Raw genomic sequence first — 57,671 nt, 5'->3', positions numbered from 1 at the left:
AACATGTGATACGCCGCTGCCTCGTTGTTGAGGTAGACCTCTCCGGCCTTAGCCTGAGCGAGAAGTTGGGAGTACGCGTTCGACCCAGACATTTGAACCCCCTGGCTACTTCGGGAACGTGGGAACGAGCACCTCGCCCGCATTCGCAAGGTGTTGGCACGGATCCCCGAGATTGTCGATCAACGCAGAGCCAAGGACCTGCAACTGGACCACACCCTGAGAGGCGGGAAACACCACATTGCAGTCGAGCTGCTTCGATGCCCCTGCGACCCGGAACTCGCGCCCTGAGCGACCAGCAATGGCCACGTCGCGAAAATCGACGTTGCCAGGCTTTTCCTCGAACTGAGCCACACTCTTGTTGGTCGTGTAAACGGTCAGCGAGTACTGGGGACCGGACCATCCACAGATCTCCCACCCTGACTGTGGAACCCCCGCGACCCCCTTCTCCTCGGTCGCCGGATCCACCCCCGCGGCCCGCAACGCATCATCCGGAATCTCAGTACACGGATTCCACAGCACCGGCTTCGCCGTAGTGGTCGCCCCCTTCGACGACGTCTCCCCCGAACCGCACCCGACCAGCCCGACCACCGCCAAGCCGGCCACCACCACTGCTGTACCTGCGCGTTTCATCCCCGCCCCTTCCAGCCGTCCGCCGCTCTGACCAGGGACATTAGCACGGTAAACGACGGTCGGCCCCGGCTGCGTAGCTTGGTCGACAATGAGCGAACTTCGACTTTCCGCACCGTTCGACGGGCACGATCCCGAGGGCAAACCGGTGGTGAATCGTCCTGCCGTCGACCCACAGATCCGAGATCGTGTCCTGTCCTATCTCGCGCACGCACCGGTGGTTTTGAGCGCCCGCAGCTACGCGGCCGACGACTTCGACGCGCAGGTTCGGGATGTGCCGATGAACTTCCACACCGACGGGGTGTTCGTGTGGCCGGGCGCCGTCCCGCACTACCTGCGCAAGTACGGCGTGCCGCCGGAGCCGGCGCTGGTCCAGCACATCGTCGGCAAGAACTTCGAGATCGGGGAGGTCGGCGAGGACGCGCGGCAGGCGGCGGTGCGGTTGGTTGTCGGCTGAATCAGAGGTGGGCGAGGCCGGGGCCGGTGACGGTGGATGGGCGGCCGGTGAGGAGTAGGAGGAGGTCGAGGGTGGTGCCGCGGACCTCGGGGCCGGAACCTGCTGTCCAAGTGGAGTCTTCGGCGACCAGGGTGATGCCGCGGAGGCGGCGTTTGGCCCAGAAGGGCCAGCCCATGGTCCAGACCCGTTGGGCGGCAACGGCTGACGCGGTGGGGTCGACCGGGATGGTGTGGCCGAGCGGGCGGGCGATGTCCTGGGCGTGGACGATGACGTCGTAGTGGATGTTGCGGTAGTTGGTGACCGCGGGGAGGCGGCGGGAGTCTGCGACGGCGGAGAGGTCGGCGGCGGGGTCGGGGGTGGCGTCGGCGTGGCGGACGGCGATGTCGTGGTTGAGGCGGTGGAAGCTGCCGCGGGCGCGGGCGGCTTCGCGGAGCATGCCGAGGGGGCCGGGTGGTTGTGGGGCGAGCGCTACGTGGGCGGCGACGTCGCGGATGCGCCAGCCTTCGCAGAGTGAAGGGCTGTCCAGCTCTTGCGGGGTGAGGGCGGTGAGCAGGTGCGCGATCGCGCGGCGCTGCTCGGCAATGATCCGCCAGTGCTGATCGACATCCATGGTCGGCCTCCAACTCGTCAGCCTTTCTGACTAATATAGTCAGTGAAACTGACCGAATCAAGGAGTGAGATGGACGACGCGCTCAACCTCGGGGTTCTGCTCTTCGTTCCCTATCGGGAGATGGAGCGGCGGGTGCTCGTCGCGCTGGCCGAGGGCGGGTTCGACGACCTGACGCCGGCGCAGGCGCGGTTGGTCGCGCGGATCGGGCCCGAGGGGTCGCGGCTGACCGACCTCGCCGCGCAGGCACAGATCACCAAGCAGACTGCGGGAGTGCTCGTCGACCAGCTCGTGCGCGCCGGATACCTGAAGCGGGAGCCCGACCCGACCGACGGCCGGGCCCGGCTGTTGCGGCCGGCGGTGCGGGGACAGCGAGCGGTTGACATAGCGAATAGGGCTGCGGCGCAGGTGGAATCGGAGTGGGTCGCCCATCTCGGCCCCCGCGCCGCCCGCGATCTGCGCAACGCCCTTACCAGCTTGCGCGAGATCACCGATCCTTACCGGTAGCGGCCGCCGATTCCCTGCCAGTTCGATGACGGTGGTGAGGTTTGAGGGGCCCACTTCGAAGTCCACCGACGGCGCTCAGCATGGGTCAGGTGGCGAGAACCTGATCAATCCCGCACGACCAGTGGACGTTTCGGTAGCCTGCGGGGAGGGCTCCAGCATTCCCTCCCCGCAGGCTGTCTGGGTTCGTGGGGTACGTCGGAAATGGTCGATACGTGAGCAGGACAGCCGGCGAGATGCTTGTAGTCGGGATGCAAGCAGTTGTCGGGGTCGTCCTCGGCGTGATGTTGTGGACTGGGGTCCTGGTGAAGATCCCCGACATCGGTCACTGGATGGTGAACGCCCTCGTCTTGGCACCGTTGCCGGCTCTCGCGGTCGCCGGGTTCATCCATGCCAAAGCACCCCGGGTCGCGGTCTTCGGCTGGTCGTTGGTCGGCGGCACGGCCGTCTACGGCTACCTGTTCACCTTCCTCGTCCTGGTCCGCCTCTGACGGACATGGTCCAGCCAGCCGTGCGTCGATTCCGACGCGGGCCGGAAAGGAGTTCTAGTGGCCATCCCAAGGGCAGATGACCGGAACGTCGACGGCCTGGAAATGCCGGACGTTGCGGGTTACCACCGTCAGGCGGTGGGTGATCGCTGTCGCCGCGATGAGCGCGTCGAGCGGGTCGATCGGGCGGCCTGCGCGGTCCGCGCTCGCCCGGCAGGCGCCCCACTCGAGCGCGACGTTCACATCCGCAGGCAGCAGTCTGCGCTCGAATCGCGCCGGGAGCTCCTCGCCGAGCCAGCGTTCGAGCCGAGACCGGCGTTTCCCGTCGGGCAAACGGTCTATTCCCCTGCGTAGTTCGCCCATTGTCACCACACTCAGGTGGGTTCGGCTTTCGTCGATCTCGGCCAGCCAGCTCAGTAGTCCCCGGTCGGGGCGGGGCTTCACCAGCTCCGATATGGCGTTGGTGTCGAGCAGGTAGTTCACAGCTCGACAGCTCGGTGGGCCGGGTCACTGTGCTCGCGATCGAAGAGCCGCAGCTCATCGTCGGTCAATTCGGCCAGCGGGGATGCGGCGAAGAACTCGGCCAGGGTGCCGGTGCGCGCGGTTGCGCGGCGCCACTGCTCGACCGGAACGATCACGGCGACCTCACGTCCATGCTTGCTGATCACCTGCGGACCCTCCCTTTCCACCGTGTCGATCAACTCCGAGAACCTGGCTTTGGCATCGGCCAGCGGCCACGCGACATCGAACGACCGTTCACCGTCCTTACGGGCCATCACCGACACCTCCCCCGAATTTTGACTACTCTGGTCATAATCGAGAGTAGCGAGGACACGGCGCGACCGCCAGGGGTCACCGTCATCGCCGACTCGTCAGCGACCCCGTCCAAGATCACCGACGCATATCGATGACGACGACAGCGCACCAAGGCGCGATCGAGGGCTTACGATCCGTCCGGCGAATGGACCGTGACGAGCATCCCTGCACCCAGCGGCAGGTTTCGGGGGATACTTGAGACGGCGCCCGCTCCGAGGCGGGGCCACATTGCAGCAATTCCAGGGAAAGGGAGCTTGACGACGTGGATGCGCGTTCGCTTGCGCTGGTCCGCGCCGATTTCCGCGGGGTGTCGGAGACACCCGGTGGTCCTGAGCGGCTGATCAGCGCTTTCTACGGTCACCTGTTCGCGCAGAACCCGGCGTTACGGGAGCTTTTCCCACCCGCCATGGACATGATGCCCAAGCGTCTCGTGACGGCGCTGCAGTATGTCCTGGACAATCTGGAGGACTTCGAGCGCGCGCAGAAGTTCCTCGAGCAACTGGCCCGCGATCACCGGAAATACGGGGTCGAGGCCGACCACTACGACATGGCGGGCCGGGCGCTGCTCTCGGCGCTGCGCACCTTCCACGGCAACCGCTGGACCAGGGAACTGCACGAGGGCTGGAGCGACATCACCATCCTCGTCTCCGCGTCGATGGCGATCGGCGCCAACGAGGACAAGTCGCAGCCGTTCTGGGGCGCGACGGTGGTCGGGCACCGCAGGGTGCTCGACGACCTGGCGATCGTGCGGTTGCAGGCCGACGGCCCGATCCCTTTCAAGGCGGGCCAGTACGTGCCCGTGCAGGTGCCGCAGCGGCCGAACATGTGGCGCTACCTCTCCCCCGCGATCCCGGCCAATCCCTACGGTGAGATCGAATTCCATGTGCGCCGGATCAGCGGTGGCTGGGTGAGCCCGGCGATCGTCAACGACACCAAGGTCGGTGACCGGTGGAAGATCGCCGGTCCGCTCGGCGGCCTGCACATCGACCGGGAGTCGGGGCGCGATGTGCTGCTCATCGGCTCGGGCACCGGGATCGCGCCGCTGCGCGCGCAGCTGATCGAGATGAGCCAGCGCGGCATCAACCCGCGGGTGCATTTCTTCACCGGCGGCCACTACCCCGGCGACCTCTACGACGTGGACAACATGTGGCAGCTCTCGCAGTCCAACCCGTGGCTGACCGTGGTGCCGGTGTGCGAGGAACGCGACGATCCCTGGTGGTATCCGCAGGCGCCGCCGTCCCCGTCGACGGGTATGTACCGTCGTCTCGTCGGTAATCTGGGTGCGGTGGTCACCAGCTTCGGCGCGTGGTCCGACCGCCAGATCCAGATCGCCGGTTCGCCCCGGATGATCGCCGACACCCGCCGCGCCTTGATCAGGGCAGGCACCCCGCCCGAGATCATCGCCGCCGACCCGGTCGGCTGAGAACCCTTCCCGCCCTTCGTGAAAGAGACCGATGAGCAGCAGCGAGTTTCCCGATACCGGCTGGACGGCGACCGTTGTCGGTCATCACCGCCTGCGCAACGACCTCGCTGTGATCCGGCTGATCGGTGATTTCGTGCCGTTCGCGGCGGGCGGGTCGGTCGAGGTGGAGGTGCCGCAGCATCCGGGCGTGCGGCGCAGGCTCTCCCCCGCGCTGCCGCCTTCGCTCGACGGCAAGCTGGAGTTCCACGTGCGCATCGTGCCCGGTGGCTGGTGCTCGAGTTCGATCGTGGCCGACACCCAGCCCGGCGATCAGTGGCGAATCAACGCGCCGCACAGCGTTTTCCACATCGATCCCGAGGCCGCCGAGGTCGTGATGATCGCGGGCGGCACCGGTCTGGCGCCGCTGCGCGCGCAGATCCTCGACCTGGCCCGGCGCGAGAACCCGCCGCGCACCTACCTGTTCTACGGCGGCCGTTCCCCGCGCGACCTCTACGCCTCGGACATGCTGTTCCTGCTGTCCGGCGAATTGCCCTGGCTGACAGTGATTCCGGTGGTCGAGAGTCCTGACGACCCGTCGATCCGCGACGAATGGCACGAGCAGACACGCGTCGACATCGGCTTCGCCCCGACGGAGATGCTGCACGGCACCCTCGCCGACGTGGCCGCCGCCCACGGCCCGTTCGACCAGCATCAGGTGCTGGTCTGCGGTTCGCCGGCGATGGTGCGGGCCACGGTGGACAAGCTCGTCGCGTCCGGCACTCCCCCGGCGAACATCACCGCCGAGGGAGCCTGAGCTTCACTGCGGCGCGGGCAGATTCGCTATCTGAACCATTTCCTGCTCCCGGGTGCGCGATGCCAGGATGCCGCGACCAGGGGGGAGTTTCATCGGCCGGACGTCGCCGATGACTTTTCCCTCGTCGCGGGGGCCGCTCATCACCAGCGTTTCGACGGAGAGGTTCCGCAATGCGCCGAGGACGGGGTCGTACAGTGCCCGCGAGACACCACTCGTGCGGCGGGCGACGATGAAATGCAGTCCGACATCGCGGGCCTGCGGAAAATACTCCACCAGTGGCAGGAACGGATTCGCTCCCGAACCGGGGGAGACCAAATCGTAGTCATCGACCACGAGGTAGATTTCCGGCCCTGACCACCAGGCGCGCTCCCGCAGCTGCTGCGCGGTGATGCCGGGCCCGGGGATGCGCCCCGCCAGGGTTTTCGCCACCTCCGCAATCATCGGAGCCGTCGTCTGCGATGAGGTGGAATACCCCGCCAGACCATTCGCGAACTCGCCGAGCATGCCGCGCCGGTAGTCGATCAGCACCACCTGCGCCTCCGCCGGGCTCGCATTCTCGACGATGCCGGTGATGATATTTCGCAGGAGTGTGGTCTTGCCATGCGCTGCGTCCGCGAAGGCCATGAAGTGCGGCTCGGCCGCGAAATCGAGCACCAGTGGCTGCAACTCGGATTCGCAGAGCCCGACGACCACCTTCGTCGGGCCCATCGAGATACCGTGCTCCGCCGCGAGCGCAGGCAACGTTTCCCGGCTGAATTCCAGCGGCAACGTCCGCACCTCGGGAGCACGGCGCCGCCCGTACAGCGCGCTGAGCTCCGCCGCTGCCTCGCCGAGTCCCTCGCTGAGGGTCGCCGGATCGGAGTCGGAATCCAAGCGTGGCAACGCGATCAGCATGTGCAGGTGATCGGCGGTGATCCCACGTCCCGGCCGTTCCTCCGGAACCTGCTGCGCGACACGGCGATTGATCTCAGAATCGGACGGGTCGCCCAATCGCAATTCGATCCTGGTGCCGATCTGATCCCGGATCATCGGCCGGATCTCCGGCCATCGCGACGCGCTGATCATCAGGTGGATACCGTAGGACAGCCCCTGGGTGGCAATGGCGTTGATCTGCGGCTCGAGCACATCGAACTCTTCACCGACCGCCCGCCAGCCGTCGATGACCAGGACGACGTCGCCGAACCTGTCCGGTGGTGACGAATCCGTTGCCTCGGACGCGGCGAAATTCCGGCGCCGATACTCCACTATCGACTCGATGCCCAGTTCGGCGAACCGCTGCTCGCGCCTGCGCAGCAACGTCGTCAGCTCGGCGATCGTGCGACGTACCCGATCACCGTCTAAACGGCCTGCCACCGAACCCACATGCGGCACCCGAGCCAACCTCATGAGACCGCCGCCGCCGAAATCCAGGCAGTAGAACTGCACCTGCTCCGGACTGTGCGTCACCGCCGCGGCCAGCACGATCGTCTGCAAGGTCGTCGACTTGCCCGCGCGCGGACCGCCCACCACGGCGACATGACCCTTGGCACTGGAGAGATCGATCGTCAGCACTTCGCGACGATGCTCGGATGGCTTGTCGATCACTCCGATGGGCATCCGCAACCGGCCCGGCCGCTGCACGGTCGACCGCCAATCCTGCTCGGGCAACAGCTGATCCAGCGTCGGGGATGCGTCCAGCGGAGGCACCCACAGCGGATACGCCGGCTTGCCGTGCCCGCGGATCCTCGACACCACCGCTTCCAGCACCGTGCGCTGCTCGACACTCCCCGTGCTCGCGCCGGGGCCGACCCGTTCCGACCGGCTCACATAGGCCGACTTGAACCGCAGCGGATCGGAAGCATCGACCTTCAGATAGCCGGAGCCGGGATCGCTGGCCAGATGGTAGGCGTCGGCGGTGCCGATGACGGCCCTCGACTCGGCGGCGGAAAACGTGCGCAGCACGACCCGGTAGGACAGATGTCGTTCCAGTCCGCGCACCTTGTCCTCCTCGAACCGGTGCGAGGCGAGCAGTAGGTGCACGTGCAGCGAACGTCCGAGCCGGCCGATCATCACGAACAGCTCGATGAAGTCCGGTTTCTGGGCGAGCAGCTCCGAGTACTCGTCGACCACGATCAACAACGCGGGCAGCGGCTCCGCCTGCATACCCGCCGCGCGGGCTCGCTCGTAGTCGGATACCTCGGCGAATTTCCCCGTCGCCCGGAGTATCTCCTGCCTGCGTTTCAGCTCGCCGGCCAGCGTGTCCTGGAGCCGGTCCACCAGGGACAGATCTTGTTCCACGTTGGCGATGACGGTCGACACATGCGGCAGCGATTCCAGGCCGGAAAAGGCCGCGCCACCTTTGAAGTCGACCAGGACCAGATTCAGCGCATCCGGGGAATGGGTGGTGACCAAGGCGAGGATCAAGGTGCGCAGGAACTCCGATTTCCCGGAACCGGTAGCGCCGATACACAGTCCGTGCGGGCCCATGCCGTTCTGGGCCGCCTCCTTGAGATCCAATCGGACGACATCGCCGGTGGCGGTGAGCCCGATCGGCACCCGCAGCCGGTCGCGGTCGTGCCTGGTCCGCCACATCTCATCGACGTCGAAGTCCTGACCGGAACCGATGCCGAGCAGTTCGGTGAAGTCCACCTCGCCGTCCAGCGGAGACCGGCCGAGGCCGTCGAGCGCGAGCTCCTGCTGGTATCCGCGCACCAGATCGACCAATTCGGCAGCACCATCGGAGATTTCCACCGCGCTCAGCAACTCCGGCTGCAACTCACGCAGATCAGGCATGGCGACCCGGAACGGACGCTCCCCGAACAGCGCCCATCCCGGCCCGTCGGGAAGGCGGGCGGCGCGCTCCGGGTGCAGACGCGAATCGGCGGGGCGGTGCAAGCGCAATTCGACATGGGCCGTCAGCAAGTCGACCAGGTCGCCGGGCGCCTCGTTCCAGTCGCGTGCGGTCACCACCAGGTGGACGCCGTACTCCGGGCCCGCGCTCGCGATCTGCTTGATCCGCCCGTCGAACCCGGGGATCTGCTCGCGGAAGTCGCCCAGCCGGTCGATGACCAGGAAGACATCGGGCACCGGACCGGCCAACGACGGTCGCGCGGCACGCAGACTGCCCGGTGAATCGATGCCCGTTTCCCGATACAGCCTTTTGCGGCTCCGGATCTCGGCGGTCACCCGGTCGAGTACCGCGCCGACCTTGTCCAGTTCGTCGTCGCCCACCGCGCTCGCGATATGGGGCAACGCGCTCATCGAACCGAGGCGGTTGCTGGATTCGAGCACATACAGTTTCACCTCGTCAGGTGAATGGGTCAGCGCCAATGATCCGGTGAGCGTCCGCAGCAGAGTGCTCTTGCCCGAGCCCGCGCGGCCGACGATGAAGAGGTTGCGATCCGCGCCCGCCAGATCCAGCCACACCGTTTCGCCCGGCACGCCGTCGGTGCGCCGCTCCTGCCCGATGGGAACCTTCAATCGGCCGGTCCCCCACCAGTTCGCCGCCCGCAGTCCACTGTCGGGCGTCTGTTCGAGCCGCCCGACGAGCGACCCGAGCTGCACTCGATCGCCGACCTCGATGAGGCTCGATTGCCGCCGCCGGACCCGGGCTATATAGACCTCGTCCTTGAAGACCCCGTAGTGGTTCGGCGTCTGCCTGGTCGTCCGGCTGCGGACATCGGCATGCACGAATGTCCACAGATCGTGGGTGCCGATCAGGCCGCTGCCGTTGTCGGCCTGACCGGTGCCGATTCCCTTCACCAGCGCCGAGGTGAACACCGACAGCGGTGCCGAGTCACCGTCGGCACGGCCCTCGGCCGCGGTCTCCACCGCGCTCGACGCGGTCAGCACGCAGATCCCGTCGCCCGCCGCGAGTTGCTGGGCGACATCGTCGATGGTCGGTGCGGACTTCATCACCTCGGAGCCGAGAAACGCGCCGCTGTAGCAGCAGTCGAGCACGATGATCTTCGCCGCCGCCGCGGATTCCCGGATCAGCTCGCGGATGAACGTCGAGGACACCGCCGTGCTGCTCAGCAGCTGTGGATCGGTATTGCCGACAGCCAGATACAGATTCTGGCGGGTGCGCAGTCCGTGACCGGAGAAATAGAACAGGATGACGTCGTCCGGTTCGGCGCCGCGGAAGACCCGCTCGATGCTGCGCTCGATCTCGGCCTTGGACTCGTTGATCAGCAGCTCGGTCGGCCGGAAGCCGCCGATCTCGGGGTCGCGCAACAGTTCCCGGAGTTGCTCCGCGTCCGAGATCGGTGCGTAGAGCCGCGACAAACCGTCGAAGTGGTAGGTGTCGTTCGCTACGAAGAGCGCGATTCGCCGTCCGGTCGGACTACTCATCTGCCAGCAGGTCGCCGAACTTCTCGATGGCATTGTCGACCTGGGCCAGGCCCGGCCGGACGATGGTCACCTCGCGGTCACCCTTCTTGATCGTGATCGAATCCGCCTTGGTTCGCTCGAGGAACTTGAGGCTGACATCCCGAATCGACCACACCACGGCACCGATCGCCCCGCTGGACACGAGCAACTGGCCGATCTGCTCGACCGCGCCGGATTTCTGGCCGTCCGCCGCGGCTGTCGTCACGCGGCTGACCTGTAGTCCACCGATCTCGGACAGGTCGGTGTGTAGCTCGCCGGTCACCTCGTCCAGCCACTCGGCATCACGACGTCCCCCGGAATTGATCACCAGCACAACGTCATCCATCGATCCGCCCTCCCTCACTGTGATCATCCTCGTCAGACCACTCTAGACAGGACGAAGCAAACCGACAGTTCGATTCGCGGTGCGGGGGTGAAGACTCAGAACAGTGGATCGTGGCGGATCGACTTGGCCTGGGTGCCTGCCGCCATCAACCGGAACTTGGTGGTCTGCACCATCGATGGCGATCCGACGATCTGCACATCCCGGTCCGCCCACGAACCGTAGCTGGCGACGACCTTGCCGATCTGGCCGGTCATCCGCGGTTCGAGGCCGGGGAGATCGCCCTGCGGTTCGCCGGACTCGTAGTACCACCAGGGGTTCTCGTCACTCTCGGTGACGGGGGTGACCGAGAGCCACTTGTTGGCCATGGCCAGCTGGCTCAGGACCTGCAGGTCGTAGAGGTCGCACGGGTGGTGGCCGCCGACGAACAGGTGGACCTTCGGGTTGACCCGGCGCTGGGCCATCGCCATGATCTGGGCGCGCAGCGGCGCGATGCCGGTGCCGCAGCCGACCATCAGCATCTTGCGCTTGGTGTTGCGCGGCACGCCGAGGCCGCCGAGCGGTGAACCGAGCAGCCACTGGTCACCGACGGCGGTGTGCGAGACCATGGCCGGGCTGACCCAGCCGCCCAGCACACTGCGCACGTGGAACTCGACCTCGCCGTTGGCATTCGCGGGGTTGGCCGGGGAGAGGTAGCGCCACATCCGGGGCCGCGCCGGTATCTGCACGCTGAGGTACTGGCCCGCCGCGTACTGCATCGGCTGGTCGAGCTGGACGCGGATGACGGCCAGATTGCGCAGCACCTCGCGGCGTTCGACCACGGTCGCCGACCACGCGGCGGGCGTCGTCTCCTTGTCGGCGGCGCTGATCATCGCGCCGCTGATGGTGGCCAGGCCCTCGTCCCAGGCGGTGGCGACCTCGTCGGTCCACATCTCGGTGCCCGCGAACTCGCGCATGGCCGCCTTCAGCGAGTTGGCCACCGCGACGTAGTGGGCGGGCTGCACACCGTACTTACGGTGATCGCGCCCGAGCTGGGCGAGGAACGGGAGCAGCTTGTCCGGCTCTTCCAGCCGGTCCAGCGCGTAGCCGATCGCCGAGACGAGCCGTTCACGCTGGGAGTCCATGGCCGCCGGGAAGTAGTCACGGATACCGGGATAGTCCGTGAACAGGATCGAGTAGAACGATCTGGCTAGCTTCTCGGGCCCACCGTCTTCCGCAGCAACCGCCTTGAACGTAGTACGGATCAAAGCGACAGTCCGCGAATCCATATGTGTCACAACCTCGTTTCGCCATCGAACGCTAGCCGCGCCGGCGAGTGACGGGCTGGGAGGACACTCGTCAGCAGCCGATGCGAGAAGTCTAGGCGAGGTTTGCCAGCTTAGGAATCGTACTCTTAAACATCACGCATGTAATTCGTTAAAAACCGGGCGGTACCTGATCAATACCAGCTAAAAACATACCAGTGGACCGTGAATCAGGGGTGAACATGACCCCAAGATTCCCCGATCTTCCCGGCAATTGCGACAAGAGCGACCCAATGTGCCTGGTAGAGCGACCTTTCCGCTACGAACCCCGTGCCCTCCGATCCGACGCGCCGTGCCAAGACACGCGGGGAGGGTGTGTCGGAGTGGCTGGTCGACGAGAGGGAATTGGCCGCCGATCGAGCCGAATTCAGCGTCCTACCAGCAACCTTTCGTGATGATCCCGAGATATATGCCCACCTCAGCGCCCTGCGCGCCCGCACGCCCCGGCCAAGATCACGAATAAATGGGTTGCTGGATAGTCACCAGCCGATCGCCGGGGATTGACCGGGCATGAACGAGCCCCCGGCCCGCGTCCGCCGGAGCGGATCGGGAACCGGGGGCTCGCCGAATCGTGGAACCCTACCGCCGGTGCCGCGGCTGCCACACCACGAGCGCGGTGCTGCGCTGGGGCGGCGACAGGTCGGGCCGGTAGCCCGCCCGCAACTGCTCCAGCTCCGCGCTCATCTCCTCGACGCGCTGCTGCAGCGCCTCGACCTGATTGGTGAGCTCGATGATGCGCTTGATGCCGGCGAGGTTGACACCCTCGTCCTGCGACAGCCGCTGCACTTCGCGCAGCAGCTCGACGTCGCGGGTCGAGTAACGGCGTCCGCCACCCGAAGTGCGTTGGGGGGTGACCAAACCCAGCCGGTCATAGGTGCGCAACGTCTGCGCGTGCATACCCGCCAGCTGAGCCGCCACCGAGATCATGAAGAACTCGGCACGCGAGGTCCCACCCGACGCGGACTTCGGACTATCGGACATCAAGCACCCGCCCATCCTGCACGCGGATCGAAGCCACCGGCCTTCTCCGCCTCCTGATAGCGCTTGAGCGCATCGGTGGCGTCGGAGTCCAGGTTCTGCGGAACCGCGACCTTCACCGTGACCAGCAGGTCACCGGCGCCGCCCGCCGCGCCGCGCTTGGGCACACCGCGACCGCGTACCCGCAGGATACGCCCGTCGGCGGTGCCCGGCGGCACCTTCACGCCCACCCGGCCGTCCAGCGTCGGCACGGAAACAGTTGTCCCCAGCACCAATTCGCTGTAGCTCACCGGGAGCACCAGGGTCAGGTCGTCGCCCTGACGGCCGAACACCTTGTCCTGGCTGACGTGCACGGTCACGTAGAGATCGCCAGAGGGCGCCCCACGCAGGCCCGCTTCGCCCTGCCCGGCCAACCGGATCTTCTGCCCGTCACTGACACCGGGCGGAATACGCACGGTGATGGTGCGGGTGCGGTTCTGGATGCCGGTGCCCGAGCAGTCGGTGCACGGGTCGTCGATGATCGACCCGGTACCGCGGCAGTCGTCGCAGGGCTCGCTGAAACCGAACGCGCCCTGATTACGGCTGACCACGCCGGAACCGTTGCAGTACGGACACACTCGCGGGCTGGTGCCCGGCTTGGCGCCGCTGCCGTGACACGTGGTGCACGGCGACGGACTGGTCATCCGCAGCGGAACGGTGACACCCTGGGCGGCCTCGCGGAAGCCCAGCGTCGTCTCGGTCTCCACATCGGCGCCACGGCGCGGACGGCTGGAGCCGCGCGCGCCACCCCGGTTGAACAGCCCGCCGAGCAGATCGCCGAGCCCGCCGTCGCCGGGGGCGCCCGCGCCACCGGCTTGACCGAAGATGTCCCCGATGTTGAAGTCCTGCGAGAAGCCGCCGCCCGCACCGGGTGTGAACCCGCCGCCGTAGCCGCGACCGCCACCGCCCGCGAACAGGCGCCGCGTCTCGTCGTACTCCTTGCGCTTGGCCGGATCCGACAGCACGGCATTGGCCTCGCTGACCGCCTTGAACCGCTCCTCGGCCTTGGTGTCACCCGGGTTGGAGTCCGGGTGCAGGTCACGAGCGAGCTTGCGGTAGGCCTTCTTGATCTCGTCCTGCGAGGCGCCGGAGGAGACACCCAGCTCCTTGTAGAAGTCCTTTTCGATCCACTCCCGTTGGCTCACCGGGCGTCTCCTCCTCTCGCGTCCTTATTGGTCGTCGCCGTCGGCATCCGAATCCGATGCCCCCACGGCCTCGGCATCGGTTACCCCGACCAGCGCGTGCCGAAGCACCCGTTCGCCGAACCGATAGCCCTTGCGCATCACAACGCCGATGACCGGATCGGCGCCCGAACCCTCGTGCTGCACTGCCTCGTGCAGCGTCGGGTCGAACGGGTCACCGATCGCACCGAACTCGACGAGACCCTGCTTGGCCAGCGCGGTCTCGAGCTTGTCGGCGACGGCCTTGAGCGGGCCGGTCTCCAGGTCGCCGTGCGCCCTGGCGCGGTCCAGATCGTCGAGCACACCGAGCAACTCGGTCACCACCGCGGCCTTGGCCGCGTCGATGTTGGCCTGACGATCCCGCTCGACCCGGCGGCGGTAGTTCGCGTATTCCGCGGTCAACCGCTGTAGGTCGGCGGTGCGCTCGGCCAGCTCGTCGCTGACCGGCGCCTCGGCCTCGCCGTCACCGGAGGGCTCCGCCGCCTCGGCGGCGGAGTCGGTCTCGGTGTCTTCGACGATGTCTTCGATCAGCTCCTGTTCGGAGTTGGCCTCGGTCACTTCTTCTCCGTGTCCACCGGCTCGTCGACAACCTCGGCGTCGACGACCTGGTCGTCGTCGGCCTGGCTCGGGCCTGCGCCGTTACCGGACTGGCCCTCGGCGGCACTGGCCTCGTAGAGCGCCTGGCCAAGGGCCTGCGACTCGGTGGCCAGCTTCTCCACGGCGGACTTCACCGCGGCGATGTCGGTACCGGCGAGTGCCGTGTTGGCCTCGGCGATGGCCGCCTCGACCTTGGACTTCACGTCCGCGGGCACCTTGTCCTCGTTGTCCTTGATGAACTTCTCGGTCTGGTGCACCAGCGACTCGGCCTGGTTGCGGGTCTCGGCCTCCTCGCGGCGGGCCTTGTCCTCGGCGGCGTGCGCCTCGGCGTCCTTGACCATCCGGTCGATCTCTTCCTTGGACAGGCCGGAGCCGTCCTGGATCTTGATCTTGTTTTCCTTGCCGGTGCCCTTGTCCTTGGCGGTCACGTGCACGATGCCGTTGGCGTCGATGTCGAAGGTGACCTCGATCTGCGGCACGCCACGCGGGGCCGGGGGCAGGCCGGTCAGCTCGAAGGAGCCGAGCAGCTTGTTGTGCGAGGCGATCTCGCGCTCACCCTGGAACACCTGGATCTGCACCGACGGCTGGTTGTCGTCGGCCGTGGTGAAGGTCTCCGAGCGCTTGGTCGGAATGGTGGTGTTGCGCTCGATGAGCTTGGTCATCACGCCACCCTTGGTCTCGATACCCAGCGACAGCGGGGTGACATCGAGCAGCAGGACGTCCTTGACCTCACCCTTGAGCACACCGGCCTGCAGGGCGGCGCCGACGGCGACGACCTCGTCCGGGTTCACGCCCTTGTTCGGCTCACGGCCACCGGTCAGTTCCTTGACCAGGTCGGAGACGGCGGGCATACGGGTGGAGCCACCGACGAGCACGACGTGGTCGATGTCGGCCACGTTGATGCCGGCGTCCTTGATGACGGACTGGAACGGCGCGCGGGTGCGATCCAGCAGATCGGAGGTGATCTTCTGGAACTCGGCGCGGGTCAGCTGCTCGTCGAGGAACAGCGGGTTCTTGTCCGCGTCGACGGTGATGTAGGGCAGGTTGATCGAGGTCGACTGGCTCGACGACAGCTCGATCTTCGCCTTCTCGGCGGCCTCGCGCAGACGCTGCATGGCCATCTTGTCCTTGGTCAGGTCGATGCCCGAGGACGCCTTGAACTTGTCGACCAGCCAGTTGACGATGCGCTCGTCCCAGTCGTCGCCACCGAGGTGGTTGTCACCGGAGGTCGCGCGGACCTCGACGACGCCCTCGCCGATTTCCAGCAGCGAGACGTCGAAGGTGCCGCCACCGAGGTCGAAGACCAGGATGGTCTGCTCTTTGTCGCCCTTGTCCAGGCCGTACGCGAGCGCGGCCGCGGTGGGCTCGTTGACGATGCGCAGCACGTTCAGGCCGGCGATCTGACCGGCTTCCTTGGTGGCCTGACGCTGGGCGTCTTCGAAGTAGGCCGGGACGGTGATGACCGCGTCGGTGATCTCCTCACCGAGGTAGGCCTCGGCGTCGCGCTTCAGCTTCATCAGCGTGCGCGCGGAGATTTCCTGCGGGGTGTACTTCTTGCCGTCGATCTCGACGTTCCAGTCGGTGCCGATGTGGCGCTTGACCGAGCGGATGGTGCGGTCGACGTTGGTGACGGCCTGGTTCTTCGCAGGCTGGCCGACGAGGACCTCGCCGTTCTTCGCGAACGCGACGATCGAAGGGGTGGTGCGCGAGCCTTCCGAGTTCGCGACGACGACCGGCTCGCCGCCTTCGAGAACGGCGACGACCGAGTTCGTGGTCCCGAGGTCGATTCCGACCGCACGAGCCATAGTGATTTCCTCCTGTTTGACGTACTCGATGCAACAGTCTCAGCAACGCTGAGTGTGGTGGGCTCAATCCTGCCTTTCAGGACCTCCGGGCGTCAACCCGAACTTGAGTCAATTACACTCAACATCGTTGATCAGCACAACCTGTAGCTGCGGCGATTCATTCCCGCCACCCGAAAAAACTTTCCGACCCCCGGGTCATTCTTGCCACGCCTGCGCTCAACTGCGGCGGCCGATGCGGGATCGTGACGGATCGTTCACGCGTTTCGCGCGGGTTTGAGGAAGGCGGTTGTCGCCAAGGCGAGGACGAGCAGGCCCGCGCACAGGTAGCTCGACACCTCTATCCCTGCGGCCATGGCTGCCCGGGCCGGCTCGGCGGTGTCTTCGGCGAGGGCAGGGATCACCGATCCGGCGCTGTCGGTGACTGTCGACGTCAGCTGGTGCGCCTCGGCTTCGGACAGGTTCGCGTCGGTCAGCCGGTCGCGCAGGCCGGTGCCGAGGGTGCTGAAGAAGACGGTGGTGAGGACGGCGATGCCGAGGGCCGAGCCGAGTTCGCGTGCGGCACTCTGGATTCCCGAGCCCTGGCCCGCGCTCTCGGCGGGGACGTCGGCGAGCACGACATTGGTGACCTGAGCCGTGGCGAAGCCGACGCCGATGCCGTAGACGAACAGGGCGCCGGCGATCGACCACCAGCTACTGTCGGCCGCGGCGAACAGGCCCAGCAGTGCGAGACCGGCGGCTTCCAGGAGCAAGCCGATCCTGACTTGGCCCAGCGCCGAGACCGTCATCGAGAAGCTCGCGCCGCTGGCGACGAAACTGCCGATCGCGAGGGGGACCAGGGCAAGGCCCGCTTGCAGGGCGGTGTAGTCGAGGGCGAACTGCATCCACAGCGGCAGGACCGCGATGATGCCGAATTCGCCGAGGCCGACGAGCAGGGTCACCACATTGCCTTTGCGGAACGAGTCGATGGAGAACAGCCGCACATCGAGCAAGGGGTGTTCGTCCGCGAGCCTCGCCTGCCTGCGCCAGAACATCCCGAGCGTGAGGATCGCGCCGGCCAGCGCGACGAGCACCGGCGATGGTCCACTGCGCCAGGCGAATCCACCGATGCTCAGGGGTTCGGTAACGATCAGCCATCCATAGTGACGGCCTTCGATCAGGGCGAAGGCGAGCAGGCCGAGGCCGAGTGCCGACTGCGCGGCGCCTCGCCAATCCACCCGGCCCGCCGAGCTCGGCGACACCGGGAGATAGAACAGCACCGCGGCCATGATCAGGACGACCATCGGGATGTTGATGCCGAAGGCCCAGCGCCAGGAGAAGTCGGCGAGCCAGCCGCCGAGCAGCGGGCCGACCGCCGCGGCCGCGCCGATCGTGGAGCCCCAGATCGCGAAGGCCCGTCCGCGCGCCTTTCCGGTGAATGCGGAGTTCACCAGGGCGAGGGAGGTCGGCAGGATCAACGCCCCGCCGATGCCCTGCAGGAAGCGCGCCAGGATGAGCAGACCCCCACTCGGGGCGAGTGAGGCGAGCAGGCTGGTCACGCCGAAGACGACGAGACCGATCAGGAACAGCTTGCGCGCGCCGTAGAGGTCACTGAGCCTGCCGGTGAGCAGCAGCAGCGCCGCGAACACGATCGCGTAGGACTCCTGGATCCATTGCGCCTGAATCGAAGTGATCGCGAGGTCGTCGACGATCGGCGCGACGATCACGTTCACGATCGTCAGGTCGACCACGATCAACGCGACGCCGAGCGAGACGGCGATCAGCCCCAGCCACAACCGCAGCGGTGGAGTCTCGGTTTCGGTCTGCAATTTACCTCCATCATCAAGTGACTTTATGATGAAGCTAAATGTCAGGCGGTAGGTTGTCAATCGAGCGGCGAACGAGAGGACGACATGGCGAAGACATCCGGCGATGTCGCGATGCAGCGGCAGCGGCTCGCCGCCGGGCTCATCGGCTACGGCGCGAGCTTCACCGAACTGGGCCGCCGGTTCGCCGAGACCCTCGGCGTGCACTCGACCGACGCGTTCGCCCTGATGGAGATCGCCGCCGCCGAGGCGGCAGGCACTCCGCTGTCCCCCGCGCTGCTCAGCAAGCGGATCACCCTCACCTCGGGGGCGATGACCACCCTGATCAACCGGCTGGAACAGGCGGGATATGTCACCCGCAGCCGCGAGCACACCGACCGGCGGGTGGTGACATTGCGGTGCAGCGCACAGGCCCGCCGCCTCGCCGACGAGTTCTTCCACACGGTCAATGCCGAGCAGGACGCGATCCTGGCCGAATATTCGACCGACCAGCTCGAGCAGTTCGAGACCCTGATCGCGCGACTGCGCGCGACGATGGACGGGTCGTCCACCTAGACAAGGGAGAAACCGTGCACACCGTTGATCTACTCGTCGTCGGCCGCGGCCAGAACGTGGTCGACACCGCCATCGCCTACATCGACGGCCTCGGCTACCGCATCCTCGGCACCACCCTCGACGAGGAAGCGCTGGACATCCTCGACCGCGAGCAGGTTCGGTTCCTCGTCATCGGCGGCGGGGTCGAGACCGAATCGCGAAAGAGGTTGACGGCCAAGGCCGATGAGCGCGGGACCACCGCGGTAGCAGCCAAGCGGGCTGGGCGTGACGTCGAGCAATACCTCGCCGACGAGGTCGTGCCGGCGCTACGGGGTTAGCGGGGGAGTTCGGCGAGGACTCCTTCGGCGCTGCGGGCGGCGGCTCGGCAGGCGGTGGCGGTGGATTGGTCGGCCAGGGGGTGGGCGGCTCGGGCTCGCCAGGTGCGGACCGCGGTGGAGGCTGCGGTGCGCAGGGTGTTCGGGTCGGCTTCGGCGGGGAGGCCGAGGCGAAGGTGCGGTGCTACGCCGGTGCCGCCGAGGATGCGGTGCAGATCGGCGAGTACCGGTGGGGGGAGGGGAAGTTCGTCGGTGCGCAGGCGGCCGAGGAGGCGGAGTTCGGTGAAGCCGTGGACGTCGGCGAGGCGGGCGCGGACGCGGGGTAGCAGTCGGTCGGCTTCGGTGCCGGGGTAGGCGGACAGGATGCGGTTCAGAGTGCTCAGGGCCGAGTGCGCCTTCAGTTCTTCTGCGCGCTGGCCGAATTGGATCTCCAGTACCGAGCGCAGTTCCTCGATGCCGCTGCGGGCGGCCAATTCGGCTGCCAGCGAGGAGGAGTCGCGGACGCCGAGGCGGATCAGCATGGTGGCCATGCGGATTCCGAACAGGCCGAAGCGATCCGCGAGCTGGGCGCGCAGTTCGGGGGCGACCGGCAGGGCGATGTCGGCGCGGGCGAAACGGTCTGCCGAGAGCAGGGCGATGCCGAGATCTTCCGCGGGGACCGTGGACAGTGCCTCGAACGCGGCGAATTCCGGTTGCCGCAGGGTCGACGCGGCGAAGGCGAGCAGGCCCGCTACCGGAATCACCGCCTGGCACAAGCCCGTTCGCTCCAGTTCGCCGGCGAAGCGGGCGGCCACGTCGCGGGCCGAGTGCAGCGCGTCGATGCGGCCCGCGCCGATCTCGTCGGCGCGGGACACCACGCCGATCACGCCGAGTGGGCCCGCGCCACCGGCGCCGGCGCCGATCTGTTCGAGAAAGCTCACGTCGGTGGCGTCGAGTCGGCGCAGCAGGTAGACGACGGCGTCGGCGCCGGGTGCCGAGATCGCCGAACGGCCGCGCGCATTGCCGTCGGCGCCGGCGGGGGTGAGCAGGCGTGCGGTGCGGAGCGAGACCTCGCGTGACAGCGACGAGGTGCCGGGGGTGTCGATGATCGTCGTCTGGGCCAGGGCGGCCGACGGCCAGCCGACCTCGAGGTGGTCGACCTCGCGGGGGCCGTACGCGTCCCAGCTCAGGGCGCTCAGGTCGAAGGTGAGGCCGTGCGCGCCGCTGCCGCGCCGGACGATCACGTTGGCCCTCGCGCCGTCGGCGGCGTGGGCGGTGACGGTGGGGGTGGAGGCGTCGCGGTACCAGGTGACGACCCGGGTGCACTCGGTGGCGTCGGTCGGGGCGACGGCCTGGCCGACCAGGGCGTTCAGCAGCGTCGACTTGCCTGCCTTGATCGAACCGGCCAGCGCTACCCGCAGCGGCTCACGCAGCCGGAATTCGCAGTCGGCCAGCAGCGTGCGCGCGTACTCGTCACGACCGAATACCCGCGCCGCCGCGCCGACCAGCTCGTGCGCCTCGGCCAGGATCCTGGGTGCCTGACCGCCGGGCGCGGCGGTGTCGAAACGGTGGGTCACCCAGATACCGTACCGTCGGCCCGTCCTGGTTCGAGTTGCATCGTTTCCGCGTAGCGACGCAGCTCGGCGACCGCGTTCAGCTGGCGTTCGAGTACGACGGTGCGCTCGGCGCGGTGGGTGGCGGCCATCGCGGCCGCTTCCTGGGCGGCGCGCAGGGAGGCGTCGATCGAGCGCAGGCTGCGCTCGGCGACACCGGCGAAGTGGTCGCGCAGGGCGCGGTGGATGCGGTGCAGGCGATCCTTGGTGTCCTTGGCCGCCTGGAACGCGACGTCGTCGAGGAAGCGGCGCACCTCGGCGTTGGCTTCGATGCGGCGGCGGGCCAGTCGTGCGGTCTTGTCGTCGCGGTAGGCCTTGCCGCCGACGATCAGGCCCGCGCCGAGGGAGATCGGGTTCAGCATCGCGAGGCCGGCGAAGGTCGTGGCGAGGCCGATCATCAGCACGCCGCCGTAGGAGCCGCGCATGCCGACCAGCACCTTGCTGGTGAAACCGATGTCGGGCTCCAGGTCGGCCAGGGAGCCCGAGCTGGCGAGGGTGCTTTCGTCGTCCATTCCGGCATGGACCTCGGGCAGCTCGACCGCGCCGACCTCGGCGAAGTGGTCGGCGATGCGTTCGGCCAGCAGTTCCGCGCGACGGTGGGTCAGCAGGAGGTTGTCGCCGAGTGCGGTGTCGACGCTGCCGGACAGCCATTCGGCGATCGCGCCCCAGTGCCTGCCCGGGTCGTTCTCGTCGATCCATTCCTGGCCCGTGCGGGCGATGCCGCGCAGGCGGTCGCGCAGGTCGTGGTCGACGTCGCCGACGAGGTCGGTGATGCCGTCGGCGAGGGTTTGCTGCCAGCTCGCGGTTCGCCGCTGGAGTGCTTCGGCGGCGGCGCGGGCGGACTGGAGTTCGTCGACCGCTGCCGAGCCGAGTGCGGGGTCGCGTAGTGCGACCAGTTCGCTGCCCAATGCAAGGGCCAAATGTTCTGCTGCCGATTGCAATTCGCGTGCGACGGCCTGTCGTGTGACGGCCTGGTCGCGGGCGACGACCCGGTCTCGGAGGAAGCCGAACAGCACGCCGAATCCGGATTCCTGGCCCAGCTGCGCGTCTTGCAGGCGCAGGGCGTGGGCGCGCAGCAGGGCCGACACCGGGATCAGGGCGACGTCGGCTTCGGCGCGGGTCAGGTGGGATCGGTCGGCCTCGAGTACCCGGTGCCAGTGCGGATACAGGTCGGTTTTGGTGAGCAGGACGGCGACCGTGGGGCAGAGTTCGCGAATCTGGCGGACGAAGGTGAGCTCGGGTTCGGTGAGCTCGGTGGAGGCGTCGGAGAGCACGAGGACCGCGTCGGCGGCTGCGGCGAGGCCGAGAACGCCTGCGGCACAGGCGCTTCCGTGGCCGCCGACACCGGGGGTGTCGATCAGGACGATGCCGTCGGCCAGCAGCTGGTTGGGCAGCTCGGCCTCTATCCGCACGATCTGCCTGCCCTGGGCGAGCGGGCTGCGGGCATCGATGACGCCGATCTCGTCGAACGGGATCTCCACCCGCTCGTCCTCGGTGCCGGGCGCGCTGAGCACCAGATACGCCCGCTGCTGCGCGCCGTAGGACAGCTGCAGCGGGAGCACGGTGGTCACGTCGTCGCCGACCTGGCACACGTCGAGGCCGAGCAGCGCGTTCACGAACCGGCTCTTGCCCTGACCGAGCTGGCCGGTGACGACGATGCGGTGGCGCGGATCGCGCACCCGCTCGGTGACCTTCTCCAGGCGCCCGACCAGGTCGTCGCGGCCTGCGGCACGGGCCGCTGCGACGGTGTCGGCCAACACCGTCGTCAGCGGCACCGCATTCGGTGCGAGAGTCCCCATCGCAGCGCCCGTTTCGCTCAGTGGAACAGTCCGTCGGAGTGCACGTCGGCACCGGTCTCGGCGACAGTACTCGACTCGCCGAACAGCGATGTCTCGCCGCCGAGGCTCGAACCGTGCAGGCCGGAACCGAACGCGCTCGACACGTCGACCGAGGACCAGGTGTCGGCCGCGGTGGTGACCGCGCCCTGGGTGGTGTCGAGGGTGCCGGAGGTGTCGGCCTGGGTTGTCCCGGTGAATTCGGTGGTCGCGGTGGTGCCGGTCTGTGCCGCACCTTCCACGGTGCCGCCGAGGCCGCCGACGATCTGCGTGCCGCCGGTCACCGTGCTCGACAGGCCTGCGTCGACGGATCCGCCGAGACCGGTCTCGAGGCCGGTGCCCGCCTGCGCGCCACCTGCCGCGGAACCCGCCAAACCGGCGCCGGTGTCTACGGCACCGCCCAGACCAGCCTGAGCGCCACCGGCGACCGAACCTGCAACGCCGACACCGGTTTCGGTGAGACCACCAAGACCCGCCTGCGCGCCACCGGTCAGGCCCGCGCCGGTTTCCACAGCCGCGCCGAGACCAGCCTGCGCGCCGGTGGTGACCGAGCCTGCCAGGCCGGTGCCGAGGGTCGCGGCGGTGTCGAGGCCGCCCTGCAGACCGGTGGTCAGTCCGATACCTGTAGTGGAGGACAGTGCTGTGTCCAGCCCGGTGGTGGCCTCCGCGGCACCGCCGCTGCTGATCAGCCCGTCGACGCCGATGCCGGTATCAAGCCCGCCGCTCGCGCCACCGGTCAGCCCGCCGATGAGACCGGTACCCGCCGACGCGGCACCACCGAAGCCGGTTTCCAGCCCGGTGCCGATTTCCGCGCCCGCTCCGACCACACCGTCGAGCCCGGTGATCGCCGTGGTGGTCGCGGCAGCACCAAGACTGCCGGCAGCCTGGGCCCCGGCATTGGCCGCCGCACCCAGCCCAGCAGTGGCCCCGGCGCCGAGCCCACCCACCGCACCGGCCGCACCGCTCAACCCGGCATCCAGGCCGCCACCCAGCTGACCCCCCAGGTCCGCGCCGAAGTCGGTGGTGAGCCCAGCGGCCCCGTCGACCAGACCGTCGACCCCAGCCGCGACATCGCCACCCGCACCAACCGCACCGGTCAGCGCACCGTCCACCCCAGCGCCCGCCGCACCGGTAAGAGCACCGCCGAGTCCAGCGGCTACATCCCCACCGACACCGGCTGCTCCCTCCAAGGCACCGTCGAGACCGGCACCGACACCAGCCGCACCGGTCAAGGCACCGCCCAATCCGGCAGTGAGATCGCTACCCGCGTCGACCACACCCGACAACGCACCGTCCACACCGGCGCCTGCCGTACCGGTAAGAGCACCGCTCAGTCCAGCGGCGACATCGCCACCGACACCAGCCGCCCCCTCCAAGGCACCGTCGAGACCGGCACCGACACCAGCGGCACCGTTCAGCGCACCGCTTAACCCGGCAGTGATATCGCCACCCGCGTCGACTGCACCCGACAACGCGCCGTCCAGGCCGGCGCCAGCGCCCACCGCGCCGTTCAAGGCGCCCCCGAGGCCTGCAGTGAGGTCGGTACCTGCGCCAACCGCGCCATCCACAGCGCCCCCGAGACCGGCGCCAACGCCCGCCGCACCGTTCAACGCGCCGTTAAGCCCGGTGGCCAGATCGACGCCCGCGCCAACCGTGCCATTCAGGGCGCCGCCGAGACCGGCTGCAAGGTCCGCACCTGCCCCAACCGTGCCGTTCAAAGCACCGCCGAGACCGGCGGCGAGGTCCGCACCTGCCCCAACCGCACCGTTCAAAGCACCGCCGAGACCGGCAGCGAGGTCCGCACCTGCGCCAACCGTGCCATTCAGGGCGCCGCCAAGATCGGCGGCAAGGTCCGCACCTGCCCCAACCGCACCATTCAAAGCACCGCCGAGACCGGCAGCAAGATCCGCACCCGCGCCAACTGCACCGTTCAGGGCGCCGCCGAGACCGGCGCCCACGCCCGCCGCGCCATTCAATGCACCGTTCAGGCCTGCAGCGAGGTCGACGCCTGCGCCAACTGCGCCGTTCAGGCCTGCGGCGAGGTCGGTGGCCACGTCCACGTCGACGTTCGCGCCGGTGACGGCGCCCAGGGCGACTTCGAGGCCTGCGCCGACCTGGGCGGCGGCGTCGGCGACTGCCGAGGCGGCGGCGCCGAGGCCTACGTCGAGGCCGATGCCGAGTTCGGCGTCGGTGGCGGCCGCGGCGGTGACGGCGGCGGCCGCGGTGGCGGTGGAAGCGAGGGCTGCGCTCGTGCCTGCCGCGGCGCCTGCGGCGACGATCGACTGGAGCTGGGAGCCGCCGCTGACCAGCGCGGATTCCGCCACCATGGGGGCGACGGCGGAGATGTCTTCGGGGGTCACCTCGAGTCCCGCCTGGGCCAGCGCGGCGCACGGGTTGGCGCAGTAGCTCGCCGCCGCGTCGGGGTCGCGCAGCAGGTTCAGGATGAATTCCAGAATCGCGTTGGGGGTCATCGAGATCAGCTCCTCCAGATCATGGGCGGTGGTGCCCGATCCGTTGTCGTCGGAATGTCTTTCACGCTAGGTCCGCCAGCCGTTACAGGTAATGGGGCGAATACCTAGTTCACTCGGGGCCCATCCATTAGGGGCTCATCGCCGATTAGGGGAATTTCCCCGTATCTGCCCCGCCGCAGGTAACAGCGGCCTATCGGCAACCGACAGATCGGGTGGGACGTCGGCCACCCTGGCGATCTCGTTGTCCACACCGTCTACCGGTCCACCGGAAGTCCTGCGAACGGGGTTGTCCAATGACAGAGCGTCTGGCGCTCGGCATCACTGTCGGAGCCGCGAATTCGGTCGCCGCGGCCACCACCGCCGACGGGGCTGGTGCCACTGTCCGCAGACACCGCAGCACCCTGCTGCTCGGCGCGGACGGCTCGATCGGGTTCGCCGACGCCACCCGTCACGCGCGCGGAGTGGTCGTCGACGACTACCTGTCCAGGGTCGGCGACCCGGTAGACATGCTGGCAGAGGACGGTTCGACACACGACGCGGCCGACCTCGTCGCCGCAGCGACCCGCGCGCTGGTCACCGAACTCTCCGGCGCCGCAGGCGAATCCGCCGAGGTGGCGACCATCGTCGCGTGCTGCCCCGTATGGTGGCCGGAGCAGACAATCGAGAACGCGCGGGCCGCGCTCGCGCGCGCGGGACTGCCAGAAGTGACATTGGTCCCAGAGCCGCTGGCCGCGGTGCGCCGGTACGAGATGGAGAACGGCCTGCTCGACGACGGCGCGCTGGCCGTGTACGACCTGGGCGCGAGCGGCCTGACGGTCACCGTGCTACGCACCGGCGAACAGGCCGGTCTGCTGGGCGCGCCGGTGCACAGCACCGCGATCGCCGGCTCGGAATTCGATTTGCTGACGATGCGCTACGTCCTGGCAAATGTTCTGGACGGAAATGATATCGATCCATTCGACCCGGCCGTCGAACAAGAACTTTCGGCATTGCGAGCCCGCTGCAGAAATGCGAAAGAGGAGCTCTCCAGAATTACCGCGACGGTGGTTCCGGTGGGCATGCTCGACCCCACCGGCCGCATCGAACAGGTCAGGCTGACCCGCGGCGAACTCGAAGATCTGCTGCGGCCGACCCTGCTCGACTCGATGAACCTGCTCCGCGACGCGGTGCGCCGCGCCGGACTCACCCCCGGCGATGTCAGCCGGGTGCTGCTCACCGGTGGCGGCGGGGCGATCCCGCTGGTCGCCGAGCTGATCTCGACCGAATTCGGGCTGCCCGTCACCGCCTGCGCCGACCCGGCGACCAGCGCGGCGCACGGTGCGGCCGAGATCGCGCTGGACGTGGCCGCGATCTCCGTGCCCACCGAGGCCATCCCCGCCGTGCCCGCGGCGCCGGTGGCGGCGGCACCGGTCGTCGAGGAGCTCGCGCTGCCGCCCGCCGACCCCGAACCCGCCCGGATGTCGTCGGCCAAACGCGCGGCGCTCGTCGCCGCGGCGGCCTTGACCATGGCTGCCCTGGCCACCGGCACCCTCGCGATCGGCGGCGTCACCCAGCCCACGCCGAGCGGACCCGACGCGACGACGAGCGCGCCGCTCGCCCCCGGCGCCGCCGCGTCGACCAGCACCGGCGGAACTCCCGGGTCGGCGCCGAACACCACGGACTCGACCGTCGCCGATCCGTCCGGGCCTGGCGCGACCAGCGCCGCCGTGCCGCCGGGTGCGATCCCGGTCGGCACCACCGAAGGGGCACCCGCGGGCGCGCCCGGCGCGGGAACGCCCGCACCGGCCGGCGCGACCACCGACGGCACCACGGCACCCGCACCGGCAGCTGGACAACCCGCCACCGGGCAACCCGCGCAGGCGCCACCCGCCGAACAGCCGCAGTCCCCCGCCCCCGCTCCGGCCCCCGCACCAGCCCCAGCGCCCTCCCCCGCCCCGCGCCCGCAGGTCCCGCCCATCAAGGTGAACCCCGGTGACCTGCTCGACGGCGTCGGCGGCGCGGTCGAGGAGACCATCGAAACGGGCACGCAGCTGCCGGGCCGGGTCCTCGGAGGAAACGGTGGCTGATATCGCCCTCGACACCTTCCCGAACGCCCGAACCATCTTCCGCGAACTCGACGCCGCAGCTCAGCAGCCGGTACTGCTGCTGATCCGCGGCCGGGCGGGAACCGGAAAGTCGATGCTGCTCAAGGCCGTTCGCGCGCATCTACGCGGCCGCGACATCCCGGTCGCCGAATCCGCGCGCGACAACGGCCGCTCGGTGCTCATCGCCGACAACGTCCACCGCTACACCGACGCCGAGCTACACACCCTGTGCGCGGCGATCGAATCCGGAAATCGTTCGATCGTTCTGGCCGCCCAGCCGCGCCCTCACGACCCCCGGCTGCGCGCCCTGTCCGAAGCCGTCGCGCGCCACGGCCGCACGGTGGACCTACGTGCGCTGGGCAGCGCCGACATCGCGGCGTTCGCCAGGGAACTCGGCATGGCCGTGTCCCAGCCCCTGGCGCTGCACATCCACCAGTTGACCGCAGGCATTCCCGGCGGCGTGGTCGCGGCGCTGACCGCGGCGCGCTCGGCGCCGCTCGAGGCGTGCGTGAGCGCCGTCGACGACGCCGTCACCGCATGGACGCGCACCATCCTGGACACGATCGAACCCGACCTGCTCGAAACGCTGGTCATCGCCGCGACCGGAACCGGTTTGGACGCAACCGAACTCACCGAGGTACTCGGCGTCGGCCCCGACACCGCGCACGACCTGATCGACCGCGCCAGGGCGGGCGCACTGGTCACCGACGCCGACCTGCTCCTCGCGCCCGCGGTGGCCCCGCTGCGCACCCTGCTCGGCGACCGCCGCTACGTCGAGGTGCAGCGCAGGCTGCTCACCGCGCGGATCGACTCCGGCCTGCTGCGCGATCGGACGGCGCTGATCCTGGCCGAGTCCGGCGTCGTCGATCCCCGTCTCGCCGAATTCCTGTGCCGCACAGCGGAGAAGTCCGATCAGGCGACCCGCTACTACGCCGCCGCGGCCGCGGCTGGTGCCCCGGTCGAGTCGATCGCGGTGCGCTGGGCCGAGGCCGCGGCACACGCCGGTGACACCGACACCGCGCTCCGCCTGGCCGAACCACTGCTGACCGCGGACGGCGTCGCCCACACCGAACTCGTTGCCGCGGTACGCATCTGCGCGGGCGTGCTCACCCGGCGCGGCTTGGTCAGCCGCGCGGCCGGCCTATACACCTGGCTCGGCCCCGACCGCGTCGGTGCCGACTGGGCCCCCGCGGCGATGGTGCTCACCCTCGCGGGCGACCTCGCGGGCGCGGCACAGATGTCCGGCGCCGCACAGCGCTGGCCGCCGACCGAGGCCGACGCGGGCGCGCGACTCATCGCCTCCGCGCTGCACGAATCGCTCGATCCCCACGGCGCGGGCACGACGGCCGCGATCTCCACCCTGATCCAAGCGGGCAACACCGGCGACGATCGATACCTGCCGAGCACCGCGGTCTCGATCGCCACGCTGCTCTGCCTCGGCGCCGGTGAGCCGAGCCGCGCCAGGGACTCGCTGGCCAGGGCTGCCACGGGCGGGGGCGCTCAGCTGCCGGTGCTCGGGGCCTGGACCGCTCTGCTCGGGGGCGACGAACGCGGCGCGGCGAGCACACTCGCCGGGATCGACATCGCCGCGCTCGCCCCACGCGATCAGCTCCTCGCGCACGCCCTCGCGGTGGGACTGGCCCGCCGTGGCGGCGATCACGCGGCTCTCGCGCGCGCCTGGCAGGCCGCCTGCCCGCTGTTCGACCAGCTCGAGGCCGACCTGCTGAGCCTGCTGCCGATCGGCGAACTGTGGCTGGCCGGCATCCGGCTACGCGATGTGCGCCGGATCGAACCGCTCGTCGACGCGGCCAAGTCGCTGCTGCGCAAACTCGGTCGCGCGCCCGCCTGGACCAACTCCTTCCACTGGTACGGAGTGCAGGCCGCGCTGGCCGACGAATCGCCCCAGGAGCTGCTACCCCACGCCCACGCGCTGAAGACGGCCGCGGAGGCCGGCGACCGGCAGGCGGTCGTGCTGGCCGACGCCGGACGCACCTGGGTGCTCGTGCTGCGCGGCAACGTCGCGGCGGCCGAGGTGCAGGCCGCGGTGTCGGCGCTGGCCGAACTCGGGCTCACCTGGGACGCCGCCCGCCTGGCCAGCGAGGCCGCGCTCGCGGCGGGCGATTCGGCGACCGCGACCACCCTGCTCAAGCTCGCCCGGTCGGTGCGGGTTCAAGCCCAGCCCGTCGAACCGTCGCGACCTGCGCCGCAGCCGCTGCCGCAGACACCGGCCGGGCCTGCGCCGCTGACCGGCGAGGCCGCCGCGCTCAGCGATCGCGAGCGCGAGGTTGCCGAGCTGGTGCTGCTCGGTCTGACCTATCGGGAGATCGGCGCACGGCTGTACATTTCCGCGAAAACCGTGGAGCATCACGTCGCGCGAATCCGACGCCGGATAGGCGCGCGCTCACGATCGGAATTATTGTCAATGCTCCGCGCCATGGGACACGGTTCACTGCTGGTGTAACTCGACGCGGACGACGTCGACGCCGAAGCGAGGTAAATCGGATGGCCACTGGGGTCGGCCTGCGCATGGCCGATGACGAGTGCATCGCCGTGGTGGTCACCGAGGACGACGCGGTGCGGATCGTCGCGCGCGATGCGGTGCTGCACATGTCCGACGACGGTGACGCGGCCCTCGGCGGGCCCGCGCCGTCCGGGCACACCCACTCGATCTCCGGTTTCGTCCGCGCGGTCGGCGACCCGGCCGGGGTGGATGTCGACGGCGGCGAGGCCTACCGCGCCGAGGATTTGCTGGCGACGGCGATGTTCTGCCTCATCGATCTCACCACCGAGCACCTCAGCGGCCCCGCCGAGTTCTACGCAACGCATCCGGCGCACTGGTCGCCGGAGATCGTGCGCGGTGTGCGCGAGGCGCTGGACTATCTGGGCCTGAAGTCGGTGGCGCTGCTGGGCGAGGACGAGCTGCCGCCCGCCGCCGACGACGCCGACGCGGGGCGGTCGTTCGCGACGGCCGCGGCCCAGGCCGCGCTGGTCGCGGTGCTGGCGACACCGGCGGGCGCGACACCGCCCGATCCGATCGTCACCGAGAACTCGATGGTCGCTACCGATGTGATGCCCGCGCTGCCACGTCCGGCGGCGACCGCGCAGGCGTATTCGGCGGCGATGCCGGTGATGTCACAGCCGACGAAGGCGCTGAACCCGACCACGGCCATGCCGGTCGTGGCGGTGGAACCACCGGCGCCCGCGCAGCGCAGCCGGACCCCGCTGCTGATCGCCGCCGCCGCGCTCGTCGGGCTGCTGCTCGGCGGCGTCGCGGTCTCGGTGGTGCTCAGCGGTTCCGAGCCGACCACTCCGCCGCCGATCTCCGACGCGCGCCCCGACTCGCTCACCGTGACGCCGACGCCGCCGCCCGCGCTGCCCCCGCCGCCGGTCGCCGAAACCGCCACGCTGGAGCCGGTCGTCACCGCGACCACCGAGCCCGAACCGGAGCCGACGACCAGCACCGAAGCACCGCCGACGACCACGCCGGAACCGACCACCACCGCGCCGTCGACCCCGCCGGGCCGCAGCACCACGCGCCCGCTGCTGCCGTTCCAGAACTACCCGCCGGGCTCACTTCCCTCACCCATGCGGATTCCCGGCTACAACTGATCCGGTGCGGGGGTACCGTAACCGCGCCCGCTGCGCGATCGTGCCCTAGAGTGATGCGCTGATCGACATCACAGCCGCCGGCGGTGGTCTCGATCACTCGTGCCGACGAAGGGATTTCATGCGCAAGTTGGTGGCGCGTCGCGCCGCAGTCAAGGCAGCCTCCGCCGGTTTCGCCGCGACTGTTCTCCTGGCACCACTAGTCGGCTCAGGTTTGGCTTCGGCCGAACCCGCTGCGCCGCTTCAGCTTTCCGCGGACGCCCTGCCCGCCGAACTGGTGACGGCGATCTCGCGCGACCTCGGGATGACCCCGACCGAATACCTCGACCGCGCCGCCCGCGCGCAGCAACTGCGCGACTACGCCGCCAGCTTCCGCGCCGAGAACCCCGACTCCTTCGCCGGCGCCTGGCTGACCCCGGAAGGCAAGGCCGTCGTCGCGGTCACCAACGCCGACGCGGGCAAGCTCGCCGCGGCCGACGGGTACCAGACCCACCTCGCCCCGATCTCGGCCACCGGCCTGGAAGGCGCGCTGCTGCAACTGAGCCAGTGGATCGCGAGCCTGCCGCGCGAGATCTCGGAGCCGATCAGCTCGGTCGCCATCGACGTGCTCAACAGCCAGCTGGTGCTCAACATCGCCAACACCGGCACCGGCCACCTGCTGAACCTGCCGACCCTGATCGCCACCATCAAGGTGGTGATCTCCCCCGGCGGCGGCGGACCGGTCGAGCGCAAGCCGATGGGCGGCGACACCTACATCACCGCGACCAAGGACCTGCACGACGCGACCCTGCGCGGCGTCGACGTGTGCTCGTTCGGCTTCAACAGCACCGACGCCGCGGGCAACGCGCTCAATATCTCGGCGGGCCACTGCAACCCGAACATCGACAAGGGTGGCAGCGCGCCGGTCTACGTGCCGAACGTGCGCGACATCCCGAACAGCCCCGAGGTCGGTTCGTTCGCCAAGGCCGTGCTCGGCGGGCCCGCCGCGCTGGACTACTCGGTGATCACGCTGAACGAGCGCGCGGTCAACGCGGGCATGGATCAGCCACGGGTGCGCGGCGCGAACGGCACGACGCTGGCGATCACCGGCACCGCCGAACCGGTCACCGGCGCCCCGGTCTGCAAGACCGGCCAGTCCTCCACCTTCACCTGCGGCTTCGTTTCGGCGGATCGGGTGGAGACCCAGCTGTTCACCGCCGAGGGCGTCAGCAAGACCATCCGTGGCTTCGCCAGCACCGCCTGCACCCTGGGCGGCGACAGCGGCGGCGCGATCGTCTCCGGCACGCTCGCGCTGGGCATCACCAGCGGCTCCAACGCCTCCGAGGCGCCCAACTGCACCGAGGCCAACACCCAGCTGGCCCCCTACGGCGGCACGGCCTCGCTCGGTGTGCCGATCCGGCCCATTCTGGCCGATATCGAGGCCACCTCCGGCGGGGGTCTCGGCAGCGGAATCACGGTGCGTACCAAGCCGAACGCCGGCTGACTCGATAACGAACCGACTACACGGACCGGGTGAGCGAAATCTCTTGCCCGGTCCGAGTAGGCATAACCCGCTCGAGCCCATATAGTTCGATCATGCTCCTGCCACGTATGGGTCGCACCCCGTCCGCGCGAAGCTCGAGAAGAGCTCGGAAGTCCGTGATCGCCGCTTCGGCGGCGATTTTGCTGTTCGGCCCCACGATGGCGGTTGCCGATGCGCAGCCCGCGCCCGACCTGCCCGCCCAGCTGGTGGAGGCGGTCACCCGCGATCTGAAGATCTCCCCGGAGGAGTACCTGCGCCGCGCCGATATCGCGCAGCAGGTCGCCGCGTTCTCCACCACCGCTCAGCGCCAGTTCCCGCAGGCCTTCGCCGGCGCCTGGCTGAACGACGCCGGTAACGCCGTCGTCGCGCTCGCGCAGGCCCCCGGCGCCGATCAGGCTCGCGAGGCCGCGCAGTCGGCCGGTTTCGAGGTCCGCAACGTCGCCAAGAGCGAGTCCGCGCTGCGCGGTGAGAAGACCGCGTTCGAGAACTGGCTGGCCGCCGCGCCGCCGGAGGTCGCCGCCCTCGTGCGTGGCGTCGTCATCGACCCGGTGAACAACGCCATCGCGGTGCGTGTCGACCAGGCCGGTCTGCCGCTGCCGAGCTTCATCGACCCGTCCCGCGTCGTCGTCACCGCGCCGCCCGTGGCAGGCGAGCGCGTCGAGCTGAACGCCACCCCCGTGGCAGGCGACGGCAACGGCGCCCTGGCCGGCGGCGACGGCTACGCCTCGGTGATCGGCCGCAGCTCGCTGCGCTGCTCGCTGGGCTTCAACGGCACCGACCGCGCGGGCAACGTCGTCAACATCTCGGCGGGTCACTGCAACCCCGATCTCGGCACGGCCGGTACCGACGCCGCTGCCGCGGTCTACGAGCTCAACGGTGACCGCGCGGGTGCCCAGCTCGGCACCTTCTCGAAGTCGGTGCTCGGCGCGCAGGACTACTCGATCATCCGGATCAACGACAACGCCCGCCCCCGCTTCGAGAACAACCTCGTGCGCGTGCCGGGCAACGCCCCGATCGCCGTCGACGGCGTGGCCACCCCGGTGGTCGGCGCCCCGGTCTGCAAGTCGGGTGCGCGTACCGGCTTCAGCTGCGGCATCATCAACGGCGTCGACCAGACCGTGCAGGTCGGCGATCGGCAGATGACCCAGAGCTTCTCGGCCAACATCTGCGCCCTGCCCGGCGATTCCGGCGGCGCGATCGTGACCGGTCGCCTCGCGCTCGGCATCTCCAGCGCGTCGTCGGTCGCCGACTACCCGATCTGCGAGATCCCGAACATCATCGGCGCGATCACCGGTGACGTCCCGCAGCTGTTCGCGCAGCCGCTGAGCGTCGTCCTCTCGGACAACCCGGGCCTGGCGGTCCGCACCAACTGATCGCGGTTTCCGCAGGCACAGAGCAGCTCGGAAAGGCCGGTAGCAGTGCGCTACCGGCCTTTCCGGCGTCCAAGGCATGCTGGGGGCATGTGTTTGGTTCTGCTCGCCTGGCGGGCGCACCCCGAGTACCGGCTGATCGTGGCCGCCAACCGGGACGAGTTCTACACCCGCGACACCGAGTCGCTGCGCCGCTGGCCGGGGGAAATGCTGCTGGCCGGGCGTGATCTGGGCGCCGTCGCACCGGGCACCTGGCTGGGGCTGCGTACCGACGAACCGCGGTTCGCCACGGTCACCAATGTCCGCAATCCGCACGACACCCCGCCCCACCCGCGCTCCCGCGGCGCACTGCTGATGGACTACCTGCGCGGCGCCGCGGTGCCGTCGGACTACCTGGCCGGGGTCGCCGCCGCGCCGGACGACTACATCGGCTACAACCTGCTCGTCGGCGATCTGCGCACGCTGTGGTGGCATTCCAATCGCAGCGGCAGCGGGCCCGCCGAACTGGCGCCCGGTCTGCACGCGCTGTCCAATTCCGCGCACCTGGCGTCGGAGCCCGGATTGATCCACACCCATCCCCAGGCTCCGGTGGTCACCGGTGTGGGCGCGCCGCCGCTGTGGCCGAAGGTCGCCACCGGGCTGGCCGGTCTGCACGGCATCGTGGCGACCGCGCCGCATTCCGTCGAGGACTACTTCACGCTGCTCGCCGACCGCACCGAAGCGCCCGACGAGCTCCTGCCGCGCACCGGCATCCCGCTGGCGTTCGAGCGGGCGGCCTCGGCGCGCTTCGGCGCCCACGATCTGCACGGCACCCGCGCGAGCACGGTGCTGCTGGTACGCGAGGACGGTCACTACACCATGGTCGAGCGTACGTTCGGCCGTCACGGCGAAGCAGGCGGCTCGGAATCAGTGTCCGGGGTCGTCGATCTCGGCTGAGAACGCGGAAGGCCCCGCTCCGGATCGGAGCGGGGCCTTCGCGGTAAAGCGGTGAATCAGTTGGCCGGAGCGGCGGCCGGGGCGGCCTTCGGCTTCTCGGCCCACACGGTGGTGCCCTCGGGCGCCTGCATGACGTTGAGCAGCTCGATGCCCGCGGCCAGCATGGTCGGACCGCCGATGACGATCATGCCCAGGATGCCGCCGACAGCGGCGCCGAGCGGCAGACCGGCCAGGCAGCCGACACCGAACAGCGGCAGGCCGAAGACGCAACCGACGACGGCGCCGATGGCGGTGCCGACGAAGGTGCCGATCGCGGTGCCGATGCTGAACTTGCTGGAGAAGTCGTTGATCGCCTTCTGGTTCTCCTGCGCCGAGGCGATCGGATCAGCCTTGAGGACCGGCTTCACGCCGACCGGCTCGGTGCCCAGCTGCAGGCCTTCCGGCTTCTCCGGGGTCAGCTCGAGGACGGTGTTGTCCTTGGTGACCGCGGACTTGGTCGGGATGTCGGTGCCGTTGACGGTGAAGTCGATCGGCAGCGAGACGACCGTGGCACCGGTGGTGTCCTTGATCTCGGCGACCTTGGTCTTCGGCGCTTCGGGAGTCTCGCCGTCCTGCTCGACGATCGAGAAGGTGCCGTTCTGGAGGGTGGCGACGATGGTCTTGTCGACCAGCTTCACCGAGTACTTGATGTCCTGAGCCGGGGCGGGAACCGGCTCGGCGTGCGCAGTCCCCAGCGACACAGTCATGGCGCCGATAACCAGTGCGGCTGCCGCAGTGGTCCTACGGAAGTTCATTAAGGTTCCAATCCATCAGGTGTGGTGCCATGTACGATCCGCGACACGCGAGACCCGTCAAGCAGGAACACACCATGAGGTGCCCCTTACTTCTCCCCGAGCAGTGTGAAGACCGGCACAGCAGACAGAACAGCTGGAGCCTAATGGACCGAAACCTGGGAAGCCAGAAGCAATCTCGGTCGGCGGAGTAAGCCTGACCTTAGCTTCGCCGCAGATCACACACGGTTTACGGTGTTCACCAGCAGACTTGGGCACCTCGCGGCAAACATTTATGTGATATTGCTCACAGGCAAAATCCAGGTCAAGCCGCAGTAAACAAGGTCAGAGCACAAATGCCGATCCTACGGTGGACACCGGTAGTTACTGGCCGGTAACTTAGCGCCGGTTACGATACGAGCCAACCGGGTGAGTTCGTCTCGCCCCAAGACCCTCGTGTTGCCTCTAAAGAAAGGTCGCGACATGAATGCCCTGACAATCACGCTGGGCACGATCGGAGCCACGCTCAGCCTGTTGTGTTGGGCGTCGTTCTTCGGCGGCGTATGGAACATCGGCAAGGCGGTGACGATCGGCCAGTCGGCGCCGGACCGTTGGCGACCGTTCTTCCCGCGGTTCAAGACCATGGTCATCGAGTTCCTCGCCCACACCCGGATGAACAAGTTCCGCACCGTGGGCTGGGCGCACTGGCTGGTCATGATCGGCTTCATGGGCGGCGCGATGCTCTGGTTCGAGGCATACGGCCAGACCTTCGACCCCAAATTCCACTGGCCGATCATCGGCGACACCGCCGTCTACCACCTGTGGGACGAGATCCTCGGTATCGGCACCGTGGTCGGCATCGGCACGCTGATCATCATCCGGCAGCTGAACCACCCGCGGATCCCGGCGCGGCTGTCGCGCTTCAGCGGCTCCAAGTTCGCCCCCGCGTACGTGATCGAGGCGATCGTGCTGCTCGAGGGCCTCGGCATGATCTTCGTGAAGGCGGGCAAGCTCGCCACCTACGGCGGCGCGCACGCGTCCACCGACTTCTTCACCATGCAGATCGCCAAGCTGCTGCCCGCGAGCCCGACCATGGTGTCGCTCTTCGCGTTCGTCAAGCTGATGTCCGGCATGGCCTTCCTGTACCTGGTCGGCCGCAACGTCACGTGGGGCGTGGCCTGGCACCGCTTCTCGGCCTTCTTCAACATCTACTTCAAGCGTGAGGCCGACGGCACCGTCGCCCTCGGCGCGGCCAAGCCGATGATGTCCAACGGCAAGGTCCTCGACATGGAGAACGTCGACCCCGATGTCGACAACCTCGGTGTCGGCCGGATGGAGGACTTCTCCTGGAAGGGCTGGCTGGACTTCACCACCTGCACCGAGTGTGGTCGCTGCCAGTCGCAGTGCCCCGCCTGGAACACCGGTAAGCCGCTCTCTCCCAAGCTGCTGATCATGTCGCTGCGCGACCACGGTTACGCCGCGGCGCCGTACCTGCTGGCCGGTGGCCGTAAGGATCCCGGTGGCGACGAGATCGGTCTGGTCGACGCCGACGGCAAGCCCGACGAGGCGAAGCTGGCCAAGATCTCCGAAGCCGCCCGCGCCGAGGCCGAGCGTCCCCTGATCGGCGCCGAGGACGTGCACGGCGTCATCGATCCCGAGGTGCTGTGGTCCTGCACCACCTGTGGCGCCTGCGTCGAGCAGTGCCCGGTCGATATCGAGCACGTCGACCACATCATCGATATGCGCCGCTACCAGGTACTGATCGAGTCGGAGTTCCCCTCCGAGCTGGCCGGCCTGTTCAAGAACCTGGAGAACAAGGGCAACCCGTGGGGCCAGAACTCCAAGGACCGCCTCAACTGGATCAAGGAAGTCGACTTCGACATCCCGGTCTTCGGTAAGGACGCCGACAGCTTCGACGGCTACGAGTACCTGTTCTGGGTCGGCTGTGCGGGCGCCTACGAGGACCGCGCCAAGAAGACCACCAAGGCCGTGGCCGAACTCCTCGCCACCGCGGGCACCAAGTTCATGGTCCTGGGCGCGGAGGAGACCTGCACCGGTGACTCGGCTCGCCGCGCGGGCAACGAGTTCCTGTTCCAGCAGCTGGCCATGCAGAACATCGAGGTCATCAACTCGGTGTTCGAGGGTGTCGAGCAGTCGCGCAAGAAGATCGTCGTCACCTGCGCGCACTGCTTCAACACGCTCAACAACGAGTACCCGCAGGTCGGTGGCACCTACGAGGTCGTGCACCACACCCAGCTCCTCAACCGCCTGGTGCGGCAGAAGAAGCTGGTCCCGGTCGCGTCGGTGTCGCAGAACATCACCTACCACGACCCCTGCTACCTGGGTCGGCACAACAAGATCTACAACGCCCCGCGTGAGCTGATGGAGGCCTCGGGTTCGACCCTGGTCGAGATGCCGCGCCACGGCGAGCGGTCGATGTGCTGTGGTGCCGGTGGCGCCCGGATGTGGATGGAAGAGCAGCTCGGCAAGCGCATCAACGTCGACCGTGTCGACGAGGCGTTGTCGACCAACCCGACCAAGATCGCGACCGGCTGCCCGTTCTGCCGGGTCATGCTCAACGACGGTGTCACCGCGCGTCAGGAGCAGGGTCAGGGCGAGGGTGTCGAGGTTGTCGACGTCTCGCAGCTGATGCTGGACTCGATCACCCGCATCGACGCCGCCGAGCTGTCGGCCAACCTGCTGGTCGTCCAGGAGCCCAAGGCCGAGCCGGAACCCGAGCCCGAGCCGGAACCGGCCCCCGTCGCCGAAGTCGCGACCGAAGCCGCGCCGAAGGCCGCGCCTGCCGGCGGTGGTCTCGGAATGAAGGGTGCCGCCAAGGCACCCGGTGGTGGACTCGGCATGAAGGGTGCCGCCAAGGCTCCGGGCGCGAAGGCGCCTGCCGCCGAAGCCGCCCCGGCGGCCGAGGCTGCGCCGGCCAAGGGCCTCGGTATGAAGGGTGGCGCCAAGGCACCCGGTGGCGGACTCGGCATGAAGGGCGGCGCGAAGGCTCCGGCCGCTCCCGCCGAGGCAGCCGCTCCCGCCGAAGCCGCTCCCGCCCCGGCAGCCCCGCCGGTCAAGGGCCTCGGCCTCAAGGGCGGCGCCAAGGCTCCGGGTGCGAAGGCCCCCGGCGCCAAGGCTCCCGCCGCCCCGGCAGCCGAGACCGCTCCGGCAGCAGAAGCGGCCCCCGCCGCCGAAGCTCCCGCCGCGGCCCCGGTTTCGGCCGCAACCGAAACCAAGCCGACGGTCGCCGCCAAGGGCCTGGCCATGAAGTCCGGCTTCAAGCGCCCCGGCCCCAAGGCCCCCGGCGCCGCAGCCCCGGCCGCAGCTCCCGCGGCCCCGGCCGCACCGGAAGCTCCAGCCGAACCGGAAGCCCCCGCGGCGGAATCGGCCCCCAAGGCCGAGCCCACCAACGGCAACGGCAACGGCACCCCGCCGGTTGCCCCGCCGACCGCCAAGCCCGGCGGCCTAGGCTTCAAGTCCGGCGCGAAGGCCCCAGGCCGCAAGAACTGACGAACTGAACACAGCGAGAGGCGCGGATTCTTCGGAATCCGCGCCTCTTCGCTTCTCACATGACGGACTCCGATCCCGTGGACCGGTTCGGTCGACGCGCGAGCCCACGATTGTTGCTCTCCCCCGGGAAATCGTTCCGAGGGTAGAGGTGGTGGCCGACAGGTCGACCTAGGGTGAGCGAATGGTCGATGAACGAGTCGCGGTCTGGCTGCGCGCGCGGACGGCGCACGCGGACGCGGTCATCGTGATCGCGCTGATCACAGTGTGTTTCCTGGCCGGAGCGCTGGTCGACGCCGGTGCGGACTACTTCGCGTTCTCGGTGGCCCTGCTCGTTCCGCTGACCTGGCGGCGGAGATGGCCGGAGTGGTCGGCCGCGGTCGTCGCGGTGGTGGCGCTCGTCCAGTGGGCGACAGTCCAGGCCACGACCGGCGCGTTGCCCGCCGATATCGCCGTGCCGCTCGCGGTCTATACCCTCGCGGCCTACGCCGATCGGCGGGCGAGCCGCGCGGGTCTCGTGGTGGGGTTGGCCGGGGCGGCGCTGGGCGGCTGGAGTTGGCCGCAGCTTCCGATGCCGGTGTCGGCGCATGTCCTGGTCGGTGTGTCCTTGGCGGGCGCGGTCGTCGCGGCGTGGCTCGGCGGCGCCTGGCAGCGTGCCCGTCGCGGCGAGTTCGAGGCGCTGGCTCGGCAGACCGCGCTGCTCGAGCGCGAGCAGGAACAGCGGACCCGGTTGGCGGTGCTGTCCGAGCGGAACCGGATCGCCCGCGATATCCACGACATCCTCGCGCATTCGCTGGCCGTGATCGTCGCGCAGTCAGATGGTGGTCGCTACGCGGCGCTGGCCGAGCCGCGGCGCGCGGTCGAGGCGCTGGCGGCGATCGGTGACCAGGGCCGGACTGCCCTCGCCGAAACCCGCCGCGCCATCGGCATCCTTCGCGAGGACGACCGCGACGAGCCCGATCCCGCTCCGGCACCGGGGATCTCGGACTTGACCCGCCTGGCCGACGATCTGAGCGACGCGGGCCTGCCGGTGGATCTGACCGTCGACCTGGCCGGACAGCCGCTCGACACCGGCGTGAGCCTGGTCGTCTACCGCCTCGTCCAGGAGGGTCTGACCAATATCGTCAAACACGCCGGAGCCGGTGCGCGCGCGGAGGTTTCGGTGCGCGTCGATGATGCGTGCCTGCAGGTCAGTGTCCGGGACGACGGACACTCCGAGGGTAGGTCCGACCGCGCCGGATACGGCCTCGTCGGCATGCGTGAGCGGGTCGCCGCCTACGGCGGCAGCATGGAGTTGAGCCGTCGCTCCGACAGTGCCGGGCATCTGCTCCAGGCCCGCATTCCCTTGGCGGTCCACCGATGATCGGCGTGCTCCTGGTCGAGGACCAGGCCCTGGTACGGGCCGGGTTCCGCATGGTGGTCGACTCCCAGCCAGACCTTCGGGTACTCGGCGAAGCCGCCGACGGTGCCGCCGCCCTCGCCGCGGCCGGGCGACTGACTCCGGATGTGGTCGTCATGGATGTCCGGATGCCGGGGATGGACGGCATCGAGGCCACCCGTCGGCTGACGACCGCGCGCAATCCGCCCAAAGTGCTGGTCCTCACGACCTACGACCTCGACGATTACGCGGTCGCCGCCGTGCGCGCCGGCGCGAGCGGATTCCTGCTGAAAGAGGCTCCGGCGGAGGTCTTCCTGTCCGCGGTGCGCAGTGTGCACGCCGGTGACGCGGTGCTCGCCGCCTCCACCACCCGGCGCCTGCTCGATCGGCTCGCCCCGCCGATCGATCCGGCGGCGCGACGGCTGGTGGCCACCCTCACCGGCCGCGAGCGCGACGTGCTCACCGAAATGGCCAGAGGATCGTCCAATGCCGAGATCGCGGTGGCGCTCGACATCGGTGCGGGCACCGTGAAAACCCATGTGCGCCATATCCTCACGAAGCTGTCGGCGCGCGACCGGGTGCGGGCGGTCATCATCGCGCACGAAGCCGGACTCGCCCGCAGCGGGCGGCGCTAGCCCGTCACTCCCGTCGGCACAGGATGTCGGCCGAGGGCAGGACACCGTCGAGCAGATACCGCTCGACCGCGGTGTCGACGCAGCGCGAGCGCTCGAACAGGTATACGCCGTGCCGGAACACGCCGGTCATCGTCACCGAGCGCGACCCGGACAGCGCCTCGCGCAGTGCCCGCTGCCCGGCGATCGGTGCGACCGGATCTCCCTCGGCGCCGATGAGCAGTGCCGGGGCCGAGGTATCGATCTCGGTGGCGGGTTCGGCCGGGCGCGTCGGCCACACCGCGCAAGGGGTGAGGTGACGGGCCAAGGCGCCGAACAGTGGTTCGGCGGCGCGATGCTCCTCGATGTCGGCGTAGTGGGCATCGATGTCCCTGGCGGCTCGATCCGCGCATTGATTGGCGACTGTTGCGCTGAAACCGAATTCGGCGATCACCGCGGTCTCGGAGTAGAGGGCGAGCTTGCCGGTCAGGCTCGGCGGCACGTCGACCACCAGTCCGCGCGACGCGTCGGACAGCGCCCGCACGAGCGCGCCGAATTCGGTGTACGACTCGTCGGTGTCGTCGACGGTCAGCAGCAGGCCGGGAACCATGTCCGCCGTGAGCGTGATCCCGGCGACAATCGGGGGACGTGCGGCGACGCGGGCAACCAAGGCGTCCACCTCGGCGAGCACCGCCTCCTGTGTCGTACCGAGGCCCAGTTCCGGGTCGTTGTCGGCGGCCCAGCGGGCCCAGTCCGCCAGTGCCGCCGCGGTGGCCGGTGCCGTGGTGCGGGTGAGGTCAGGGCCCGGCGCCCGCGGGTCGAGGGCACTGTCGAGCACCATCCGGTCGACGTTGTCGCCGAACATCTGCAGGTAGACAGCGCCGAGATAGCTGCCCCACGACCATCCGAGATACGACAGCCGCTCCTGGCCGAGCAGTGTCCGCAGCAGATCGAGGTCGCGCGCCACGGCGCGGGTCGAGGCGTGCGGCAGCAGTTCCCGATGCGGTGTGCACCGCTGCGCCAGATCGCGCGCCACGTCGACGGTGCGGTCGAACCCGGCGCGGTCGGTCGGCGCGCCCTGCGCGAGGGCGAGATACTCGCCCGTCGGCCAGCCACAGTCGAGCGGACTGCTCTCACCGAAGAATCGCGGATCCAGCGCGACCAGGTCGTAGCTCTGCGCCAGCTCCTGCGCGGCCGGATAACCACCTTCGTGGCCCTCGAACAGCATCGACACCCCCTCGCGTGACGGGCCGGGTCCGCCGGTCTCCACGACCAAGGTCCCGTGCCGCCGGGCGGGATCGCTCGCGGGGCGCAGGGCGACCGCGATCGTGACCGTCGGCCCGGACGGTCGCGCGTAATCCACCGGCGCCTGGAACTCCCCACACCGCGCGCCCACCGCGGCCAGCCCGCGCCCCACCCCGTCCTCCGGCGAGGTGTCGCAGTCGTGCCATTCGATCCGCTGATTTACGATCCGGGCTGGCAGCGTTCCGTGCGACGGCGCTACGCGCTCCGGCGCCGCACAACCGATCACCGCTGCCGCGGCACACCCCGTCGCGACCGCCGCCGCACTCCGTCCACTGGTGAAGATTCCCATGGTCGAACGGTATTTCCGCCCCGCCGTCGTCCGCGTCTACCGCCTGAGTGACTTTGTCAGCCGCCCATTCCACCGCCGGGAAGAGGCCACCTCAGCAGTGCGCGAACCAGGCTTTCGCGTATCCCGCGGATTGGTAGGTGTAGTCCCAGGCCCAACGGGCCGGGGAGAGATGGGGTTTCGGGTCGACGAAGAGGAGATCGCCGGGCCAGCATTTGCCGAGGATGTAGCGGGCTCGGGAGATGTGGGGTGTGAAGGTGACGACGATGACGCGGGTCCAGTCGGTGCCGAGGCGGGCCAGTTCGCGGCCTTCGCCGAGGGTGGTGCGGGGGCTGGGGTCGAAGCAGATGACCTCGAAGCTGTAGCCGCCGTGGCAGATCCGGTTGACGATCGGGCTGTGCTCGTAGGGGTTGGAGATGAGGACGCGGGGTGCGTATCCCTCGGCAGCCAGGCGCAATCCGAGCTGTTCGCGGCCGTCGTGTGCCCCGCCGAGGATGAGAATCGCGTCGGCGCGAACCGGCTCGTCGGTCTGCGGCCGCACATAGACCGGCCACAGCGCGACCAACGCGACCAGTGCCGCGAGCAGCAGCGCACCCAGGACGACAAGCAACCGGCGCATCGGCCGATGCTAGCGACGCCACACCCACCCGACCCCCTGACACGTCCACACCCGCGGACACCCTGCACACCCACGATCCGAACCTTGCACCCACCGGAACCCATCACCGCAGGTAGAAGCCCCGAACTAGCGAACGACCAATCGATGTCTCCCCCTGTACACCAGATGTTGCGCCCGCTCTTGCCTCGCTGACGCGGCGTAGCCACGCGCGCGGCTTACCAACAGGAGTATGCGATGCACAGTCTTCGGAACGGGGTACCTGGGGGCCACGCATGCCGCGTGTATGGCCGAGCTGGGGCACGATGTGGTCGGGGTGGATGTGGATCCCGGCAAGGTGGCCAAACTGGCCGACGGTGTGGTGCCGTTCTACGAACCGGGACTGGACGAGGTGCTGCAACGCAACCTCGCCGCGGGCAGGCTGCGGTTCACCACCGACTACGAGGACGCCGCGGCCCACGCCGACGTGCACTTCCTCGGGGTCGGCACACCACAGAAGAAGGGTGAGTACGGCGCCGACCTGAAATACGTACACGCCGTTGTCGATACTCTCGCCCCGATGCTGGAGCGCCCGGCGATGATCGTCGGCAAGTCGACGGTCCCGGTGGGAACCGCTGCGGCGCTGGGTGATCGGGCCCGCGCGGCTGCGAACGTCGACGTCGAGGTCGCCTGGAACCCGGAGTTCCTGCGTGAGGGTTTCGCCGTGCAGGACACCCTGCGCCCCGACCGCCTCGTCCTCGGCCTCGACCACAGCCGCGAGCGTTCGGCCTGGGTCGAGCAGCAGATCCGCGACATCTACGCCGACCTGATCGCCGCCGAGATCCCCTTCCTGCTGACCGACCTGGCCACCGCCGAATTGGTGAAGGTCTCCGCGAATGCTTTCCTGGCGACCAAGATCTCGTTCATCAACGCGGTCTCGGAGGTCTGCGAGGCGACCGGCGCCGACGTGACGATGCTGGCCGACGCGCTCGGCTACGACGCCCGCATCGGCCGCCGATTCCTCAATGCCGGACTGGGTTTCGGCGGCGGCTGCCTGCCCAAGGACATCCGCGCGTTCATGGCCCGCTCCGGCGAGCTCGGCGCCGACCACGCGGTGGCGTTCCTGCGCGAGGTCGACAACATCAACATGCGCCGCCGCACCAAGGTGGTCGACATGGCCGCACGCGCCTGCGGCGGCTCGCTGCTCGGCGCGAACGTGGCGGTCCTCGGCGCGGCGTTCAAGCCGGAATCCGACGACGTCCGCGATTCGCCCGCGCTGAACGTGGCCGGGATGATCCAGCTGCACGGCGCGGTCGTCACCGTGTACGACCCGAAGGCTGTGGAGAATTCGCGCCGGGTCTTCCCGACGTTGAACTACGCCACCTCGGTCGCGGAGGCGTGCGATCGCGCCGATGTGGTGCTGGTCCTGACCGAATGGAACGAATTCACGGCGTTGACTCCGGCCGACCTGGACCCGGTGGTGCGGTCCCGTTCGATCATCGACGGTCGCAATTGCCTGGATCGCGCTACCTGGCGGGAAGCCGGGTGGGTGTACGCCGGACTCGGTACCCCGTAGAGTGGCGATCCAAGCGGGGGCTGCCGGACCATAGATCCGAGTATGCAGGCTCCGCATGTCGTGCAGTAGGAACGAGATGGGCAGCTGATGAGTGCGGTATTGGGAGTATCGGTGGGGGCCGGCACAGTACGCCTCGCACGCCCGCAGCACGGTGGCCCCCACGGGTTCGTCCCGCCGTACTCGTTCGAGCTGCACACCATTTCGATGCCCGAGCACCAGGCCGAGGAGTCCGCGGCCGACGCGATCGCCCAGGCGCTGGCCGCATCGCCCGAGGTCACCGCCACCACGGTCACCTTCCGCAGCGATCAGCAGGCCAGGGCGATCAGGGCCGCGATGGCACGCCGCCAGCTCACCAACTATCAGCTCGTCCCCGAAGCCGTCGCCGCCGTGCACTTCGCGCACGCGACCAGCGACATGCGCGAGGTGTCCACGCTGGCGGTCTACGACCTGGGCAGTTCGGGTCTCACCGTGAGCGTGATCAACGCGCGTACCAGTGATGTCTACCAGTGCGAGCGGATCAGCGACATCAGCGGCGACTACCTGGATTCGCTGATCAGGGAACAGCAGATCGCCTCCGGCCGGATCGCGCATCCGGCCGACCCGGTGGGGCTGGCCGAGCTGGACGCGCTGTGCCGGGCCGCCAAGGAACAGCTGTCGAGCAACAATGCGGTGGCGCTGCCCAGCGAGCAGGGCCTGGTGCTGCTCACTCAGGAGAACTTCGAAGCGCTGATGATGCTGGCGATCGAGTCGTCGGCGCGGATGACCCGCGATGTCATCATCCGCGCGCAGCAGCCGGTGCAGGCGATCATGGTGATCGGCGGTGGCGCCCGGATTCCGCTGATCGCGCGGGTATTGGAGCGCACGATCGGCGTTCCGGTGATCGTGCCCGCCGAGCCGGAGACGGCGCTGGCCCGCGGCGCGGCACTGCTGGCCCGGCCCGCGCAGGTGCAGCAGGCGCCGGTGGGTCCCCCGGCCGCGCCGATCGGTGACGCCGACGACGCGACCCCGGCATGGCTGACCGCGCCCGCTCGCCGTCGTCCGCTCAGCGCGCTGACCAACCGCGGCCACAACCGCCGCGAGCTGAATGCCGCTGTGCTGACGGTGAGTTCGCTGGTGGTGGTCGCCGCGATCGGTCTCGGCCTCGGCTACGGGCCGGAGGTGCTCGAGCGCGGCAATTCCAGCGACGGTTCGCAGGCGGTGCCCGCGACGACCTCGCCGCGTCCCTCGCCGGCAGGCCCGACCTCGGCCCCGGCATCGACCACCGACGCGATTCACGCGACCGTGGCCGCGCCACCCACCCATCAGCAGGGGTCCCAGACGACCACCTCGGCCTCACCGACACAGGGCCCCAACACCTTCACCGTGGTGCCGGGCCTGCCGCCGATCGTCGTGCCGACGCTGCCGCCGGTGGTGTTGCCGGGCTTCCCGCCGCCCGGTCAGTAGCTCAGTGCCTGGCGTGCCTGGCACGCTGCGGCGCCACCGCGACCGGCTTGGCGCCGAAGGGCCGGGCGAGCAGCACCGCGATACCGGTGGTCAACGGCACCGACAGCGCCAACGCGATACCACCGACCGCGGAGCGGGTGATCTCGATGGCGACCGCGTCACCGGTGAGCACGTCGGTGATGGATCGTCCGGCGACACTGAACAGCAGCAGCAGCGGCAGTGCGCCACCGGCGTAGGCGAGCACCAGGGTGTAGACGGTGCTGGCGATGTGGTCGCGACCGACGCGCATGGTGGCGGTGAAGATCTCGCCGCGCGAGGCACCCTCGTCGAGCGCGGCGAGTTCGAAGGCGGCCGAGGCCTGGGTGATGGTGACGTCGTTGAGCACGCCGAGCGAGCCGATGATGAACCCGGCCAGCAGCAGTCCGGTGATGCTGACGTGCTGAAGGTAGGTGGCCACGTTGGTGTTCTGCTCTTCGGACAGGCCGGTGAGGTTGGTGACCTCCAGCGTCAACCAGGACAGGAAGGCCGCCACCAGCATCGAGGCCAGCGTCCCGAGCAGCGCGGAACTGGTCCGCAGGTTCACCCCGTGCGCGAGGTAGAGCACCACGTAGAGGATCAGCGCTCCCGAGACCAGCGCGACCGGAATCGCGGGCTTGCCGTCGAGCAGCGCGGGCAGCAGGAATACGACGACGACGGCGAACGCGAAGAGCAGCCCGATCAGCGCCCTGAACCCGCGCCACCGCGCGACGACACAGATGACAACGACGAACGCCAGCACGATCAGCAGCAACGGCAGCCCGCGCGAGTAGTCCTCGAACGCGTACAGCGTCGTCCCGCTCGGATCCTCGGCCCGCACGACCCGGATGTCGTCACCGGCCCGCAGATCGGGTTGCCCTGGCCCCGGCGCGATTTCGAACAGCGTCTTGTCCCCCTTGTCGGGCCCCGACCGCAACTCGACGATGCTCCGCTGACACGTATAGGCCCCGGTCCGCGGGGGCTCGGGCTTGTCACTGAACACCTTCCCCTGCGAGGGACTCCCACAGGGCCCGATGTCCTGCAACACCACAGTCCCCGCCTCGGTATGCACCGCCTCCCCGGTAGCGGTCTGCATAGGCAACGGAATCTCGACGTGCTGCGCACTGGGCCACAGAATCACCGTCGCCACCAACACCACCACCCCGATGACAGCGAGCAGCACGACAACAACTTTCGCCGCGGTAGCCCCGATAGCGATAGGCCCTGAATGATCGTGATGGTGGTGATGATGATCGCTCACCGGCCGAGCTTAAAGGATCTCGTTTTCAAGAACGACCCGACGCAACCCACAAATCACGCAAGAACATGGGTAACTCACCGGGAACGGGCTACCTCGACCAACCCACCAACCACCGGCCGCAAACACAAACCTCCCCGCGCCTAGGTCTGGCCTAGATTCGCGGGGAGGCGGGTTTGTGGGGGCGGCGGAGAGCAGGGGGATGTCTCCGCCGCCCGCAGGCAGGCGCCCAGGGGGGTAGGCGCGCGTACCTGAGGCTCTCGATTGTCCAGGGGGGGTAGACAACCGGGCCGGGCGCCGAAGCACCGAGGACCACTGTACACAAAAGTTGGACTTTTGCACTAGTAGATCTCTAAAAACTCCAAGATTCCGAACATCGAGTCTGTTTTGGTCCCCCTATCCAGATGACCAGGTTGCCCAGAGCCCCGTAAACTCACAGGTCAAGACCCTGGCAGGTGAGCTCTCACTGCCGGTAACTGGACAAGAAGTTGCCGAACCGCTCGATCGCCACCGCCAGATCCCGCGCCCACGGCAGCGTCACGATCCGCAGATGATCGGTCGCCGGCCAGTTGAACCCGGTGCCCTGCACCATCAAGATCTTCTCCTGCAACAGCAGATCCAGCACGAGCTTTCCATCGTCGTGGATCTCGTGCACGTTGGGATCAAGACGCGGGAACGCGTACAGCGCGCCACGCGGCTTCACACACGACACACCCGGGATCATGTTCAGCCGCTCCCACGCCACATCGCGCTGTTCGAGCAGCCGCCCGCCGGGCAGGATCAGGTCCTCGATGCTCTGATGCCCGCCGAGCGCCACCTGAATCGCGTGCTGCGCGGGCACGTTCGGGCACAGTCGCGAGGAAGCGAGCAGGTCGATGCCCTCGAGGAAACCGGCGGCGTGTTCCTTCGGCCCGGTGATCGCGAGCCAGCCCGACCGGTATCCGGCCACCCGATACGCCTTGGACAGGCCGTTGAACGTCAGGCACAGCAGGTCGGGCGCGAGCGAGGCCAGCGAGACGTGCTTGGCGTCGTCGTAGAGGATCTTGTCGTAGATCTCGTCGGCCAGCAGCAGCAGCCGGTGCTTGCGCGCCAGGTCGACGATCTGCTGCAGCACCTCCGCCGAGTACACCGCACCCGTCGGATTGTTCGGGTTGATCACCAGCAGAGCCTTGGTCTTGTCGGTGATCTTGGATTCGATATCGGCGATATCGGGCTGCCAGCCGTTGGCCTCGTCACACAGGTAGTGCACCGGGGTACCGCCGGCGAGGCTGGTCATAGCCGTCCACAGCGGATAGTCCGGCGCCGGGATCATCACCTCGTCGCCGTTGTCGAGCAGCGCCTGCATGGTGACGGTGATCAGCTCGGAGACGCCGTTGCCCAGGTAGACGTCGTCCACGTCGAGCTCGGGGAAGCCGGGCACCAGTTCATAGCGGGTGACGATCGCGCGTCGCGCCGACAGGATGCCCTTGGACTCGGAGTACCCCTGCGCGTACGGCAGCGCCGCGATCATGTCGCGCATGATCACATCGGGCGCCTCGAACCCGAACGGCGCCGGATTGCCGATGTTCAGCTTGAGAATGCGGTGGCCCTCGGCCTCCAGCCGCGCTGCCTGTGCGTGTACCGGCCCACGAATCTCGTAGACCACGTCCTGCAGCTTCTTCGACTGCTCGAGGACGCGCGGCGGCACATGCGGGGTTTGAGGACTCACCCTGCCCATGGTGCCATCCGCCGCAAACCGGATTTCTCGGCACCGCCCCTCATCTGCCTGGTGGCAGGCCCGCGGCGGCGGTGGCGCCGCAGAATTCCTCGATCCGCTCGTCGAGCTGGCGCGCCTCGAAGGCGTCGCGATAGGCGGGCGCGGCGATGCGGCGCCGGACGCCGACCAGCCGCTCGCCGAGCTGGGCGATGCGGCGATCCTCGGGCAACCCGAGGACAGGGCGCAGGGCGTCGGCGGCGCCGTCGATGCTGCCGTTGATGAGGTGGGCCGCGGCGTTGTCGACCCGGGCCAGGGACTCGGCGCCGTAGGAGCGCTGGAGCGCGGGCCCGCTCGAGTACAGCGTGATGGCGCGTTCGGTGGCGGCCAGTGCCTGCTCGGCCCGGCCGAGCTGGATGCAGGTGGCGCCCGCGTAGTAGGCGGCCTTCGGCGCGCCGAAGCCGAACACGCCGCCGATCTCGTCGTGCAGTTCGTCGCGCCGGTCGCTCACCACGGCCTCGGCCGCGCGCAGGCAGCGATCGGTCTCGGCGTCGCTGCCCAGCCGCGCCCACACCCTGGCCTCGATATTGAGCAGCCGTACCCGCGCGAGCCCCTGGCCTGCGAATTCCTGTCCGCTGCGCGCCAATTGGACCGCGTTGCGCGGTCGGTCCGACCAGTTCTCGATGAGGGCGTGCATGCCCCTGGTCCACGCGCGTAAGCCGTTGTGCCCGCTCAGTTCGGCGTAAGCCCAAGCGGCCCTGATCTGTTCGCCCGCGGCGTCGAGGTAGCCGAGGTCGGTGCTCGCGTTGGCCATCAGACCCGACAGCGTGCCCGCGAGCAGGTAGAGGTGACTGGTGTCGACCGGCTTCTGCTGCCCGTCTAGTAGTCGGTACACCCGGCGCCGCACGCGCAGCATCTCCACCATCATCGGCGCCGGTGCGGCGTGCACGTATTCGTTGGCGATGCGCCGGACGTCGGCGTCGAGCTGGGCCAGCGTCGTCGCGCCGACATTGGTGCTCTCCGCGGCGGCCGCGTGCTCGCTCGCCTCGTGCGCTGCCGCCATGATCAACTCCCTCTCCGACATCACCTCGGGCACAGCGCTTTTGACCGCACCGGCGTCGACGAAGGCGAGCAGGTCGGCGTCGGCGCCGGTGGGCGCCAAAAGAGTAGAGAAACGTGCGCGGACCACGTCGTCGGAGCGAGCCAGCGACGTGTCGAGCGCGGCTTGATTCACCGGCCGCGGGCGCACGCGCTCGCCACCGGCCTCCCACTTCGACACCAGCCGTTCGTGCACGCCGAGATGAGCCGCGAACTCCCGGATGCTCATTCGTTTGGCATCGCGAAGGGCTCTGGCCTCTCTGCCTGTCCACTCCCCGACCACGGCGTCACCTTTCGCGACGGACGACTGACTCCAGAGTACGAGTGCGACAGTGAGACACGCCACAGCTTCGCGGAATCGGTTGCCTGAGGCAGTGAAAGGGCGGTGCGGGGCAGTGGTCACGAACGCGCGCACCCGGGATCCTTGGAAGAGTGGAAGCCAGAACTGTCGACGACTGGGTGTCTTGCTACCAGCGCGAATTCGGGCTACCCGTTCGCGAGCGTGGTGGCTTCGTGATGCTGCCGATCACCGATCGGCTCTGCGTGGTGCATTTGCCCACCACGCGAGCCGAGCTGGTGCTGGCGACGCTACGGGAGCAACGCAGGGCCGGGCCGGTGCTGGCCAGGCAGATCCGCTGGAGCCTGCTCGCCGACCCCGACGCCAGACCGCCCGCCGACGTGGCCACCGAACTGCGCGGCCTCGACATCGACGTCCCCGGCATCGGCAGCGCGGTCATGCTGCCGACCAGCCTGGGCCGATGGAGCCGCGAGGGCTGTCACTGGGTGCGCCCGCCCAGTGCCGACGACGTGTTACCGCCGCTGTCGCTGGTGCTGCACCTGGCCCTGTCGCTGACTTCTCAGCGGGTCTCGACGGCGTCGAGCGAGGCGGGCGGCAACGGGAAGTTGAGGTACGACCGCGATGGTGTCGGCCCGCGCTGCCCCTGATACTTCGATCCGGCCGCCGCGCTGCCGTACGGGTGCTCGGCCGGACTGGTCAGCCGGATCAGGCACAGCTGCCCGATCTTCATCCCCGGCCACAGCGTGATGGGCAGGTTCGCCACGTTCGACAGCTCCAGGGTGATGTGCCCGCTGAAGCCCGGGTCGATGAACCCCGCCGTCGAGTGGGTGAGCAGTCCCAGCCTGCCCAGGCTCGACTTGCCCTCGAGCCGTCCGGCCAGGTCGTCGGGCAGCGAGCACACCTCGAGCGTCGACCCGAGCACGAACTCGCCAGGGTGCAGCACGAACGGCTCACCCGGCTTCGGCTCGACCAGGCTGGTCAGCTCGTCCTGCTGCATGGCCGGATCGATATGGGTGTACCGACTGTTGTCGAACACCCGGAACAGCCCGTCGAGCCGCACGTCGATGCTCGACGGCTGCACCATCGACTCCAGCATCGGTTCGACACCGAGGCGCCCAGCGGCGATCTCGGCCCGGATATCACGATCGGAGAGCAGCACGCGCCCAGTTTAAGCAGCGGACGCCGCAGGTAGACCGCCCGCACCCGGGAAGCCCGCCCGACCGGTGGTCCGCGATCAGATCAGCAGCGAGGAGGGCGTCCGGCCGACCAGCTCGCGCGCGGTCCTGGTCAGATGCGCCTGATCCGCGAAATCGGCGCGAGCAGCCGCGTCCGCCACCGACCCGTCCGGCAGCGCGACGACGGCCTGCCGGAGCCGGTCCCACCGGCGCAGCCGGGCGAGCGGAACACCGAGCTGCGCCCGCACGAGGCCGCGCAGCCGGGGCGCGGACAGGCCGATCGAGTGCGCCAGCTCGGTCAGCGATGCCGCGTCGAGGTGGTCCAGGGCGAACGCGACCCGGGGATCGAGGCCGGCCCCGGCCCCGCAGCAGGCGACGGCCTCCGCGCGCAGCGCCGCCAGGTCGGGCACCCCAGCGAGGTCCGCGCCCTCACCCAGCCCGCGGCCCTCCTGGCCCTGTCCGCCGCCACCCTCACCACGACAGCCCTCCACCACTACCTCTGAAAGAGGCCCGATCAAGAGTTGACCGGCACACGAGCCGGTCTGATAGAGTCGCGAACGCGCTCGATAGATCGCACGCCGATGTAGTTCAATGGTAGAACTTCTGCTTCCCAAGCAGACAGCGCGGGTTCGATTCCCGTCATCGGCTCAAAGCCGAAAGCCCCCAGGTCAACCGGGGGCTTTCGTCCTTCTGCTGGTCTGACCCCTTCGTACTCGATCAGGCTCCGTGCCACACACGTGCCACTCAGGCACTGGAACGAGCTTCGCCACCCAGACCAGGGCCATCCGTCGACCGGGAAGGCGCGGTAAGCGGAATGAGCGTACGTTGCTGACTGCGCATCGCAGGCTTCGGCGCTGCCGATCAGCACGCCAGGGCTGTCAGTTCCCTTGCGCCGGAACACTTCCGGGAACGCTGTTCCGACTTCTTCGCGGACGCCGTTGGAGTGTGCTCGGTGTTCGACCGAGCATTGTGCCGGTAGGGTTCGGTGATCAATCCGGGGAGGACTACCGCATGGCGCAGATTCAGCATCGGATCGACGCAATGACCGATGACTCGGGATTCCTCGGTCTTGTCGACCCACACGCGTACACGTCGTTCGTGGGCGAAGACTGGACCTTGGAGATGCTGTTCGAGCGCGTCGAATCGGAGATGCGGCAGCGGACGATGCTGCTCTGGGGAACCGGCGGCGAGGAGCAATGGCGGATCGACCTTTCGGATTCGCCGGTAGATCCGCGGTTGCCGGTCATCAGGCAAATCGCCGGCCCCATCACCGTGACGCGTGGTGAGCTGGTCGTCGTCAATTTGGACACGGTCACCATGGCTGCCCAGTTCGCGGACTCCGCCGTGAACGACGACAAGGATGTATACGGGTCCGGTATCGAACTCCCGAACGGCGACTACATCTGCACCATCAGTCAACTCACCGATCCCGAAGAGGATCGGACACATGAAGGCCCTGACTTCCACCTCCAGCTGCTGGCTGGACGAACCTCACCATGGTTCGAGGTCGCATGGTCCCAACTGTGACGCTCCGTGAACTACAGAACCTGCTGGTCCCTCGTACGGTCGCGGGATACTGAGCGCTCCGTCGCTGCGCCGCTGGATCATCCGCGACAGACGCTCGCGGGTCCGGTCGGCGGCAGTTGTGGACGATCGAGCGCACGTTCGGGTGGCCGTCGACGCGCGAGCATTGCGAGCAGACCGGGAAACACGCCCCAGACGGTTACCAGCACCAACCAAAACAACGGTGGTTGCGGGACCGGGCCAGGCTCGGGATGCTCGTAAGTCGGAAGTCTGAAAACCCCTGAGTACCAAACGAGCCAGAGTGCGAAATCGGCGAAGAACAACGAACAACCACCAAGGATCACCCACCTCCACCCGCTCGCGGCACCAGCGATCAATGCCACACCCGCCGTACCCGCGACAATCAGCTTGGTAACGCCCAGGGCGTGACTGCCTGCCGAGACCTCCTCGTCAGGCATACCTTCGACCAGCAATACGAACCCGTAGAGCAACACCAGAACAGCAGCGACACAGGCGCCGAGCCCGGAGAGAACGCGCGTCCAGACCCTCGATGACAACATGACGGCATGGTAGTCAGGAAGACTTTTCCCGGCAGAACGCGGCGAAGGCTCCACAACGACACTTGGCGAGCTGCTTCGCCGGCGTAGGTCTCATCGACCAGGCCTCCTGGCGAACACCCAACGAACGCGCTGGAGGGGACGTTGGGCAACGCCGCGGCCTTCGTCGTAATGGCGTTGGTCAGCCCGTGTGCAAAGTGCGGAATTTGCTGGCGTGGAAGACGAGTGGGTCCAGGTCTTCGCGGGCGGCGATGCGGTTGACGCGGAGCAGGACGACGAGGTGGTCGCCCGCGGGGACGTGGGTTTCCGGGACGCCTTCGATCCAGGCGGTGGCGCCGTCGATGAAGACGGCTTCGCCGGTGCCGCGGTGCAGGGCGGTTTCGCGGAAGCGGTCGCCGTTGCGGGCGCCGAGGGCCTTGGCGGCCGCTTGCTGGTCGGTGCCGAGGAGGCTGAGGCCGAGGTGGCCCGCGGCGGCCAGTTCGGGCCAGGTCGACGACGAGTTCTGGATGCAGAACGAGACCAGCGGTGGGTCGAGCGAGACGGGGACGAAGGTGCTCACCGCCAAACCGTGTGGGGTGCCGTCTATTTCGGCGCACACGGCGACGACGCCGCTGGGGAAGTTGGCGAAGGCGCGGCGCAGGCCGTTGCCGTCGGCGGGAAAGTCCAAGAGCTCATGCATGATTCGTTGCCTCCACGGGCCGGTCGGTCAGTGCCGCGACGACGGGCGCCCAGCGTTGCGCGTATGCCTCGATGACGCCGTCCTCGGCGAAGCTGCGGTCGGCGAGGTAGAGGCCGGGCAGTGCCGCGGTCCCGCCGAGTTCCACCAGCACCGGCTTGAGCAGCAGGTCCGGTGCGAGTGCGTGCGTCGGCCCGGCACCGAGCATCACCGGAACGGTGAGCACCCCGGCCAGCCCGGTGCCACCGTCGAACTGCTCGAGGAACAGTTTCAGCAGTCCGGTGTAGGTGGCTTTGAAGGTCGGACTGGCGAAAACGACCAGCTCCGAAGCGGATACGGTGCGCACGGCACTCGCCACCTCAGGATCGCCCCACCCGAGCAGCCCTGGCCCGAGGGTCACGAGGTCGATCACCTCCGGCTCGGCGCCGGGGCGCAGTGCCCGCGCGACGCGTACCGCCGCGTCCAGGGTGCGCGAGGCCGGTTTCGGATTTCCGACGACGACGGTCACTGTCACGGGGATGTCCTCACTCTCATATCGACCGGTGCTCAGACGACGCCGTGCAGCGGCGGCGGGCGGTCCTGCAGCACCGCGCGCCCGATGTGCTGGTACTTCCAGCGGACCGGGTCGTGCAGGGTGTGGGTGCGAGCATTGCGCCAGTAGTGGTCGAGCCGATGAGCCGCCGCGGCACTACGGGTACCGCCCACCTCGAAGATCGCCGCCGACACCTCGTTCGCGGCACGATCGGCGAGGATCTTCGCCGTCGCGACCGCGATCGACGCCTGCGCGGCATCATCTCCCGCACTCTGCGCCCCATCGGCCGCGCTCGCCGAGCCTCGCCCCCTCGCCCCCACTGCCTCGTCGACCGCCGCACCGGCGACGACCAGCGCCGCCTCGGCCGCGCCCACCGACACCGCCAGCTCCCCGAACCGCTGCACGACCAGCGGATCGTCGACGGCCCGCGCGACCTCCGCCTCGAACCACGGCCTACTCCGCGTCCGCACGAACTCGACCGCCGCATCGAGCGCACCACGCGCGATACCCGCGTCGATCGCGGCATGCAGCAGCTGCGCGAATGCCCCGTATCCGGTCGGCGCCTGCACCGCGGCAGCCCGCGCCACCAACTGCTCGCGACTCACCTGCACCCGCTCGAACTCGACGGTCCCGCTGCCGGTCGTGCGCTGCCCCAGCGCATCCCAGTCGTCGACGATGCGAACCCCTGGTTCCAACGCCGCGACGAAAGCCACGTACTCGCCAGGCGCCAGCCCCGAAACACCGTGCGGGTCATCGAGTCTGGTCAGTACAGCGAGTACATCGGCGAACAGCGATCCGGTGCAGTAGTACTTCGCCCCCTCGACGACGAATCCCCCGTCAGCCGAACGCACTGTCGTCGCGATCTCGGCAAGACTGGCTCCACCCCGCTCGGACTGCGCATTCGCGATCCGCGCACCGGCAAGCACCCGCCCGAAATACTCCCGCTGCTGCGCGGGACTTCCCGCCAGCCGCAGCAGATTCAGATACACGAAATGGCTGTGCGGCACTTGCGCGATATTGGGATCACCCGCCGCCAGAATCCGGAACACCTCGGCGACCACACTCGGCGGCAGATCGGCACCACCGAAGACCGAGGGCACCGTGATCGCCAGCAACCCACTGGCCGAAAGCTGGTCCAGCTCTTCATGCGGCAGCCGGCGCGCGTGATCGCGTTCGGCCGTGCCCCTGGCGAATTCGTCGGCGAGTTCGGCGGCGATCACCAATGCCTGTGCGGCCGTGGTGATCCGCTCGGCGGTCACCACCGTCATCAGCGTCCCGCCGCGACCGGGGTTGCGGCGGCCTCCAGTTCACGTACCAGCGGCAGCACCTTCGCGCCGAAGTACTCGATCTCTTCCTGGAAGTGCAGGAACCCGGCCAGGATCAGGTCGACACCGAGTGCCCGGTACGCCACGATCCGCTCGGCGATCTGCTCCGGCGTGCCGATCAGGCCGGTGCGGAAACCGTCGTTGTACTGGACCAGGTCCTCGAAGGTCGAGTCGGCCCACATGCCCTTGCGATCGGCGGTCGACGCCCCTGCCTGCTGCACCGCGTCCCGGAACCCCTGTACCGCAGGCTTGTTCGCCTTCTCGACGATCTCGCGCAGGGTGTCGCGGGCTTCCTTCTCGGTGTCGCGGGCGATGATGAACCCGTTGAGCCCGAACTTCACCTCGCGATCGTTGGCCCTGGCGACCTCGCGAAGGTCGTCCAATTGCTCGGTGACCCCGTCGAAGTCCTTGCCGTTGGAGAAGTACCAGTCGGCGTAGCGGCCGCCGTTGCGCCGGGCGGCGGTGGAGTTACCACCTTGGAACAGTTCGGGATTCGGACGCTCGGGGGTATTGAGCGGCTTGGGCTTGAGCGTGAAATCGCGGATCCGGTAGAAGTCGCCACCGTAGTTCACCGCGTCCTCGGTCCAGATCTTGCGGATCACCTCGAGGAATTCGGCGCTGCGCCGGTAGCGCTCGTCGTGCTCGAGCCACGGCTCGCCCAGCGCCTGGAACTCACCGGCGAACCACCCGGACACGACATTGATCGCGAACCGGCCACCGGACAGATGATCGGCCGTGGCGCCGAACTTCGCCAGCACAGCCGGATGCCACAGTCCCGGATGCACGGCAGCGATCACCTTGAGCCGCTCGGTCGCCCCGAGCAGCGCGAGGCTGAACGAGGTCGACTCGTGCTGGAACTCGGCGCCGTAGGAGGCGGTGTAGCGGACCTGCGAGAGCGCGTACTCGAACCCGTTGCGCTCGGCGGTCTGCGCGAGCTTGCGGTTGTACTCGAAATCCCAGCCGGTCCGCTGCTCGATATCGCTGGTCACGAGGCCACCGCTGACATTGGGGACCCAGTACGCGAACGAGACCTGATCGGCGATTCTCTCCGTGGTCATGATGGCTCCTGTCGTCGACGGCGCTTCCAGTGCAACACCGGCGACCGAGCCCGACGAGAGTTTGAATCGGCGCGATCGATACGCGCGAGCCTCAGCTACCCAAGCGCACGCAATCCGCCGCGATCTTGGACTGGGCGGCACTGACCTTGGCCGCGTCGTCCTCACCGAGCAGTTTCGCCGGATCACCGGACTGCGAGTTGGACACCATCACCCGCAACCCGTCCTGCGACATCCCCGAGTCGAGGAAGACCTTCGCCGCGCAATCGGCGAGCTCGGGGTTCTTCAGCCCCTTGTCCTGCAACGACTTCGACAGCTGCTCCTGGGTGACCGCGGGCGCGTCGTCGCCACTTCCGCAAGCAGAAAGCATCGGCGCGGCGATCAGCGCCGCGGCGATCAGACAGATTCGCACTACTCGAGTCCTCTCGATCGACGCGCATCGGCCGATGCGCAGCCGTGGAGGATCATGCCGCACCACCGCCCCCAGGGCCACACCGAACCACCGACCCGGAACTGACTCGCGAGTAAGATAGCCCCATGGGAGACCACATCACCGCACGCTTCGAGAGCGACCGCGCATATATCACCTTGAACCGTC

The 57,671-nt window shown here is 68.7% G+C and carries 51 protein-coding genes and 1 tRNA gene (2 of these 52 cut by a window edge); 22 read left to right on the top strand and 30 right to left on the bottom strand.

Annotated elements, in window-relative coordinates:
• Both IEY60_RS33090 and IEY60_RS33085 read right to left on the bottom strand, forming a co-directional pair.
• Positions 1-92, bottom strand: the beginning of a protein-coding gene (locus IEY60_RS33090) for a hypothetical protein (protein ID WP_189034469.1). It extends 286 nt beyond the left edge of the window; 92 of the gene's 378 nt are visible here — the first part of the coding sequence; it begins with the start codon at positions 90-92; its stop codon lies beyond the left edge, outside the window.
• A gap of 13 nt (positions 93-105) precedes the next feature.
• The gene (locus IEY60_RS33085; protein ID WP_189034468.1) at positions 106-630 is read right to left on the bottom strand and encodes a DUF3558 domain-containing protein; all 525 of its coding nucleotides are present in this window, start codon (positions 628-630) and stop codon (positions 106-108) included.
• A gap of 88 nt (positions 631-718) precedes the next feature.
• Between IEY60_RS33085 and IEY60_RS33080 the strand changes: the two genes are divergently transcribed.
• Positions 719-1,084, top strand: coding sequence for a hypothetical protein (locus IEY60_RS33080; protein WP_189034467.1), 366 nt, complete (start codon positions 719-721; stop codon positions 1,082-1,084).
• Between the two features lies 1 nt (position 1,085).
• Here the strand turns inward: IEY60_RS33080 and IEY60_RS33075 are convergent, their stop codons facing one another.
• Positions 1,086-1,694, bottom strand: coding sequence for a maleylpyruvate isomerase family mycothiol-dependent enzyme (locus IEY60_RS33075; protein WP_189034466.1), 609 nt, complete (start codon positions 1,692-1,694; stop codon positions 1,086-1,088).
• Positions 1,695-1,763: 69 nt separating this feature from the next.
• Between IEY60_RS33075 and IEY60_RS33070 the strand changes: the two genes are divergently transcribed.
• Positions 1,764-2,198 carry a MarR family winged helix-turn-helix transcriptional regulator gene (locus IEY60_RS33070; RefSeq protein WP_189034465.1) on the top strand — a complete coding sequence of 145 codons (435 nt, stop codon included), beginning with the start codon at positions 1,764-1,766 and terminating at the stop codon, positions 2,196-2,198.
• 212 nt (positions 2,199-2,410) lie between these two features.
• Positions 2,411-2,686, top strand: a complete 276-nt coding sequence (locus IEY60_RS33065) for a hypothetical protein (RefSeq protein WP_189034464.1) — start codon at positions 2,411-2,413, stop codon at positions 2,684-2,686.
• A gap of 54 nt (positions 2,687-2,740) precedes the next feature.
• On the opposite strand, the gene IEY60_RS33060 is transcribed toward IEY60_RS33065, so the two are convergent.
• A complete protein-coding gene (locus IEY60_RS33060) occupies positions 2,741-3,166 on the bottom strand; it encodes a type II toxin-antitoxin system VapC family toxin (RefSeq protein WP_189034463.1) in 426 nt (141 codons plus the stop codon).
• Positions 3,163-3,459 carry a type II toxin-antitoxin system Phd/YefM family antitoxin gene (locus IEY60_RS33055; RefSeq protein WP_189034462.1) on the bottom strand — a complete coding sequence of 99 codons (297 nt, stop codon included), beginning with the start codon at positions 3,457-3,459 and terminating at the stop codon, positions 3,163-3,165. The genes IEY60_RS33060 and IEY60_RS33055 overlap by 4 nt, the downstream gene beginning before the upstream one ends.
• 302 nt (positions 3,460-3,761) lie before the next feature.
• Here IEY60_RS33055 and IEY60_RS33050 point away from each other — a divergent pair, with 302 nt between their 5' ends.
• On the top strand, positions 3,762-4,922 hold the full coding sequence (locus tag IEY60_RS33050) for an FAD-binding oxidoreductase (protein WP_189034461.1): 1,161 nt from the start codon (positions 3,762-3,764) through the stop codon (positions 4,920-4,922).
• A gap of 31 nt (positions 4,923-4,953) precedes the next feature.
• Positions 4,954-5,715 (top strand): FAD-binding oxidoreductase, encoded by a 762-nt coding sequence (locus tag IEY60_RS33045; RefSeq protein ID WP_189034460.1) that lies wholly within the window; start codon positions 4,954-4,956, stop codon positions 5,713-5,715.
• A 3-nt stretch (positions 5,716-5,718) separates the two neighbouring features.
• Here IEY60_RS33045 and eccCb read toward each other — a convergent pair whose 3' ends face one another.
• From eccCb to IEY60_RS33005, 8 genes are all read right to left on the bottom strand, one after another.
• A complete protein-coding gene (gene eccCb, locus IEY60_RS33040; protein ID WP_189034459.1) occupies positions 5,719-10,044 on the bottom strand; it encodes a type VII secretion protein EccCb in 4,326 nt (1,441 codons plus the stop codon).
• Positions 10,037-10,408, bottom strand: coding sequence for a hypothetical protein (locus tag IEY60_RS33035; RefSeq protein ID WP_189034458.1), 372 nt, complete (start codon positions 10,406-10,408; stop codon positions 10,037-10,039). Before IEY60_RS33035 ends, eccCb begins: the two co-directional genes overlap by 8 nt.
• A gap of 95 nt (positions 10,409-10,503) precedes the next feature.
• Positions 10,504-11,673 (bottom strand): globin domain-containing protein, encoded by a 1,170-nt coding sequence (locus tag IEY60_RS33030; protein ID WP_189034457.1) that lies wholly within the window; start codon positions 11,671-11,673, stop codon positions 10,504-10,506.
• A 615-nt stretch (positions 11,674-12,288) separates the two neighbouring features.
• Positions 12,289-12,690, bottom strand: coding sequence for a heat shock protein transcriptional repressor HspR (locus IEY60_RS33025; RefSeq protein WP_189034456.1), 402 nt, complete (start codon positions 12,688-12,690; stop codon positions 12,289-12,291).
• Positions 12,690-13,871, bottom strand: a complete 1,182-nt coding sequence (gene dnaJ / locus IEY60_RS33020; RefSeq protein WP_189034455.1) for a molecular chaperone DnaJ — start codon at positions 13,869-13,871, stop codon at positions 12,690-12,692. The genes IEY60_RS33025 and dnaJ overlap by 1 nt, the downstream gene beginning before the upstream one ends.
• Before the next feature lie 24 nt (positions 13,872-13,895).
• A complete protein-coding gene (grpE, locus tag IEY60_RS33015) occupies positions 13,896-14,465 on the bottom strand; it encodes a nucleotide exchange factor GrpE (RefSeq protein WP_189034454.1) in 570 nt (189 codons plus the stop codon).
• Positions 14,462-16,309, bottom strand: coding sequence for a molecular chaperone DnaK (gene dnaK, locus IEY60_RS33010; RefSeq protein WP_189034453.1), 1,848 nt, complete (start codon positions 16,307-16,309; stop codon positions 14,462-14,464). The genes grpE and dnaK overlap by 4 nt, the downstream gene beginning before the upstream one ends.
• 254 nt (positions 16,310-16,563) lie before the next feature.
• Positions 16,564-18,114, bottom strand: coding sequence for a DHA2 family efflux MFS transporter permease subunit (locus tag IEY60_RS33005; protein ID WP_229740335.1), 1,551 nt, complete (start codon positions 18,112-18,114; stop codon positions 16,564-16,566).
• An 84-nt stretch (positions 18,115-18,198) separates the two neighbouring features.
• Between IEY60_RS33005 and IEY60_RS33000 the strand changes: the two genes are divergently transcribed.
• Together IEY60_RS33000 and IEY60_RS32995 are read left to right on the top strand one after the other, a co-directional pair.
• A complete protein-coding gene (locus IEY60_RS33000) occupies positions 18,199-18,666 on the top strand; it encodes a MarR family winged helix-turn-helix transcriptional regulator (protein ID WP_189034452.1) in 468 nt (155 codons plus the stop codon).
• Positions 18,667-18,680: 14 nt separating this feature from the next.
• Positions 18,681-18,983 carry a hypothetical protein gene (locus IEY60_RS32995; protein ID WP_189034451.1) on the top strand — a complete coding sequence of 101 codons (303 nt, stop codon included), beginning with the start codon at positions 18,681-18,683 and terminating at the stop codon, positions 18,981-18,983.
• Here IEY60_RS32995 and IEY60_RS32990 read toward each other — a convergent pair.
• From IEY60_RS32990 to IEY60_RS36315, 3 genes are read right to left on the bottom strand one after another with little or no spacing between them, the layout of a single operon-like run.
• The gene (locus tag IEY60_RS32990) at positions 18,980-20,536 is read right to left on the bottom strand and encodes a dynamin family protein (RefSeq protein ID WP_229740334.1); all 1,557 of its coding nucleotides are present in this window, start codon (positions 20,534-20,536) and stop codon (positions 18,980-18,982) included. The genes IEY60_RS32995 and IEY60_RS32990 overlap by 4 nt on opposite strands.
• Positions 20,533-22,371, bottom strand: a complete 1,839-nt coding sequence (locus IEY60_RS36320) for a dynamin family protein (protein WP_189034450.1) — start codon at positions 22,369-22,371, stop codon at positions 20,533-20,535. Before IEY60_RS36320 ends, IEY60_RS32990 begins: the two co-directional genes overlap by 4 nt.
• Before the next feature lie 17 nt (positions 22,372-22,388).
• Positions 22,389-24,878, bottom strand: coding sequence for an IniB N-terminal domain-containing protein (locus tag IEY60_RS36315; protein WP_189034449.1), 2,490 nt, complete (start codon positions 24,876-24,878; stop codon positions 22,389-22,391).
• 293 nt (positions 24,879-25,171) lie between these two features.
• On the opposite strand from IEY60_RS36315, the gene IEY60_RS32975 reads away from it, so the two are divergent.
• The 6 genes from IEY60_RS32975 to IEY60_RS32950 all read left to right on the top strand — a co-directional run bounded on the left by IEY60_RS32975 (position 25,172) and on the right by IEY60_RS32950 (position 34,396).
• Entirely contained in the window at positions 25,172-26,944 is a 1,773-nt protein-coding gene (locus IEY60_RS32975) for an Hsp70 family protein (RefSeq protein WP_189034448.1), read from the top strand.
• The gene (locus IEY60_RS32970) at positions 26,937-29,423 is read left to right on the top strand and encodes a LuxR C-terminal-related transcriptional regulator (protein WP_189034447.1); all 2,487 of its coding nucleotides are present in this window, start codon (positions 26,937-26,939) and stop codon (positions 29,421-29,423) included. Before IEY60_RS32975 ends, IEY60_RS32970 begins: the two co-directional genes overlap by 8 nt.
• Before the next feature lie 41 nt (positions 29,424-29,464).
• Positions 29,465-30,571, top strand: a complete 1,107-nt coding sequence (locus IEY60_RS32965; RefSeq protein WP_189034446.1) for a hypothetical protein — start codon at positions 29,465-29,467, stop codon at positions 30,569-30,571.
• A 118-nt stretch (positions 30,572-30,689) separates the two neighbouring features.
• Positions 30,690-32,051, top strand: a complete 1,362-nt coding sequence (locus IEY60_RS32960) for a S1 family peptidase (RefSeq protein ID WP_189034445.1) — start codon at positions 30,690-30,692, stop codon at positions 32,049-32,051.
• 155 nt (positions 32,052-32,206) lie between these two features.
• Positions 32,207-33,463: a S1 family peptidase gene (locus IEY60_RS32955; RefSeq protein ID WP_229740333.1), complete on the top strand. Its 1,257-nt coding sequence runs from the start codon at positions 32,207-32,209 to the stop codon at positions 33,461-33,463.
• 87 nt (positions 33,464-33,550) lie between these two features.
• Positions 33,551-34,396: an NRDE family protein gene (locus tag IEY60_RS32950; protein ID WP_189034444.1), complete on the top strand. Its 846-nt coding sequence runs from the start codon at positions 33,551-33,553 to the stop codon at positions 34,394-34,396.
• 56 nt (positions 34,397-34,452) lie between these two features.
• On the opposite strand, the gene IEY60_RS32945 is transcribed toward IEY60_RS32950, so the two are convergent.
• Positions 34,453-35,142: a DUF8020 domain-containing protein gene (locus IEY60_RS32945; protein WP_189034443.1), complete on the bottom strand. Its 690-nt coding sequence runs from the start codon at positions 35,140-35,142 to the stop codon at positions 34,453-34,455.
• 507 nt (positions 35,143-35,649) lie between these two features.
• On the opposite strand from IEY60_RS32945, the gene IEY60_RS32940 reads away from it, so the two are divergent.
• The 3 genes from IEY60_RS32940 (at position 35,650) to IEY60_RS32930 (ending at position 40,686) form a co-directional block, all read left to right on the top strand.
• Positions 35,650-38,676, top strand: coding sequence for a (Fe-S)-binding protein (locus tag IEY60_RS32940; protein ID WP_189034442.1), 3,027 nt, complete (start codon positions 35,650-35,652; stop codon positions 38,674-38,676).
• Between the two features lie 181 nt (positions 38,677-38,857).
• Positions 38,858-40,036 (top strand): sensor histidine kinase, encoded by a 1,179-nt coding sequence (locus IEY60_RS32935; protein ID WP_189034441.1) that lies wholly within the window; start codon positions 38,858-38,860, stop codon positions 40,034-40,036.
• Entirely contained in the window at positions 40,033-40,686 is a 654-nt protein-coding gene (locus IEY60_RS32930; RefSeq protein ID WP_189034440.1) for a response regulator, read from the top strand. Before IEY60_RS32935 ends, IEY60_RS32930 begins: the two co-directional genes overlap by 4 nt.
• Positions 40,687-40,690: 4 nt before the next feature.
• Here the strand turns inward: IEY60_RS32930 and IEY60_RS32925 are convergent, their stop codons facing one another.
• Positions 40,691-42,256, bottom strand: coding sequence for an alpha/beta hydrolase (locus IEY60_RS32925; protein WP_189034439.1), 1,566 nt, complete (start codon positions 42,254-42,256; stop codon positions 40,691-40,693).
• A 91-nt stretch (positions 42,257-42,347) separates the two neighbouring features.
• The gene (locus tag IEY60_RS32920) at positions 42,348-42,872 is read right to left on the bottom strand and encodes a YdcF family protein (protein ID WP_189034438.1); all 525 of its coding nucleotides are present in this window, start codon (positions 42,870-42,872) and stop codon (positions 42,348-42,350) included.
• 229 nt (positions 42,873-43,101) lie between these two features.
• Between IEY60_RS32920 and IEY60_RS32915 the strand changes: the two genes are divergently transcribed.
• Entirely contained in the window at positions 43,102-44,424 is a 1,323-nt protein-coding gene (locus IEY60_RS32915; RefSeq protein WP_189034437.1) for a UDP-glucose dehydrogenase family protein, read from the top strand.
• An 87-nt stretch (positions 44,425-44,511) separates the two neighbouring features.
• On the top strand, positions 44,512-45,867 hold the full coding sequence (locus IEY60_RS32910; protein ID WP_229740332.1) for a DUF7159 family protein: 1,356 nt from the start codon (positions 44,512-44,514) through the stop codon (positions 45,865-45,867).
• A gap of 1 nt (position 45,868) precedes the next feature.
• Here IEY60_RS32910 and IEY60_RS32905 read toward each other — a convergent pair whose 3' ends face one another.
• From IEY60_RS32905 to IEY60_RS32895, 3 genes are all read right to left on the bottom strand, one after another.
• Entirely contained in the window at positions 45,869-47,143 is a 1,275-nt protein-coding gene (locus IEY60_RS32905) for a YibE/F family protein (RefSeq protein WP_189034436.1), read from the bottom strand.
• A 460-nt stretch (positions 47,144-47,603) separates the two neighbouring features.
• Positions 47,604-48,857, bottom strand: a complete 1,254-nt coding sequence (locus IEY60_RS32900; RefSeq protein ID WP_189034435.1) for a pyridoxal phosphate-dependent aminotransferase — start codon at positions 48,855-48,857, stop codon at positions 47,604-47,606.
• Between the two features lie 40 nt (positions 48,858-48,897).
• Positions 48,898-50,160 carry a helix-turn-helix domain-containing protein gene (locus tag IEY60_RS32895; protein WP_189034434.1) on the bottom strand — a complete coding sequence of 421 codons (1,263 nt, stop codon included), beginning with the start codon at positions 50,158-50,160 and terminating at the stop codon, positions 48,898-48,900.
• 203 nt (positions 50,161-50,363) lie between these two features.
• Between IEY60_RS32895 and IEY60_RS32890 the strand changes: the two genes are divergently transcribed.
• On the top strand, positions 50,364-50,876 hold the full coding sequence (locus IEY60_RS32890; protein WP_229740331.1) for a hypothetical protein: 513 nt from the start codon (positions 50,364-50,366) through the stop codon (positions 50,874-50,876).
• On the opposite strand, the gene dcd is transcribed toward IEY60_RS32890, so the two are convergent.
• Together dcd and IEY60_RS36120 are read right to left on the bottom strand one after the other, a co-directional pair.
• Positions 50,789-51,388, bottom strand: a complete 600-nt coding sequence (dcd, locus tag IEY60_RS32885) for a dCTP deaminase (protein ID WP_189034433.1) — start codon at positions 51,386-51,388, stop codon at positions 50,789-50,791. The genes IEY60_RS32890 and dcd overlap by 88 nt on opposite strands.
• Before the next feature lie 75 nt (positions 51,389-51,463).
• A complete protein-coding gene (locus IEY60_RS36120; protein WP_229740330.1) occupies positions 51,464-51,895 on the bottom strand; it encodes a helix-turn-helix domain-containing protein in 432 nt (143 codons plus the stop codon).
• An 86-nt stretch (positions 51,896-51,981) separates the two neighbouring features.
• Here IEY60_RS36120 and IEY60_RS32875 point away from each other — a divergent pair.
• A tRNA-Gly gene (locus IEY60_RS32875) sits at positions 51,982-52,052 on the top strand.
• Between the two features lie 363 nt (positions 52,053-52,415).
• Positions 52,416-52,931 carry a hypothetical protein gene (locus IEY60_RS32870; protein ID WP_189034432.1) on the top strand — a complete coding sequence of 172 codons (516 nt, stop codon included), beginning with the start codon at positions 52,416-52,418 and terminating at the stop codon, positions 52,929-52,931.
• A gap of 77 nt (positions 52,932-53,008) precedes the next feature.
• On the opposite strand, the gene IEY60_RS32865 is transcribed toward IEY60_RS32870, so the two are convergent.
• From IEY60_RS32865 to IEY60_RS32840, 6 genes are all read right to left on the bottom strand, one after another.
• Positions 53,009-53,488 carry a hypothetical protein gene (locus tag IEY60_RS32865; RefSeq protein WP_189034431.1) on the bottom strand — a complete coding sequence of 160 codons (480 nt, stop codon included), beginning with the start codon at positions 53,486-53,488 and terminating at the stop codon, positions 53,009-53,011.
• Positions 53,489-53,666: 178 nt separating this feature from the next.
• Positions 53,667-54,164 (bottom strand): flavin reductase family protein, encoded by a 498-nt coding sequence (locus IEY60_RS32860; protein ID WP_189034430.1) that lies wholly within the window; start codon positions 54,162-54,164, stop codon positions 53,667-53,669.
• Positions 54,157-54,675, bottom strand: a complete 519-nt coding sequence (locus tag IEY60_RS32855; protein WP_189034429.1) for an NADPH-dependent FMN reductase — start codon at positions 54,673-54,675, stop codon at positions 54,157-54,159. Before IEY60_RS32855 ends, IEY60_RS32860 begins: the two co-directional genes overlap by 8 nt.
• Positions 54,676-54,707: 32 nt before the next feature.
• A complete protein-coding gene (locus IEY60_RS32850; protein ID WP_189034428.1) occupies positions 54,708-55,961 on the bottom strand; it encodes an SfnB family sulfur acquisition oxidoreductase in 1,254 nt (417 codons plus the stop codon).
• Positions 55,961-57,076 carry a dimethylsulfone monooxygenase SfnG gene (gene sfnG / locus IEY60_RS32845; RefSeq protein ID WP_189034427.1) on the bottom strand — a complete coding sequence of 372 codons (1,116 nt, stop codon included), beginning with the start codon at positions 57,074-57,076 and terminating at the stop codon, positions 55,961-55,963. The genes IEY60_RS32850 and sfnG overlap by 1 nt, the downstream gene beginning before the upstream one ends.
• A gap of 91 nt (positions 57,077-57,167) precedes the next feature.
• A complete protein-coding gene (locus IEY60_RS32840) occupies positions 57,168-57,485 on the bottom strand; it encodes a hypothetical protein (RefSeq protein ID WP_189034426.1) in 318 nt (105 codons plus the stop codon).
• A gap of 125 nt (positions 57,486-57,610) precedes the next feature.
• On the opposite strand from IEY60_RS32840, the gene IEY60_RS32835 reads away from it, so the two are divergent.
• On the top strand, positions 57,611-57,671 hold the 5' end (the start) of the coding sequence (locus IEY60_RS32835; RefSeq protein ID WP_189034425.1) for a crotonase/enoyl-CoA hydratase family protein. The gene runs 686 nt beyond the window's last position; only the first 61 of its 747 coding nucleotides appear in the window; it begins with the start codon at positions 57,611-57,613; its stop codon lies off the right edge, out of view.

Origin of the sequence: Nocardia rhizosphaerihabitans (assembly GCF_014646295.1) — a bacterium.
In the GTDB taxonomy this organism is placed as follows: domain Bacteria; phylum Actinomycetota; class Actinomycetes; order Mycobacteriales; family Mycobacteriaceae; genus Nocardia; species Nocardia rhizosphaerihabitans.
The sequence above is the reverse complement of the archived record's forward strand: the minus strand, read 5'-3'. Positions and strand labels throughout refer to the sequence as shown.

What these genes read in the sequence shown, in the direction of transcription:
- IEY60_RS32850 (WP_189034428.1), bottom strand. Translation starts at nt 55,961, where the DNA reads ATGACGGTGGTGACCGCCGAGCGGATCACCACGGCCGCACAGGCATTG.
- IEY60_RS33055 (WP_189034462.1), bottom strand. Translation starts at nt 3,459, where the DNA reads ATGGCCCGTAAGGACGGTGAACGGTCGTTCGATGTCGCGTGGCCGCTG.
- IEY60_RS33030 (WP_189034457.1), bottom strand. Translation starts at nt 11,673, where the DNA reads ATGGATTCGCGGACTGTCGCTTTGATCCGTACTACGTTCAAGGCGGTT.
- IEY60_RS33000 (WP_189034452.1), top strand. Translation starts at nt 18,199, where the DNA reads ATGGCGAAGACATCCGGCGATGTCGCGATGCAGCGGCAGCGGCTCGCC.
- IEY60_RS32950 (WP_189034444.1), top strand. Translation starts at nt 33,551, where the DNA reads ATGTGTTTGGTTCTGCTCGCCTGGCGGGCGCACCCCGAGTACCGGCTG.
- IEY60_RS32915 (WP_189034437.1), top strand. Translation starts at nt 43,102, where the DNA reads ATGCGATGCACAGTCTTCGGAACGGGGTACCTGGGGGCCACGCATGCC.
- IEY60_RS33080 (WP_189034467.1), top strand. Translation starts at nt 719, where the DNA reads ATGAGCGAACTTCGACTTTCCGCACCGTTCGACGGGCACGATCCCGAG.
- IEY60_RS32865 (WP_189034431.1), bottom strand. Translation starts at nt 53,488, where the DNA reads ATGTTGTCATCGAGGGTCTGGACGCGCGTTCTCTCCGGGCTCGGCGCC.
- dnaK (WP_189034453.1), bottom strand. Translation starts at nt 16,309, where the DNA reads ATGGCTCGTGCGGTCGGAATCGACCTCGGGACCACGAACTCGGTCGTC.
- IEY60_RS33070 (WP_189034465.1), top strand. Translation starts at nt 1,764, where the DNA reads ATGGACGACGCGCTCAACCTCGGGGTTCTGCTCTTCGTTCCCTATCGG.
- IEY60_RS32960 (WP_189034445.1), top strand. Translation starts at nt 30,690, where the DNA reads ATGCGCAAGTTGGTGGCGCGTCGCGCCGCAGTCAAGGCAGCCTCCGCC.
- IEY60_RS32860 (WP_189034430.1), bottom strand. Translation starts at nt 54,164, where the DNA reads ATGCATGAGCTCTTGGACTTTCCCGCCGACGGCAACGGCCTGCGCCGC.
- IEY60_RS33045 (WP_189034460.1), top strand. Translation starts at nt 4,954, where the DNA reads ATGAGCAGCAGCGAGTTTCCCGATACCGGCTGGACGGCGACCGTTGTC.
- IEY60_RS33025 (WP_189034456.1), bottom strand. Translation starts at nt 12,690, where the DNA reads ATGTCCGATAGTCCGAAGTCCGCGTCGGGTGGGACCTCGCGTGCCGAG.
- IEY60_RS33085 (WP_189034468.1), bottom strand. Translation starts at nt 630, where the DNA reads ATGAAACGCGCAGGTACAGCAGTGGTGGTGGCCGGCTTGGCGGTGGTC.
- IEY60_RS33035 (WP_189034458.1), bottom strand. Translation starts at nt 10,408, where the DNA reads ATGGATGACGTTGTGCTGGTGATCAATTCCGGGGGACGTCGTGATGCC.
- IEY60_RS32925 (WP_189034439.1), bottom strand. Translation starts at nt 42,256, where the DNA reads ATGGGAATCTTCACCAGTGGACGGAGTGCGGCGGCGGTCGCGACGGGG.
- sfnG (WP_189034427.1), bottom strand. Translation starts at nt 57,076, where the DNA reads ATGACCACGGAGAGAATCGCCGATCAGGTCTCGTTCGCGTACTGGGTC.
- IEY60_RS32900 (WP_189034435.1), bottom strand. Translation starts at nt 48,857, where the DNA reads ATGGGCAGGGTGAGTCCTCAAACCCCGCATGTGCCGCCGCGCGTCCTC.
- IEY60_RS32965 (WP_189034446.1), top strand. Translation starts at nt 29,465, where the DNA reads ATGGCCACTGGGGTCGGCCTGCGCATGGCCGATGACGAGTGCATCGCC.
- IEY60_RS32910 (WP_229740332.1), top strand. Translation starts at nt 44,512, where the DNA reads ATGAGTGCGGTATTGGGAGTATCGGTGGGGGCCGGCACAGTACGCCTC.
- IEY60_RS32920 (WP_189034438.1), bottom strand. Translation starts at nt 42,872, where the DNA reads ATGCGCCGGTTGCTTGTCGTCCTGGGTGCGCTGCTGCTCGCGGCACTG.
- IEY60_RS36315 (WP_189034449.1), bottom strand. Translation starts at nt 24,878, where the DNA reads ATGACCCCCAACGCGATTCTGGAATTCATCCTGAACCTGCTGCGCGAC.
- IEY60_RS32940 (WP_189034442.1), top strand. Translation starts at nt 35,650, where the DNA reads ATGAATGCCCTGACAATCACGCTGGGCACGATCGGAGCCACGCTCAGC.
- IEY60_RS32975 (WP_189034448.1), top strand. Translation starts at nt 25,172, where the DNA reads ATGACAGAGCGTCTGGCGCTCGGCATCACTGTCGGAGCCGCGAATTCG.
- eccCb (WP_189034459.1), bottom strand. Translation starts at nt 10,044, where the DNA reads ATGAGTAGTCCGACCGGACGGCGAATCGCGCTCTTCGTAGCGAACGAC.
- IEY60_RS32930 (WP_189034440.1), top strand. Translation starts at nt 40,033, where the DNA reads ATGATCGGCGTGCTCCTGGTCGAGGACCAGGCCCTGGTACGGGCCGGG.
- IEY60_RS32935 (WP_189034441.1), top strand. Translation starts at nt 38,858, where the DNA reads ATGGTCGATGAACGAGTCGCGGTCTGGCTGCGCGCGCGGACGGCGCAC.
- IEY60_RS32870 (WP_189034432.1), top strand. Translation starts at nt 52,416, where the DNA reads ATGGCGCAGATTCAGCATCGGATCGACGCAATGACCGATGACTCGGGA.
- IEY60_RS32945 (WP_189034443.1), bottom strand. Translation starts at nt 35,142, where the DNA reads ATGACTGTGTCGCTGGGGACTGCGCACGCCGAGCCGGTTCCCGCCCCG.
- IEY60_RS32895 (WP_189034434.1), bottom strand. Translation starts at nt 50,160, where the DNA reads ATGAGCATCCGGGAGTTCGCGGCTCATCTCGGCGTGCACGAACGGCTG.
- IEY60_RS33075 (WP_189034466.1), bottom strand. Translation starts at nt 1,694, where the DNA reads ATGGATGTCGATCAGCACTGGCGGATCATTGCCGAGCAGCGCCGCGCG.
- IEY60_RS36320 (WP_189034450.1), bottom strand. Translation starts at nt 22,371, where the DNA reads ATGGGGACTCTCGCACCGAATGCGGTGCCGCTGACGACGGTGTTGGCC.